This window comes from Paenibacillus sp. NPDC058898, from assembly GCF_049316025.1.
GTDB lineage: Bacteria > Bacillota > Bacilli > Paenibacillales > Paenibacillaceae > Paenibacillus_AQ.
Window position 1 is genome coordinate 230,687 of record NZ_JBMOSM010000003.1, and the last position, 57,671, is coordinate 288,357.

The 57,671-nt window shown below is 49.0% G+C and carries 54 protein-coding genes and 2 riboswitches (1 of these 56 cut by a window edge); of the genes, 10 read left to right on the forward strand and 44 right to left on the reverse strand.

The genetic code is table 11. The features are described 5' to 3' along the window. The 4 genes from ACOZB4_RS09405 to ACOZB4_RS09420 all read right to left on the reverse strand — a co-directional run. Window positions 1-278, reverse strand: partial view of a bifunctional 5,10-methylenetetrahydrofolate dehydrogenase/5,10-methenyltetrahydrofolate cyclohydrolase gene (locus ACOZB4_RS09405; RefSeq protein ID WP_379404294.1) — the 5' portion only. It extends 571 nt beyond the left edge of the window; the window shows 278 of its 849 coding nt (coding positions 1-278); it begins with the start codon at window positions 276-278; the stop codon falls past the left edge of the window. A 65-nt stretch (window positions 279-343) separates the two neighbouring features. Next, window positions 344-423, reverse strand: a riboswitch (ZMP/ZTP riboswitch). Between the two features lie 108 nt (window positions 424-531). Next, complete coding sequence (locus tag ACOZB4_RS09410; protein WP_076321967.1) at window positions 532-783, reverse strand: YolD-like family protein; 252 nt, start codon at window positions 781-783, stop codon at window positions 532-534. Window positions 784-1,258: 475 nt separating this feature from the next. After that, a complete protein-coding gene (locus ACOZB4_RS09415) occupies window positions 1,259-2,467 on the reverse strand; it encodes a GTP-binding protein (protein ID WP_379404297.1) in 1,209 nt (402 codons plus the stop codon). A 233-nt stretch (window positions 2,468-2,700) separates the two neighbouring features. Further along, a complete protein-coding gene (locus ACOZB4_RS09420) occupies window positions 2,701-2,985 on the reverse strand; it encodes a hypothetical protein (RefSeq protein ID WP_379404299.1) in 285 nt (94 codons plus the stop codon). A 247-nt stretch (window positions 2,986-3,232) separates the two neighbouring features. On the opposite strand from ACOZB4_RS09420, the gene ACOZB4_RS09425 reads away from it, so the two are divergent. From ACOZB4_RS09425 to ACOZB4_RS09435, 3 genes are read left to right on the forward strand one after another with little or no spacing between them, the layout of a single operon-like run. Beyond that, complete coding sequence (locus tag ACOZB4_RS09425; RefSeq protein ID WP_379404301.1) at window positions 3,233-3,571, forward strand: DUF1801 domain-containing protein; 339 nt, start codon at window positions 3,233-3,235, stop codon at window positions 3,569-3,571. 24 nt (window positions 3,572-3,595) lie between these two features. Next, window positions 3,596-3,913, forward strand: coding sequence for an ArsR/SmtB family transcription factor (locus tag ACOZB4_RS09430; protein ID WP_215154063.1), 318 nt, complete (start codon window positions 3,596-3,598; stop codon window positions 3,911-3,913). A gap of 33 nt (window positions 3,914-3,946) precedes the next feature. After that, window positions 3,947-4,453, forward strand: coding sequence for an SRPBCC family protein (locus ACOZB4_RS09435; protein WP_339290587.1), 507 nt, complete (start codon window positions 3,947-3,949; stop codon window positions 4,451-4,453). Window positions 4,454-4,749: 296 nt separating this feature from the next. Here ACOZB4_RS09435 and ACOZB4_RS09440 read toward each other — a convergent pair whose 3' ends face one another. The 3 genes from ACOZB4_RS09440 to hxlA all read right to left on the reverse strand — a co-directional run bounded on the left by ACOZB4_RS09440 (window position 4,750) and on the right by hxlA (window position 6,452). Then, window positions 4,750-5,169 carry a helix-turn-helix domain-containing protein gene (locus ACOZB4_RS09440; RefSeq protein WP_339265878.1) on the reverse strand — a complete coding sequence of 140 codons (420 nt, stop codon included), beginning with the start codon at window positions 5,167-5,169 and terminating at the stop codon, window positions 4,750-4,752. An 80-nt stretch (window positions 5,170-5,249) separates the two neighbouring features. Then, entirely contained in the window at window positions 5,250-5,813 is a 564-nt protein-coding gene (gene hxlB, locus ACOZB4_RS09445; protein ID WP_076321974.1) for a 6-phospho-3-hexuloisomerase, read from the reverse strand. A gap of 6 nt (window positions 5,814-5,819) precedes the next feature. After that, window positions 5,820-6,452 carry a 3-hexulose-6-phosphate synthase gene (hxlA, locus tag ACOZB4_RS09450; RefSeq protein WP_379404305.1) on the reverse strand — a complete coding sequence of 211 codons (633 nt, stop codon included), beginning with the start codon at window positions 6,450-6,452 and terminating at the stop codon, window positions 5,820-5,822. 393 nt (window positions 6,453-6,845) lie between these two features. Between hxlA and ACOZB4_RS09455 the strand changes: the two genes are divergently transcribed. Further along, window positions 6,846-7,391 (forward strand): phosphotransferase-like protein, encoded by a 546-nt coding sequence (locus ACOZB4_RS09455; protein ID WP_379404307.1) that lies wholly within the window; start codon window positions 6,846-6,848, stop codon window positions 7,389-7,391. A 223-nt stretch (window positions 7,392-7,614) separates the two neighbouring features. Here the strand turns inward: ACOZB4_RS09455 and ACOZB4_RS09460 are convergent, their stop codons facing one another. The 11 genes from ACOZB4_RS09460 to ACOZB4_RS09510 form a co-directional block, all read right to left on the reverse strand. Next, entirely contained in the window at window positions 7,615-8,631 is a 1,017-nt protein-coding gene (locus tag ACOZB4_RS09460; RefSeq protein WP_379404309.1) for an ABC transporter substrate-binding protein, read from the reverse strand. Between the two features lie 117 nt (window positions 8,632-8,748). Beyond that, complete coding sequence (locus ACOZB4_RS09465; RefSeq protein ID WP_379404311.1) at window positions 8,749-9,717, reverse strand: ABC transporter permease; 969 nt, start codon at window positions 9,715-9,717, stop codon at window positions 8,749-8,751. A 34-nt stretch (window positions 9,718-9,751) separates the two neighbouring features. Further along, window positions 9,752-11,251: a sugar ABC transporter ATP-binding protein gene (locus ACOZB4_RS09470; RefSeq protein WP_379404313.1), complete on the reverse strand. Its 1,500-nt coding sequence runs from the start codon at window positions 11,249-11,251 to the stop codon at window positions 9,752-9,754. Between the two features lie 133 nt (window positions 11,252-11,384). Further along, entirely contained in the window at window positions 11,385-12,365 is a 981-nt protein-coding gene (locus ACOZB4_RS09475; protein WP_379404315.1) for a substrate-binding domain-containing protein, read from the reverse strand. After that, on the reverse strand, window positions 12,362-14,158 hold the full coding sequence (locus tag ACOZB4_RS09480) for a cache domain-containing sensor histidine kinase (protein WP_379404317.1): 1,797 nt from the start codon (window positions 14,156-14,158) through the stop codon (window positions 12,362-12,364). Before ACOZB4_RS09480 ends, ACOZB4_RS09475 begins: the two co-directional genes overlap by 4 nt. Continuing rightward, window positions 14,155-15,774, reverse strand: a complete 1,620-nt coding sequence (locus ACOZB4_RS09485) for a response regulator (protein ID WP_379404319.1) — start codon at window positions 15,772-15,774, stop codon at window positions 14,155-14,157. Before ACOZB4_RS09485 ends, ACOZB4_RS09480 begins: the two co-directional genes overlap by 4 nt. 118 nt (window positions 15,775-15,892) lie before the next feature. Next, window positions 15,893-16,435 carry an NADPH-dependent FMN reductase gene (locus ACOZB4_RS09490; RefSeq protein ID WP_098746456.1) on the reverse strand — a complete coding sequence of 181 codons (543 nt, stop codon included), beginning with the start codon at window positions 16,433-16,435 and terminating at the stop codon, window positions 15,893-15,895. 102 nt (window positions 16,436-16,537) lie between these two features. Continuing rightward, entirely contained in the window at window positions 16,538-18,250 is a 1,713-nt protein-coding gene (locus ACOZB4_RS09495) for a VOC family protein (RefSeq protein ID WP_379404321.1), read from the reverse strand. Beyond that, on the reverse strand, window positions 18,247-18,807 hold the full coding sequence (locus tag ACOZB4_RS09500; RefSeq protein ID WP_098746458.1) for an NADPH-dependent FMN reductase: 561 nt from the start codon (window positions 18,805-18,807) through the stop codon (window positions 18,247-18,249). Before ACOZB4_RS09500 ends, ACOZB4_RS09495 begins: the two co-directional genes overlap by 4 nt. A gap of 179 nt (window positions 18,808-18,986) precedes the next feature. After that, window positions 18,987-19,652 (reverse strand): response regulator, encoded by a 666-nt coding sequence (locus ACOZB4_RS09505; protein WP_379404324.1) that lies wholly within the window; start codon window positions 19,650-19,652, stop codon window positions 18,987-18,989. Next, complete coding sequence (locus tag ACOZB4_RS09510) at window positions 19,649-21,349, reverse strand: GAF domain-containing sensor histidine kinase (RefSeq protein ID WP_379404326.1); 1,701 nt, start codon at window positions 21,347-21,349, stop codon at window positions 19,649-19,651. Before ACOZB4_RS09510 ends, ACOZB4_RS09505 begins: the two co-directional genes overlap by 4 nt. Window positions 21,350-21,785: 436 nt before the next feature. Between ACOZB4_RS09510 and ACOZB4_RS09515 the strand changes: the two genes are divergently transcribed. Beyond that, complete coding sequence (locus tag ACOZB4_RS09515) at window positions 21,786-22,067, forward strand: CD3324 family protein (protein WP_006211013.1); 282 nt, start codon at window positions 21,786-21,788, stop codon at window positions 22,065-22,067. 145 nt (window positions 22,068-22,212) lie between these two features. Here the strand turns inward: ACOZB4_RS09515 and ACOZB4_RS09520 are convergent, their stop codons facing one another. From ACOZB4_RS09520 to ACOZB4_RS09540, 5 genes are all read right to left on the reverse strand, one after another. Further along, window positions 22,213-22,749, reverse strand: a complete 537-nt coding sequence (locus ACOZB4_RS09520; protein ID WP_379404329.1) for a hypothetical protein — start codon at window positions 22,747-22,749, stop codon at window positions 22,213-22,215. Window positions 22,750-22,769: 20 nt separating this feature from the next. Then, window positions 22,770-24,266, reverse strand: coding sequence for an amidase family protein (locus ACOZB4_RS09525; RefSeq protein WP_379404331.1), 1,497 nt, complete (start codon window positions 24,264-24,266; stop codon window positions 22,770-22,772). A gap of 281 nt (window positions 24,267-24,547) precedes the next feature. Continuing rightward, window positions 24,548-26,326 (reverse strand): ABC transporter ATP-binding protein, encoded by a 1,779-nt coding sequence (locus ACOZB4_RS09530; RefSeq protein ID WP_379404839.1) that lies wholly within the window; start codon window positions 26,324-26,326, stop codon window positions 24,548-24,550. A gap of 28 nt (window positions 26,327-26,354) precedes the next feature. Beyond that, window positions 26,355-26,945 carry a hypothetical protein gene (locus tag ACOZB4_RS09535; RefSeq protein ID WP_379404333.1) on the reverse strand — a complete coding sequence of 197 codons (591 nt, stop codon included), beginning with the start codon at window positions 26,943-26,945 and terminating at the stop codon, window positions 26,355-26,357. A gap of 5 nt (window positions 26,946-26,950) precedes the next feature. Further along, window positions 26,951-27,472, reverse strand: a complete 522-nt coding sequence (locus ACOZB4_RS09540) for a MauE/DoxX family redox-associated membrane protein (RefSeq protein WP_379404841.1) — start codon at window positions 27,470-27,472, stop codon at window positions 26,951-26,953. 663 nt (window positions 27,473-28,135) lie between these two features. Here ACOZB4_RS09540 and ACOZB4_RS09545 point away from each other — a divergent pair. Beyond that, window positions 28,136-28,516 carry a DUF4183 domain-containing protein gene (locus ACOZB4_RS09545; protein WP_379404335.1) on the forward strand — a complete coding sequence of 127 codons (381 nt, stop codon included), beginning with the start codon at window positions 28,136-28,138 and terminating at the stop codon, window positions 28,514-28,516. A gap of 52 nt (window positions 28,517-28,568) precedes the next feature. Here ACOZB4_RS09545 and fucU read toward each other — a convergent pair whose 3' ends face one another. From fucU to ACOZB4_RS09565, 4 genes are all read right to left on the reverse strand, one after another. Beyond that, window positions 28,569-28,997, reverse strand: coding sequence for an L-fucose mutarotase (fucU, locus tag ACOZB4_RS09550; RefSeq protein WP_379404337.1), 429 nt, complete (start codon window positions 28,995-28,997; stop codon window positions 28,569-28,571). Between the two features lie 81 nt (window positions 28,998-29,078). Then, the gene (locus ACOZB4_RS09555; RefSeq protein WP_379404339.1) at window positions 29,079-30,590 is read right to left on the reverse strand and encodes a rhamnulokinase; all 1,512 of its coding nucleotides are present in this window, start codon (window positions 30,588-30,590) and stop codon (window positions 29,079-29,081) included. A gap of 74 nt (window positions 30,591-30,664) precedes the next feature. Continuing rightward, window positions 30,665-31,324 (reverse strand): class II aldolase/adducin family protein, encoded by a 660-nt coding sequence (locus tag ACOZB4_RS09560; RefSeq protein ID WP_339290613.1) that lies wholly within the window; start codon window positions 31,322-31,324, stop codon window positions 30,665-30,667. A 25-nt stretch (window positions 31,325-31,349) separates the two neighbouring features. Beyond that, complete coding sequence (locus tag ACOZB4_RS09565; protein ID WP_339265918.1) at window positions 31,350-33,143, reverse strand: L-fucose isomerase; 1,794 nt, start codon at window positions 33,141-33,143, stop codon at window positions 31,350-31,352. 203 nt (window positions 33,144-33,346) lie between these two features. Between ACOZB4_RS09565 and ACOZB4_RS09570 the strand changes: the two genes are divergently transcribed. Further along, window positions 33,347-34,216, forward strand: a complete 870-nt coding sequence (locus ACOZB4_RS09570; protein ID WP_379404342.1) for an AraC family transcriptional regulator — start codon at window positions 33,347-33,349, stop codon at window positions 34,214-34,216. A gap of 223 nt (window positions 34,217-34,439) precedes the next feature. On the opposite strand, the gene ACOZB4_RS09575 is transcribed toward ACOZB4_RS09570, so the two are convergent. The 3 genes from ACOZB4_RS09575 to ACOZB4_RS09585 all read right to left on the reverse strand — a co-directional run bounded on the left by ACOZB4_RS09575 (window position 34,440) and on the right by ACOZB4_RS09585 (window position 38,036). Continuing rightward, complete coding sequence (locus ACOZB4_RS09575) at window positions 34,440-34,931, reverse strand: hypothetical protein (RefSeq protein WP_379404344.1); 492 nt, start codon at window positions 34,929-34,931, stop codon at window positions 34,440-34,442. A 4-nt stretch (window positions 34,932-34,935) separates the two neighbouring features. Continuing rightward, window positions 34,936-37,221, reverse strand: a complete 2,286-nt coding sequence (locus ACOZB4_RS09580) for a PrsW family intramembrane metalloprotease (protein WP_379404346.1) — start codon at window positions 37,219-37,221, stop codon at window positions 34,936-34,938. A 428-nt stretch (window positions 37,222-37,649) separates the two neighbouring features. Next, window positions 37,650-38,036, reverse strand: coding sequence for a 2Fe-2S iron-sulfur cluster-binding protein (locus ACOZB4_RS09585; protein WP_379404348.1), 387 nt, complete (start codon window positions 38,034-38,036; stop codon window positions 37,650-37,652). Window positions 38,037-38,263: 227 nt separating this feature from the next. Between ACOZB4_RS09585 and ACOZB4_RS09590 the strand changes: the two genes are divergently transcribed. After that, the gene (locus ACOZB4_RS09590; RefSeq protein WP_379404350.1) at window positions 38,264-39,538 is read left to right on the forward strand and encodes a stalk domain-containing protein; all 1,275 of its coding nucleotides are present in this window, start codon (window positions 38,264-38,266) and stop codon (window positions 39,536-39,538) included. A gap of 229 nt (window positions 39,539-39,767) precedes the next feature. Here the strand turns inward: ACOZB4_RS09590 and ACOZB4_RS09595 are convergent, their stop codons facing one another. Then, window positions 39,768-40,244 (reverse strand): C40 family peptidase, encoded by a 477-nt coding sequence (locus tag ACOZB4_RS09595; protein ID WP_076321999.1) that lies wholly within the window; start codon window positions 40,242-40,244, stop codon window positions 39,768-39,770. Between the two features lie 3 nt (window positions 40,245-40,247). Continuing rightward, window positions 40,248-40,377, reverse strand: a riboswitch (cyclic di-AMP (ydaO/yuaA leader). 260 nt (window positions 40,378-40,637) lie between these two features. Between ACOZB4_RS09595 and ACOZB4_RS09600 the strand changes: the two genes are divergently transcribed. After that, window positions 40,638-41,165, forward strand: a complete 528-nt coding sequence (locus ACOZB4_RS09600; RefSeq protein WP_379404353.1) for a hypothetical protein — start codon at window positions 40,638-40,640, stop codon at window positions 41,163-41,165. A gap of 395 nt (window positions 41,166-41,560) precedes the next feature. Here the strand turns inward: ACOZB4_RS09600 and ACOZB4_RS09605 are convergent, their stop codons facing one another. From ACOZB4_RS09605 to ACOZB4_RS09655, 11 genes are all read right to left on the reverse strand, one after another. Continuing rightward, the gene (locus ACOZB4_RS09605) at window positions 41,561-42,514 is read right to left on the reverse strand and encodes an ROK family protein (protein ID WP_379404355.1); all 954 of its coding nucleotides are present in this window, start codon (window positions 42,512-42,514) and stop codon (window positions 41,561-41,563) included. Between the two features lie 35 nt (window positions 42,515-42,549). Beyond that, the gene (locus ACOZB4_RS09610; protein WP_076322002.1) at window positions 42,550-43,236 is read right to left on the reverse strand and encodes a copper homeostasis protein CutC; all 687 of its coding nucleotides are present in this window, start codon (window positions 43,234-43,236) and stop codon (window positions 42,550-42,552) included. Window positions 43,237-43,265: 29 nt separating this feature from the next. Next, on the reverse strand, window positions 43,266-44,726 hold the full coding sequence (locus tag ACOZB4_RS09615) for a leucyl aminopeptidase family protein (protein WP_379404357.1): 1,461 nt from the start codon (window positions 44,724-44,726) through the stop codon (window positions 43,266-43,268). A gap of 39 nt (window positions 44,727-44,765) precedes the next feature. Further along, window positions 44,766-45,755 (reverse strand): ABC transporter ATP-binding protein, encoded by a 990-nt coding sequence (locus tag ACOZB4_RS09620; protein ID WP_076322004.1) that lies wholly within the window; start codon window positions 45,753-45,755, stop codon window positions 44,766-44,768. Continuing rightward, on the reverse strand, window positions 45,752-46,756 hold the full coding sequence (locus ACOZB4_RS09625; protein ID WP_379404360.1) for an ABC transporter ATP-binding protein: 1,005 nt from the start codon (window positions 46,754-46,756) through the stop codon (window positions 45,752-45,754). The genes ACOZB4_RS09620 and ACOZB4_RS09625 overlap by 4 nt, the downstream gene beginning before the upstream one ends. A 15-nt stretch (window positions 46,757-46,771) precedes the next feature. After that, window positions 46,772-47,680, reverse strand: a complete 909-nt coding sequence (locus tag ACOZB4_RS09630; protein ID WP_339265936.1) for an ABC transporter permease — start codon at window positions 47,678-47,680, stop codon at window positions 46,772-46,774. Window positions 47,681-47,692: 12 nt separating this feature from the next. Continuing rightward, on the reverse strand, window positions 47,693-48,619 hold the full coding sequence (locus ACOZB4_RS09635) for an ABC transporter permease subunit (RefSeq protein ID WP_076322007.1): 927 nt from the start codon (window positions 48,617-48,619) through the stop codon (window positions 47,693-47,695). 114 nt (window positions 48,620-48,733) lie between these two features. Further along, window positions 48,734-50,323 (reverse strand): glutathione ABC transporter substrate-binding protein, encoded by a 1,590-nt coding sequence (locus tag ACOZB4_RS09640; protein ID WP_339265938.1) that lies wholly within the window; start codon window positions 50,321-50,323, stop codon window positions 48,734-48,736. A gap of 94 nt (window positions 50,324-50,417) precedes the next feature. Next, entirely contained in the window at window positions 50,418-51,422 is a 1,005-nt protein-coding gene (locus ACOZB4_RS09645) for an asparaginase (protein ID WP_339265940.1), read from the reverse strand. A 28-nt stretch (window positions 51,423-51,450) separates the two neighbouring features. Continuing rightward, the gene (locus ACOZB4_RS09650; protein ID WP_076322010.1) at window positions 51,451-52,611 is read right to left on the reverse strand and encodes an ROK family transcriptional regulator; all 1,161 of its coding nucleotides are present in this window, start codon (window positions 52,609-52,611) and stop codon (window positions 51,451-51,453) included. 900 nt (window positions 52,612-53,511) lie between these two features. Beyond that, a complete protein-coding gene (locus ACOZB4_RS09655) occupies window positions 53,512-53,748 on the reverse strand; it encodes an indolepyruvate ferredoxin oxidoreductase subunit alpha (RefSeq protein ID WP_015736133.1) in 237 nt (78 codons plus the stop codon). Between the two features lie 287 nt (window positions 53,749-54,035). On the opposite strand from ACOZB4_RS09655, the gene ACOZB4_RS09660 reads away from it, so the two are divergent. Next, window positions 54,036-54,683, forward strand: coding sequence for a helix-turn-helix transcriptional regulator (locus ACOZB4_RS09660; RefSeq protein ID WP_379404365.1), 648 nt, complete (start codon window positions 54,036-54,038; stop codon window positions 54,681-54,683). Window positions 54,684-54,793: 110 nt separating this feature from the next. Here ACOZB4_RS09660 and ACOZB4_RS09665 read toward each other — a convergent pair whose 3' ends face one another. Together ACOZB4_RS09665 and ACOZB4_RS09670 are read right to left on the reverse strand one after the other, a co-directional pair. Beyond that, the gene (locus ACOZB4_RS09665; RefSeq protein WP_379404843.1) at window positions 54,794-55,870 is read right to left on the reverse strand and encodes a PQQ-dependent sugar dehydrogenase; all 1,077 of its coding nucleotides are present in this window, start codon (window positions 55,868-55,870) and stop codon (window positions 54,794-54,796) included. 32 nt (window positions 55,871-55,902) lie between these two features. Further along, window positions 55,903-57,411, reverse strand: a complete 1,509-nt coding sequence (locus ACOZB4_RS09670; protein ID WP_379404367.1) for a UDP-N-acetylmuramoyl-L-alanyl-D-glutamate--2,6-diaminopimelate ligase — start codon at window positions 57,409-57,411, stop codon at window positions 55,903-55,905. Window positions 57,412-57,671: the final 260 nt, after the last annotated feature.

Sequence of the window (57,671 nt, forward strand, 5' to 3'; positions counted from 1 at the left end):
ACATTCGGATCCTCGTTCAGCTCTTGAATCGCAGCAATCAGCTCCTCGGTCGTTGTCGATGTCTCCAGTACCACTTTTTTGGATATGATGCCAAGCCGCTCGCAAGCATTTCCCTTCATCCGCACATAGGTCGCCGAAGCAGGATCATCGCCAACCAGAATCGTTGCCAGACAAGGCGTTACCCCCTGCAACTTCAATTCCTGTACCTTTACAGCCAGCTTGGTCTTGATATCGTCGGATACCTTTTTTCCATCTAAAATTACGGGTTCCTTACTCATGCTAATCCGCTCCTTCGCCATTGTATTAAAAAACATAAAGAGGCAAGGCGACTGATCGTCTCCTTACCTCTTGCCCAGGCGTACGGCATATGATCCTATGTGCTCCCTCTTGGTACCCCAAGCTACGCCAGTAACACATAGATAACTTTTTTTAATATACCACGACTTTGGACATCGCGCTACCGGGTATGAAGCCGACCGCTTTAAATCACAATCTCTTTGATTCATTTGCGGGAAGCACACATGATTCTGATTAGTCTCTCGGATAATTCACTTCCATAATGTCCATAAAAGGAACCTTCGTAATAACGCCATTCTGTTTCATATGTACCTTCCCTGTTCGGGAGTCCATTTGATCGATTTGCCCGCGGACCGCCTCTTCTCTTCCCCAGACCGTCAGCACGATAACCGATTCCTCCTGGTAAGCTTCCGTAAGCTGATTTCCGAGTTCTTCCAGTACAAACTCATCTCTAGTGGGTCTCTTTGGAACCTTTGCTTTTGCCATTTCCTTGTCCTCCTGATTGATGTTGCTCATGCGTCAGCATTACATTCTGAAATACGTTAAAGCTATCATCGAAACATGAATTGGGAATCTTCTTCCTATTCTTCCTATTATACAACAAATACAAAACAGGTGCTCTGGACTTGATAGGTATAAGTTCTGGACAGATAAATAGATTGACCACATCATTAAATGATTTTTTTAAACCCCGTCCTTCTGAAGGGCGCTTTCTAAACAGGGTAATAACTTTTCCTGCAATTGAGTTTTTAAATGATGAATTTCTGCATATTCCCCTGCTTCTTTCGTATTCTTCTTTTGAACTTTTCCATGACAAAAATCCCCTTAAGTAAACTGTAGCGCTCTTCTTCAGCACTGTCTACGCAAAGGGGATTATATTCTAGAAAACCTGTAAAGCCCTCAAGTGGCTCTTTATCCATTCGTAATTATTACGATTAATTTTAATCAAAAAAATATAACCTTACAGTGATAGCTCTTCGATGGCCATCCATGGCAGCGGATTGTTAAACGTCGACCAATCCAGCTGCATTTCCTGCTCGGTCAACAGACAATCGTCCAGCTCCTGCTCGATTAGTGACTGTTCCATCCCAATCCCGATCATCACGAGCTCGGTCATCCGATCCCCCCAGACGGCATCCCATTTTCGCTGCACATCCGGCTCACTCTGAATCAGCTCCTGCTGTTCCTGCTCGGTTAAAGCAGCCACCCAATATCCAGCTGGCCCGAACTGAATCGAAGGACCCGCTTGACTTAGACTTGCCGCAACATCCTCAAGCACTGCCAGCCAAGCGATCCCTTTCGCGCGTACGACCTCTTCCGGCCAATAACTCATGAATGCGGCCAGCCGCTCCGGATGAAACGGTCTTCTTCTCCGATAAACAAAAGAGCTGATGCCGTATTCATCCGTTTCTGGCACATGCTCTTCCTTCTGAAGCTCCTGAATCCAGCCGGGGGCCTGACTGGCTTTCTCAAAGTCGAATAAACCGGTATTCAGAATTTCCGCAGGTGCGACTTGTCCTTTAACGGTACGTATGATTTTGGCGCTTGGCTGAAGCTTATGAAGTATGCCTTCCACCTTGGCCAATTCGTCATCGCTTACCAGATCACATTTGTTCAACAGCAGCACATCACACGTCTCAACCTGGTCGATCAACAGATCCACGACTTCCCGTGTATCCTCTTCGCCAAGCGCTTCCTTCCGATCGAGCAGGCTTTGGCCCGAAGAGAAGTCTTTCCAGAATCGGTTCGCGTCTACAACCGTCACCATGCAATCCAGCCGGGCTAGGTCGGACAGCTGTACACCGGATACCTCATCTGGATAAACAAAGGTCTGCGCAACAGGCACGGGCTCGCTAATCCCCGTCGATTCAATCAGGATATAGTCAAAACGGTTTTCTTGTGCCAGCTTCTGAACTTCCTGCACCAAATCTTCCCGGAGGGTGCAGCAGATGCAGCCATTGGACATTTCGACCAGCTTCTCATCCGTTCGGGACAGGCTCCCTTCCCCTCGAACCAAATCCGCGTCAATATTCACTTCGCTCATGTCGTTCACAATGACCGCAACCTTCAATCCATCACGATTATGAAGCACATGATTCAACACGGTCGTTTTGCCTGATCCGAGGTAACCGCTGAGTACGGTAACTGGAATCTTATTGTTGTTATTCATCTACTGAACTTCCTCCATTCCTTAATCGTAATAATTACGATTTATACGGTATGATATTATATCTCCTTCAGCGAATTGTCAATCCTTCCGTGCAGAAAATGATCCGGCCAGCAAAATAAACCTCCGGCACTTAGGTACCGGAGGTTTATTTCCTCACCATTTAACTTATCTTGGTAGCCCATTTTCTTATGGTCAAGTGTCACTAATCGTTTGTATACATAATATGAATTATCTCAAGACGAAAAGGAGAAATTCGATGAATCAACAAAACTATAACCTTCAAGAAACTCAACAAAGAGAACCTCAGCCTTATCATCATCATCATGGTCACGGTCATGAGCATCACCCCCATTTTCATCCATATAGTTCTCCATCAGGCCATCATATGATCCATCATCATCACCATCACCACTATCACCATCACTATCAAATGAGGAGAGAAGAAGAGTAGTATTAAAAATTAATAACGAAAAACGCAAGGCGAGAAGATCTACGCCACGGTTGCATGTCGCGTTCATGCAGCCGTGCGTGTCATTCTCGCCTTTTCTATGCTTACATAGCATTACGGTAAAACTATCATGTGATGCTCAACATACGGTTAAACTACTCTCGAATTGTGCTCACTTTATTGTCAAATTACGTTCAGTTACTAACCCTTTGAGGAAAGGCAAGATTCATTTCCGAATATTCCTTTACAAGAATATTCTCATCATGGTATATTGTAACCAATCGTTGGTTAATATTCACAAATAAGGAGGGCAAGATATGAGCCAAGAAGTAATTTCGTTCATCGAAAACCTTAGTCTGCCTTGGCAAGTAGACGTCAGTAACAAGCTTCGACACATGGTCCAAGAAGCAATTCCGGAAGTAGAAGAACGAATTCAGTACAAAAAGCCACATTTTCTAAAGAACGGACAATATGCAGCTGTGATTTCACCATCAAAAGATGCAATCGCCTTTATGATCATGAACACAACAAATCTAGAAGTCCCCAAAAATTTCGATGGTCCACCCGAACGAAAATGGCTTAAAATTCGAGAAGATGATACCCCATGCTATGAGCTGCTAGCAGAACTTTTAGTTCAAGCATCGAGTTCGTTGTAATAACAAGATCGGGGGTAAGGTCATATGAAACAGACAACTTTGAACGCACTAGCCGAACCTAACCGATTGCAGATAGTCGAACTATTACGAGACGGTCCCTTAACTGTCAGTCAGGTTGCTGATCGCCTTAAAATCCGGCAGCCGCAGACTTCCAAACATTTAAAGATATTGCATGAAGCAGGATTGGTAGAAGTTCAGGCAGAGGCTAATCGACGGATATATAGACTACGACCTGAACCGCTACAAGAGATGGACGAATGGTTGGAATCGTTCCGCGGTATTTGGGAACAGCGCTTAGATCAACTTGAGGATTATTTAGACAAATTACAAAAGAAAGGGTAGCAGCCGCAACCTTTCATATTAGGAGGAATTCAAATGACCGAGCAAAGCAAAAGTGGCTTACTTCTAACCCGTGTTTTCAATGCCCCTCGAGAACTGGTTTTTAAAGTTTGGACGGATCCAGAACACTTCGGTAAATGGTGGGGTCCTCAAGGGTTTTCATTAGATGTTATTAGAATGGATGTACGTCCAGGTGGTATGTTCTTAGGTTGTCAGAAGTCGCCAGATGGTACCCAAGCCATGTGGGGTAAATTTGTATATCAAGAAGTCATAGTTCCTGAAAAACTGGTATTCATCCAATCATTCTCTGATGAAGAAGGTAACACTATACGTGCACCTTTTAACGCAAGCTGGCCGCTTGAAATTATTAATATTATCACACTTGAAGAAGCCGATGGAAAAACAACGCTAACAATGCAGGGTGGCCCTGTCAACGCAACTGCAGAAGAACAAGCAGCATTTGATGAAATGGCTCCAATGGTGAAACAAGGATTTGGCGGTACTTTTGATCAACTCGCTGAATATCTTAAAAGCCAGCAATAATTACATTGACCAAGGAAGCGCGAAAACAGCGGCGGCGAACCTATTTGTTCGCCGCTTTTTAATTCTTCAGAACTCAGCGTCATCTTGCTGGAAAAACCCCTTAAGTTTAAGGGGTTTTTCCATACTATCAGCGCCTTAATTATTTTACAACGAATCGTGCTGTCACCAGATCCTGCCGAAAAAATAACAAGTTTCCTTGTAAAAGTAACCCGGGCAAATGTATGAATCCGCTGATTACAGCACGATGCATTTGTGACGACCGCGTTTCCCATGCATTCGTATACATTTTCGTGAAATTACAGCTTCTGGGCAACTGCTTGTTCCGTTGCCTGTTCATCGTCTTTATCCTCAGGCTTCTCACCGTCTTTCCAGATGACCTGTTCGCCGTAATCTTTTCCCCAATCGTACATCAATTTCAAGATCGGCATAAGACTCTCCCCGTAGGGCGTGAGCGAATATTCGACCCGAGGCGGAACCTCGGGGTAAACTACACGATGGACCAGTTGATCTTCCTCCAATTCGCGGAGCTGATTGGTCAGCATTTTTTGCGTGATATGAGGAATCATTCGATTTAGCTCACCGAAGCGTTTAACGCCCTCTAAACCAAGATGCCATAGGATGATCAGCTTCCATTTGCCGCCGATAACCGCCAGGGTTAACTCTTTATGGCAGTTTATTTCCTTCAGATTGATTCGCTGTTTGACTTCACTTGCCATAATGCATCACCCCTTCTTCCCTACAGTATACAACGGTCGCGGTTATATCAACAAAGTGGAAAATATCACATGACAGCACCCTACTCCAAATTGGCGTGCAGGCCAAACATTTGGTCCGAATGGAGCTCACTCTTCTCCATCAATCTCAGGATGACCGCATCCAGCACGATCAGCATCGTCTGTTCAAATAAAGAGGCCATCGGTTGAACAGTGACGAGTGTATCTTGATTCTGATCCTTGGTGCTTCCGGGGAGCTGAACGATCGCATCGGAAAGCTCTCCGATACGCGATTCGGGCTTCACCGTTACGACTGCTATGGCTGATCCGATATCCTTGGCTTTTCGGGCCATAGACACCAAGCTTTGCGTTTCGCCTGAACCTGAACCGATAACAAGCAAGTCACGAGCTCCGATCGCCGGCGTTACCGTTTCACCGACGATATGAACCTTATATCCCATCTGCATTAACCTCATGGCAAAAGCCCGGATCATCAGACCGGATCTGCCGCCCCCTGCCAAGAAGATGGCGTCGGATTGCGCGATCCGTTCAATCAATCCCTCGACCTGGGCTGCATCGACCTGCTGTACGGATTCCGATATCTCCTTGGCAATGACTGCTGCATGTTGAAATATGTTATTGCTCATTGTGACTTAAGCCTGCTTCACAAGTTGGTTCATTTGAGCTGCTGCGGCCTTCTTGTCGGTTTGGCTCGTAATTCCGCCGCCGACGATCACGAGATCGGGATTCGCTTGGATCACCTCAGAGAGCGTCTCCATTTTGATGCCCCCCGCAACGGCGGTCTTCGCATTTTTAACGACACGTTTGATCGCCGCCAATTCCTCGAATGAGTTTTTACCTTCCGCCTGGTGGTCATAGCCGGAATGAACGCAAATGTAATCCACGCCAAAAGCGTCAATCTCCCGTGCTCTTCCTTCAATGTCCTTTACGTTGATCATATCCACCATGACCTGCTTGCCTTGCTTGAAGGCCTCTGCCACCGCGCCTTTGATCGTGGAATCGTCGGATACGCCCAGCACCGTAATAATATCCGCACCGGCTTCGGATGCCTTCATCACTTCATAACCGCCGGCATCCATAATTTTAAGGTCGGCCAGCACACGCAAATGCGGGAACTCCTCTTTAATCGCTTTGACGGCGTGAAGCCCTTCATTAATGACAACGGGCGTTCCGATCTCCACGATATCGATAAACTCGGCTACTTCAGCCACCACTTGTTTTGCTTCTGGAATATTCACCAAATCCAATGCTAATTGAAGTTCCATATTGTTAATCTCTCCTTATGAATGTATTGTTTAATGACTACACGATCATTGTAGAGCGACAGTTTACTTTACGGAAGTACGTACTTATAAGTGAGATACTTACGTGGAAGTAAGTAATATGGAGGGACAAAGGGTTAGTTGCTTCATTTTTTCTGTTATGCATGCTGTCTCAATGCGGCTGGTAAAAAACAATTAAGCCTGTTTGTTCACTTTCGACTGACATCCGGCTGTGGTTTAATATAATTGTCAGGCCGGACAAAATGATCGGAAAGGAGGCTGAACGAATTGATTCAGAATATGGAGGTGGCATCCGCATAAGCGGGTGTCACGTATAGGGGAGCCCCATATAGGGCTCCCCTTCATTTGCAATCCTATAAAATTGGAGGAAACGCGATGTCACAATTACGTCAACCAGCCATTATCATCGTCACTGGTGTCATGGCCTCTGGTAAGTCGACGGTAGCCCAGCTGCTAGCGGAGAAGTTTGAACGCGGGGTCCATTTGCGAGGGGACTCGTTTCGGAAAATGATAGTCAGGGGCAGAGAAGAAATGCTTCCGGATGCTTCGCTAGAGGCGGAGAGGCAGCTCGCATTACGGTATCAGCTATCCGCCTCCGCTGCCAGAACCTATGCTGAAGCCGGTTTTCATGTCGTTCTGCAGGACGTCATTCTCGGCCCGGCGCTGCACCAAATAACCGAAATGCTAAACGGCCTTCCTGTTTTCATCGTTGTGTTAAACCCATCCGAGAATGCCGTTAGCGCACGAGAGCAGATACGTGACAAAAAAGGCTACGGTATATGGACCATCCATGAGTTGAACCGGCGGTTAACCGACGAAACGCCAAGGATCGGCCTGTGGCTGGATACCTCTGATTTATCTCCTGAAGAAACGGTTGAAGAGATTTGGAAGCGGATGTGGGACGAGGGGCAGATCCGTTAAAATAAACCCGGTATCATTCATGACAAGGCTTCCTGGTAAAAAACAATTAAGCCTGTTTATTCACTTCATTCCCGGCGCCAGCCATGGTTTAATATAGATGTCCGGCTGGACCAAATGATCGGAAGGGAGGCTGAACGAATTGATTCAGAATATGGAGGTGGCGTCTGCGTAAGCGGATGTCACGTTTAGGGGAGCCCCATAAAGGGCTCCCCTTCATTTCATCTTACTCGTAAATCACGGCTTTGATCTCGTCGCTGTCGATATTATGTTTGTCGTACCAGTAGAATCCCGTATCGATCTGCGGTTCAACCTTCTCCCCTTTGATGGCTGCCACAGCGGCTTTTACCGTCTCGTATCCGATGCCGACCGGATTTTGCGTGATGGCTCCCGCCATTGTCCCGTTCTTGATTGCGTCAATCTGTGCTTTTCCGGAATCGAATCCGACCACGATGATCTGACCTTCCTTTTTCATCTCCGTTACTGCGTTAATGACGCCAACCGCAGAACCTTCATTCGCCCCGAATATCCCTTTCAAATCCGGATGCGCCTGCATCATCGCCTTGGCCAGATCCGTCGATTTCAGGTGATCCCCGCCTCCATACTGGATGTCAACGATTTCGATATTCGGGTACTTCTCTTCGATCTGCTTCTTAAAGCCGTCGCGGCGGCTAACCCCCGTTACGCTGGTCTGGTCATGGACCACCATCGCGATTTTGCCTTCATTTCCGATGAGCTCCGCCATTTTGTCTGCCGCAAGCGCGGATGCAGCCATATTGTCCGTCGATGCCGTCGTGACCGGAATGTCGCTTTCCACCCCCGAATCGAAGGCGATGACAGGGATGTTGTTTTCCTGGGCTTTTTTCAGATAAGGTATGGAGGCCTGGCTATCCAATGCGGCAAAGCCGATCGCGCTTGGTTTCTTGTCGAGTGCTGCCTGCAGCATTTCGATCTGCTTGTCCACCTGAGATTCCGTCTCCGGTCCTTCAAAGGTAATCTTTACGCCAAGCTCTTCCCCTGCCTGCTCGGCACCGGCTTTTACCGCCTGCCAGAATTGGTGCTGAAAGCCTTTGGAAATGATCGGGATATAGATTTCTCCTTCGGCTGCAGAACCGGCTCCTGAACCGGATCCGCCCTCGCTTGGACTGTCGGTTCCAGCAGCGTTCTTGCCGGATGAACCGCAGGCCGCCAGCATACTTGCAGTTAGCATGAGAATCAGAGCCAATACGGAAAGCTTTTTCATAATCGCAATCTCCCCTTGTTTATCAAAATAGTACATCTATAGAACTTCCATCCAAGGAAGCTTCTAACCCGTTAACATTCGGCTAACTTAGCGTGGAGCGCTGCACTAACCAAGGGCTTACGCTTTGCGTCTGCGCAAAATATCCGCATACACCGCGAGTATGATAACGAACCCTACGACAACGGTTTGCCACTCCTGCGGCACGGACAAAATGCGTAATCCATTCGTCAGCACGCTCATGATCAAAGCGCCGATCACCGTACCGATGATGGTCCCCTTCCCTCCGCTGAGCGAAGTTCCCCCGATCACGACCGCCGCAATGGCTTCCAGCTCATACCCGGCACCCAGGGCCGGATTGGCCGAATTCAGCCTCGATGCCATCATGACACCGGCCAAGCCGGTAAAGGCGCCGGTTAGGGTGTAAATGACGATTTTCCAGAAGCCCACATGGACGCCGGACAATCGGGTCGCCTCTTCGTTGCTGCCCAATGCAAAGTTATACCGGCCGATAATGGTCTTCGATAAGATGAGGTAACCCACAACAGCCGCAATGAAGAAAATAACGACCGCATTCGGAATATCAAGGCCCGGTATCAACCAGCCCAGCACACTGCCTTGGGACACCTCGGCAAAGCTTTCCGCGTCGTTGAAATAGACCGGCTTGGCTCCGGAGATAATCAGGGCCAGTCCTTTGGCGATCATCATCATCGCCAGCGTTGCGATAAAAGGCGGGATCTTCATCTTCGCCACCGCCGTTCCGGACAGAAGCCCGCACAGGGCGCCCGTCAAGATGCCGACAAGGATGCCGACAGGAACCGGTAATCCCCAGAAGGTGATGCATACGCCGGTCATAACACCGCTCAGCGTCATGACCGTCCCGACGGACAGATCAATGCCGCCGGTAATGATGACAAAGGTGGATCCCAAGGCCAGCACGCCAATTACCGCGGTCGAGAGAAGGATGCCCACGATATTGGAGAATTGAAAGAAATTGCTGGATGAGAACGTAAAGAATAGAATGAGAACGACCAGGCTGGCTAGGGCCAGCACTTGCTGAAGCGCGCCCGATTTGATTTGAATGTTCATCTGCTTATTCCTCCTAACGTGTATGGATAACGGCTTACATTCTCGCTGTAGCCAGATGCATAATGCTTTCTTGGGTCGCCTCTTCATGTTCCAGCTCGCCTGTAATCCGGCCTTCACACATCACGAGAATCCGATGACTCATTCGAAGGATTTCAGGCAGCTCCGACGAGATCATGATGATCGATTTGCCCTGTGCCGTAAGATCGTTCAGCAAACGGTAGATTTCGCTCTTGGCCCCTACATCGATCCCGCGCGTCGGTTCGTCGAAGATCAGAATGTCGCAATCGCGGGTCAGCCATTTGCCGATGACGACTTTCTGCTGATTGCCGCCAGAGAGGTACTTTACTTCCTGGTCCACATGTGGTGTTTTGACCTTCAATCGTTCAACCATATCCTCCGCCTGTTTGCGAATCCTGGCCGTATTCATCCAGCCGCCGGGACGCAGGAAGCTGCCGTATGACGCGATAGCCACATTGCTCTTCACATCCAGATCGACAACGCATCCAAAGCGTTTGCGATCCTCGGATAAATAACCGATCCCTTGGCGCACCGCATCGTGGGGGCCCTTGATCGTTATCTTGCGGCCATGAACGTGGATCTCGCCGGATTGAATGCGGTCGGCACCAAAGATCGCCCGGGCAAGCTCGGTCCGCCCCGCGCCAACCAGCCCTGCAATGCCCAGGATTTCTCCCTTTTTCAGAGTGAAGTTAATGTCCTTCAAAATTCGGCCTTGATTCAGTCCTTTAACCTCCATTACCGTCTCACGTTCACCTGCGCTCTTCTCCGGTTTCGAGGTCTCGTAGATCTGACGGCCAACCATTTTGGAAATAATGTCCTGTGTGGTGACTTCGTCCGTTGAAACCGTATCGATGTACTGCCCGTCACGCATAACCGTAATGCGATCCGTAATTCGCTTGATCTCATCCATCCGATGGGAAATGTAAACGATTCCAACTCCGCCTTCGCGAAGCTGGCGAATGATGCGGAACAAATCCTCAATCTCGGTTTCGCTTAAAGCCGCAGTAGGCTCATCCATGACCAGCACGTCGGCGCTATAAGACAATGCCTTGGCAATCTCCACCATCTGCTGCTTGGCAACCGTTAATTCCGAAACCTTGATGGATGGGTCCATGTCCAGTCCCATCCGCTCGAACAGTTCCTTCACTTGTCGGTTTAGCGCATGCTCATCCAGAAACAATCGGAGCTTTCGTCGCGGCTCCCGCCCGATGAATATATTCTGAGCAACTGTCAGATCGGGCGCCAAGTTCAATTCCTGATGGATCATGCTGATCCCCGCGTCTTGTGCCGCTTTCGGATTCGTTAACTCCACGGGCTGCCCCTTGTACGTGATCGTTCCTGCATCCTTCTGGTATACGCCGGTCAAGATTTTCATCATGGTTGATTTGCCAGCACCGTTCTCACCCATAAGCGCATGAACCTCACCGCGCAGCAGTTCAAATCGGCAGTTATTTAATGCAAGCACGCCCGGAAATCCCTTCGTGATTCCTTCCATCTGTATCAATACTTCGCTCAAAACCCCTCACCTCTCAAGCTGGCACCTTTTATGAATCATTGTACAAAGCGTTCCCCTTGCGGAGGAATGGAATATTCTCTGATCGATGTTGAATAATCTATGATCTGTGAACAGGACCCCTTAAAGGAAGAAGCTACTCTTCCACAAAGGGAAAGAGCAGCTTCTGGTTCTCCTCGGTATACATATTGTCTTTGTTGATGACTACGGAATCGGTGTACACGTTGCGTGACACCTTGTCTCCTTCGATGATGGATACGGCTGTTTTGATGCCTAAATAGCCGATGTTGAAGGGTTTCTGAACGATCGTGGCTTGCAGGACCCCCTCTTCGAGCAGCTTGACTTCCTTCACCGAGCTGTCGAATCCGACTAGCTTGACCTTGCCCCCCAGCCCCAGTTCTCGAATCGCTCTGCCTGCCCCCACCGTAGAAGGCTCATTCAGTCCCACGATTCCATTCAGGTCAGGCCTCTCCAGCAGCAGCTTCTTCGTGATTTCATAGGCTCTCTCCTCCTTGCCTTCGCTATAGTAAGTGCCCACAATTTCCGTGCCGCTGCGCGACTCCAAAATACTTCGGACCCCTTGTTCCCTCTCGATCTGCGTCGAGGTCCCCTGTACGAAACTGACGATAGCAACCTTGGCATCTGCCGGGAGTAATGAAGAGAGCTCTTTGCCTGCCTTCTGTCCAGCATTCACATTGTCGGTCGCGATCAAGCTCTGCGCATAATCACCATTAACGGCGGAATCAATCATAATTAGCGGGATGTCAGCCTTACGAATGGACTCTGCTACGGGAACAAGGCGGTTATAATCTCCGGCGGCCATGACAATCGCATCCGGCTTCCGTTTGATGGCTTCCTCCAGCAATTGGATCTGCAAGTCCACTTCGATTTCCTGGGTGGGTCCTACCACCGAGACATCCACACCGAATTCACGAGAAGCCGTGTTCACCCCTTCAATCAGTACCCGCCAGAATTCAATTTCATCCAGTGCTTTAACACCCACGATGATCTTCTTGGCACCAGGCTCTGCCTTGGACCATTGAAAGGCGACATAACCCAGGATTAGCACCGAAATCAGCAGCAGTAAAATATATCGCAGTCTCATGTACGACTTCATGGCACATCCCCCTCCAAGCTCCGCCATTCCTCCGGATGAACAGCTGGAATGAGCACCTTTACGCATGTCCCCGATCCGGGCTTGCTCGTATAGCTAAGGCCATATTCCGCTCCAAAATATAACTGAATCCGCTGGTGGACGTTCGCAATCCCAACGCTGTTTCTCGATGGGTTGCCTTCTTTGGACGTTAGCAGAGTCTCAACCTTGGACTGATCCATGCCGATGCCGTCATCCCTGACTTGAAACTCGATCCGGTTATGTTGAAACTTCCCTGTAATCGTGACCGTTCCCGGACCTTCCTTGTTCTTGATGCCATGATAAATGGCATTCTCCACCAGCGGCTGCAGCAGCACCTTCAATGTCAGATACGGGTAAAGCTCGCGATCGATATCCAGGGCAAAACGGATTTTGTCCTGGTATCGCATTTGTTGTATTTTTAAATAATTCGTTATATGTTCCACCTCGGTAGCAATCGGTATCATCTCCCTCCCTTTGCTGAGCGAAGCTCGAAACAACCTTGCTAAAGCCGATGTCATCAGAATCACCTCATCATGCTTCTTGCTCTCGGCCATCCATATGATGGAATCCAGCGTATTATAGAGAAAATGGGGATTGATTTGGGCTTGCAGGGCATTCAGCTCGCTTTTCCTCTTAATTTCCTGCTCTACCACAATCTGATCCATCAATTCCTTAACCTTCAGCACCATCACGTTGAAGCTGCGGGCCAGGCCGGAGATTTCCCTGGAATGCCCCACGGGAACCCGGATATCGAAATTCCCCTTCTCCACTTCCATCATTTTCTCTTGGAGTTTCTTGATGGGACGCGTCAGGTTCCGGGAGATGACAACGGAGAACAGCACGCCCACGCCAAGACATAACAACCCCGCTATGGCAAAAGAAAGCTGCATTTGCTTCTTATTGTCCACCAGCTCATTCTCATAAAAAACGCCAACGATTTTCCAGCCGAAATCCGTATCCTTGATGCTGTATATCCGGCTTGCCCCGCCCTCCTTCACGACAAATCCCCCTTGCTTGTCCGAAATGACCTGCTCTAATCTCTCCGTCTTCAAATTGCTGTAGAGCAGCTGCTGCTGCGGGTGATACACAATCCGGCCTTGACGGTCAATCACAAACACGTAACCCCGGTTCCCCAGATCCAGCTTGCTGAGCATATCGTTAATCACCTTGAAGTTGAGATCGATCAACAGAATGCCCAGCCCATTCGAAGGATTCACGCCGCTGAGCTCGCGGCTCAGTGATACGACCCAGCGGTACTCTCCCTTGATGACCGGCTGTACATGGGACGAGGAGATCACTGTCTGTCCCTTGTTTTCCTTCGCCTGCCGATACCAGGGCTGCTCCGATAACGCAATATAGGGATTCAGTTCGGCGTCCGCCCGATCAGAGATAAAGGTGTCGCCGGCTCCAAAAATATTAATCGACGCAATATCTTTGCGCGAAACCCGAATCGAGTGGAAATATTCCGATATCTTCGCTTTCAATATAGCCAGTTCCGCAGGCTGCAGTTCATCGGCCGAGGCCAGATATTCTCTGACGTTCGGATTGTTCATCGCTGCGAGCGAGATGTCCTTCATGCCCGTAATGTAGGTTTGGATATTTGCATTCACTTGATTGATCAGCTCGGAGGTATAACTCTCCGCCGTTTCGCGAACAGCCGATTCGGACAGCCGATAGGAGATGAAGATCAGCAGCAGCGCCGTAAACAGCACTAACATCACGAAGGAGCTGGCAATGCGGGACTGAATCGTTTTGATTCGCTGCGGTGCCTTCATGACCTTACCTCGTCTGACGCCATTTTATTTCGGTACTCGGTCGGGGTATCTCCGGTATGTTTCTTAAACAGCACGCTAAAATATTGTGGATCCTGATAACCGGTCTTTGCCGCAATTTCATAGGTTTTCATCGAGGAATGCTTCAGCAGTTCCTTTGCTTTTTCCATACGGACTTCCGTTACGTATTCAACGAAGGTTCTCCCGGTATGCGTTTTGAACAGAGCGCTGAAGTAACTCGTGCTCATGAAGATCCGGCTGCACACGGTCTTAATCGATAACTCCGGATCCTCGTAATGTCGCTGGATGAAATCGACCGCCTCCAGCATCTGGGAGCGAGTCAAGTCCTTTCTCGTCTTGGCAACGTCCTTTAGCGCCTGCTCGCACACCTCGTTTAACCAATGCTCAATCTCATCCAAGGACCGAAAAGAATGTAGATCGGATAGCAGACTTTTCTCTTTGCCGATCAACTCGTTCTCATTGCAGCCGATTTCCATCAAAGTTTGAAGAACCGCAAGCATCACTCGTACGATCCGCACATAACAGAGCTCGATCGAAATTGAAGCGCTTCCAAGTTCGCTGATCAACCGCCGGATGCACGTCTTTACTTCGGAGTCCGTACCGGCCCGGATCGCGGAGATTAGCGCTGACTCGGTTTCGATCCCATCCAGGAGAGGAGCGTCCCCCCGCTTTTCAAGATCCGTGATATGGACCACCTGATCATGGCCGATCAGGAGCCGGTATTCCAATGCAGCCTCCGAAGCCCTGCAGGAATAACGGATGTCCTGAAGTTCACGGCAAATCGTTCCGATGCCCAGCGTGACCGTGAATTTCATGAACTGTTTCGTAGATCCGCGAATTCCCTCCGCCAGCTCCTGCGCCCGAGCGTGCAGCTCCTCCTCGCCGAAGCCCGACAGAATGGCCATAACCTTGTTCTCCTTGTACCGAAAAACGGCTGCACCGGGCTCACCCGCCAATAATTCCTGCATGATATTGTATAAGGCAAAAGCATACAGCTCATTATCGACGTGCTCTTCATCCGAACGAAGCTCATCCCTATCCGCTGCTATTGCGATATAAAGCGGCCCCGGAAGCGGAATATCAAAGTAAATCAGCTTGCTCTCGATCTCAGATCGCTTCATCGGCGATGACGCCAGTCGTTCGAGAAATCGTTCCTTAAGCAAGACCAAGCTCTCATTCAACTGATATTTGAGCCTCTTCAAGTGCTCCGTACGTCCGTGTTCCTCATCCATCTCCAGCTTGAGTTTATCAAGCATCTCCCTTAATTCCGCCGAGGTAACCGGTTTCATAATAAAATCCGTGACCTGCAGCTTCACCGCCTGCTGGGCATATTCGAAATCGTCAAACCCGGTCAGAATGATGATCTTCGTCTTAGGAAAACGTTCCGTAATATGGCGGGACAATTCCAGGCCATCCATGTACGGCATGTTGATGTCCGTTAACACCACATCAGGTGGTTGGCGGGTGACAGCCTCCAATGCATCCCTGCCGTTCTCAGAACCTCCGATGCATTCAAAGCCATGGTCCGCCCACTGAATCTGGTTTCGAATCCCTTCCCTTACAATCGGTTCGTCGTCCACAATAAGAATCGTATACAATCAAAGCCTCCCCCGTTCATAAGCAAATCCCATTTGCTTGGTTCTATCGTGTTACGAGGTGAATATACAGGAAAAGCCCTTTGGCAAGCAACTGCCAAAGGGCTCCATGACTTCATATTTATTTGCGGGTGTTCATCCATGTAATGAAATTGTTCACCACAATATCGAGGAAACCGATGGTTGGCTCATGGATTAACTTGCCAGCCTCATCCATCTTCTCGTGTACCGCGCCGATGTATACTTCATTGTTCGGAAGCAGCGGCGAAGTAATACCGACAGAAAACAGAATATCCCGGAGATGCTCTTGAGCGCGAACCGTTCCAAGCTGTCCCATCGACGCCCCCATGATCCATGAAGGCTTCCCGTTCATGACCTTATCAACGCGCGATAACCAATCGAGCGCGTTCTTGAGCACGCCCGGTATAGAGTAATTATATTCCGGTGTGATCCACAATACCGCATCGGCGGCAGCAATCCGCTCTTTGAAATCCTTAACAACCGCAGGAGGATCCAATTCAATGTCTTGATCGTAGAACGGAAGATCACGAAGCCCCAGGATTTCAAACGTGATCCGATCCGAGTAACGCTGCTTCAAATATTCCGCGAGTTTCATATTGTACGACTCTTTTCTAATGCTTCCAACAACGATTGCTACTTTCATGATACCCTCCAGTTCTATGCCTTCTTAGTACATTCCATTCTATTGTTGACAACTAACTTTAGCCTATCACCATATTTTACCATTGTCAAAATATCGTTTATCCTACTTCATCAACGAGAGCAGCTTACACACATCGTGCTCCATATATTCTCTTTGTTCAGGCGGCGCATATTGGAGCAGAGTCAGTGCGGCATAAGGCACTTTGATGGCATGGGGATCTTCATACCGTTTACTCCAATAGGCCGAATCCGTAATCGAAGCTTCCTCTGCAGCCTCAACTCTCTGATTCGATAGCGCTTGTGGCTTTAAACGGTTGAGTTTTATTTGCAGTCGGTGATTGTTTTGACCAAGCTTAGCAAGCTGGGCATAACCGAGCCGTTCCAGCTCAATCAATGCGTGGGCGTGGGTAATGCCATGCTCAAGCTCACCTGCAAAAAAGTAGTACTTCCCTTCAACGTGTTGATCCGGCAGCACATGATCCAACTCGGATAAAGCACGAATGGCCAGATCGGCTGCATTCCGGTACGGCGGTATTTCCGAGAGTGAGATCTCCGATCGATCCAGCTTCGTATAATCATCAATTCCGTAATACCTGGCAAGCTTGTGTTCAACTGCTGCATCTTCCATCAGCTTAAGTAAACCTCGCACGATTGACGGCGTCAGTAAGTCCGGACGCTCACGCAATGCTTTCAGTCCCAAGACGGCCAGGGTTACCCCGTGTCCGGAGGTACTCAGATTCGTCAGGTTAGGCAGCAGTCCTTCAATAAATCGATTCATTAATTCAGGCTGCGCAGGTTCGGGAGGATAGGGTTCGAACCAATCTTCATGCTGACTGCGCAAGTGCAAGCAATTGGAAGCCAACCCCTGCAGTACATCTTGCGGCAGATCAAACTCCTTCTGCATGTAATAAGCCGCCAAATACGCTCCGCCAACATGTCCTTCAAACCAGCCAATCTCGCCGCCGCGGCTCAAGGCTGTAAGACCATCCTCCAAATACCGGTCACTAATGACCGAATTCACCTCCTTCCCTTCAATTGCACTTGGCAGATTCAGCCTGGCTGCAATGTCTTTAGGAAAGCTTGTGATCTTTAGTCGGATGCTGTAACCATACATTCTAAAATGCAAACCATCCTCGGTATCCGAAACCATCATCCGACGATCCAGAGTGGATCGAACCCGGTCCAGAAACCGTTCGTCGGTTACTCCATAAGTTATCTCCAGGGATGGTGCCAGCGCATACATCGAAATCGGAATCCACTTGCGCTTTGTTGATACAACAACGGCATGGGCTGTTCCTCCAATGACAAAAGCGAATTGCTCCGACTCCTTGGCGATCGTTAAACCGAGCGTCTTCTGCATCCATAATCTTGCGGCTATCGGATCCTCCACAGGTAATCCCACCTCCCGCAAATACAGGACGCCATAGGTGCCGTTCGGCGCCAGTACCCCTTCCTTCAGATCATCGTGCGCGATAAACTCAAGCAAGTTTCCATCGCCATCCTTGAAGTACACATTCACGCCGGAATCAAACCGCTCAACCACTTCACCATCAGGCCATTTCAATAAAGGCATCTGCACTGCGAGCTTCTGGATCATGGATTCAAACTGGGAATAAGGCACTTCAAACGCGATATGGGCAGGAGCTATAGATTCATACGCTTCTTCAAATGCGAGTGTGAAATCCGGTGTAGGCTGGAATACGATCTCAACCTCGCTTTCGCTTGCAATCGGGAAATGAAGCAGTCCGTTGTAAAATTGTTTCACACCCTGAATGGAGACCGTTTTTAATTTCAATCCGGCAAAATGAGTGATCATGAGGTTTCAACCTCCTCTTTACCGCTGACCTTCTTTACCAGCTCCATAAAGATGGATAGCGCCTCTTTAGCCCGATAATCCAGCACAATCGTGCCTTCTGCCGCTTCGGATTCGTAAATGGTCCGCTGAGAACCGCCAATGGAGATCCATTCCGGACTATTAATTCCGTGCAAATTGCGTATGGTAGCTTGCATTTGCTGCAGTGAACTCACACCGACCGCCCCTCCCGCCGAGCTTACCGATAACACCGGTTTACCTGAGAAATGCATCTGTCCCAAATGATCCAAGGCGTTCTTCAAAACTCCACTCATTCCTCCGTGGTACTCCGGTGTCGTCAATATAATTCCATCCGCTTCCATTAACAGACGCTGCAGCTCGCGCACGCCAGCATGGCGGTTGAATATCTCGTCTGGTGAATAGAATGGGAGCGGTGTCTCATACAAGTTAAACAGCTTCACCTCCACGAACAACGTATTCATTTGCGCTTCCAAGGCTTTAGCCAGAACGGTGCTTGTTGCTTCCTTACGATTGCTGCCAGCTATAATCACGATCTTCATGGTACTGCCTCCCTTATGGATATCGAATGTTTTGTTAAGTCCATTGTAGAGGAGGCAAGCCATGGAAATCGTCAACATTTAGAGTGATTTTACGAGCAAAAGCTCTCATGCCTTCGGCTGAGAGCTTCTACAACTATAGTCTTAGATATGATCGTTATGTACGCTAAATACAGCAATCCTTATACCATTCCATGCTTGAGCGCATAAATGGCCGCCTGTGTCCGGTCGGCAACCCCCAGCTTATCGAGCAGATGGCTGACATGGGTTTTAACCGTCTTCTCGGTGATGTAAAGCGCTTCGCTGATTTCCCTGTTGTTCATGCCCGATGCAATCAACTGCAGTACCTCCTGCTCCCGACGGGTAAGTTTATCCAACTGTGCTGCCTGTTCCTGATGGCCGGACCTGCTGGTCTCATCTGCTCCCGCCGGCGATGTAACATGCGTCATGAGCAGCCCTGCCGCATCCGGATGCAGTTCAACTTGGCCTTCATACACACGCCTGATCGCAGCCACCAGTTCCTCAGGCTCAATATCCTTAAGAAGATAGCCGCGTGCGCCTGCCCGAATGGCTGGTAAAACATGGTCATAATCGATAAACGAGGTCAGCACGATAACTTTAATGTGAGGCTGTTCTTTTTTTAACTGTGCGGTCGTATCGATTCCATTGAGGATCGGCATATTCAGATCCATTAACACGACATCGGGATTTAGATGTTTGGCCGTTTCCAGCGTCTCTTCGCCATTCGCGGCTTCGCCAACCATCTCGATATCCGGCTGCGTAGCCAGAAAAACCTGTAATCCCCGGCGTACCATGGCATGATCGTCAGCGATCAACAATCGGATCATCCGTTATCCCCCCCCTTCTCTGTTGATCTACCCCTTAAGGGCAGCGAAACCTCAATCATGGTTCCCTCTCTGTACACACTGTAAAGACGGAATTGTCCTCCGAGCGATTCGGCCCGTTCCCGCATGCTCGACAACCCAATTGAATGCCGCGTCAGCTCGTTCAATCGTTGCTTGGTAATCCCGCGGCCATGATCTTCGATTCGAAGTTCAACATCATTTTCCTGCAGGGTTAATACGACCGTTACTTCCTTCGTATCCGCATGCTTGCTTACATTGTTCAGCGCCTCTTGACCGATCCTCCACAAGGTTTCTTCCACGATCCGGGGCAGGTCCTGTATCCCGCTGATATGTGAACTTACATGAAGCTTCAAACGTTCGCCGTATTGTTTAAGGCCTGTCATAAGCCCTTCCTCAAGTCCGGGTGGGCGAAGCTGCATGATCAGTTCCCGCATTTCCTTAAGGGCGCTTTGCGATAAAAACTGTATATCATGGATGGTATCCTGCAGCATGCTTTTCTGCTCATGCGGCTCCGCGGCAAGCATCCCCCCAACCCCCTTGGACATCATGACTAACGAGAACAGGGTTTGACTTACCGAGTCGTGCAGGTCTCGGGCTAGACGATTGCGTTCATCCATTCTTGCGAGCTCCCGCCGGTTCTCCTCCAGACGGATGCGCTGAAGGGTCATGCCGATATGTTCAGCCAGTGCCTCGATCACCTCCATATCCGCCCGGTACGCATCCCCGTAATGATCGTACCCTATCAAAAGCAGTCCAAAAAAGGTGTCTCCGGCTGCCCCCAGCGGAACCGCAACCGCTCGGGTGATGGAGGATATCCATCCCTGTTCAACCAATAAATCCGCAAGCCGCTGCGCGTCTTCGGCACTGACCGGATCCGCAGAGACCTTTCCCTTGTCAGAACGGGTTCGTGCGGTTTCAGGAAGTGGAAATTGAGCATGGGGCAGCGTCGTCTGACCTTCGCTATATAGGGCACGCAGTGTCATATCGTTACCGATAGGCTCCAGTAATGCGGCGAATGGCCAGTCAAAGTAACGTCCCATTAAACTCATGACTTGCTTCGTTAATTCGGCCCGGTTAACCGCCTGGGAAGCATAAGCACCGAGAGCACTGCTATATTCCCCAAGCCGGGCAAACAAATCCGCGCGGCGCTGCTCAGCTGCGTACAGCCGCATGCGCTCAATGGCGCTGCCGATTTGGTAGGCTACCGATTCCAGCAGTGCCAGTTCCTCTTTGGTGAAATGCAGCTTCCCGGGTGCAGCCACATTCAGTACGCCGAACCTGCGGCTGCCAGATCGCAGCGGAACGGTTGCATGGTGGGTTATGCCCTCAGTAACCCCCCACTGATACCGAACGGCGTTATCCAGACGCTTGCAATTCAAAATGTTCACCGCATTTTTCAAGCGTCCGTCATCGTAACGCTCCAGGCACCAGCAGCTGCCGCATCTCATGGGTTCGTTATCATCCCGGCTCAGGGCAGGCGGCAAATTCCGGCTGGCTACGAATTCATGCGTTCCCCGATCTTCCACCAGGAACAGCCAGCCGGTCGTAAGTCCCGTTAGCTCCAGCAGTTTGGCAATAACAACGTCCAGCATGGGAGCAAGCTCATTGGACTCGTTCAACGTTTCTGCGATCGTTTTCAGCGTAATTAACTCCTGAATATGCGGATCGTGATTGGACATACACGAAAGCTCCTTCTTTTTTTGCATTCTGAAGTAACTATATTATATAATCCTGTCACACACCATCAAAATCCCCTATGAGCCCTTCGGCTTTTCACAGATCATTCACCCATGAATTTTGGTAAAAAACAATTAATATTGTTTTATCTCTTGCAAATTTCCACCTACATATGGCTTAATATAGAAGTCGGGGCCGACGAAATGAGCTGAAAGGAGGCTGATTGCAATGATTCAGATCCGTGAGGTGGTATTCGCGTAAAGCGAATATCCGTTAAATGGGAGCCCGCTGCGGGCTCCCTATATCTATTTTTAAATCCAAAAATCTAAAAACCCAAAAAAACCAATATCACGAAAGGAGGAGGGCAAGCATGATCAATGCAATTGTTTTGAAACTCAACGATAGCTTAAATATGTATACAGAAAGAGGAGGGCATCGATGGGCCATTACAAGAACGGAAGAGAAGTGCTTCCCCCCGAGCTGCTGCAGCAAATTCAACAGTATATAGATGGAGAATTACTCTACATACCGAAACAGAGCGAGCAAAGAGCCGGCTGGGGAGAGTTAAGCGGTTCCAAACAACGCATCGAAAGTCGAAATAAAGAAATGTATCGCGCTTACTGCAAAGGACGGTCCATTGAGGAATTGGAACGGACCTACTTCCTGTCTGGAGAAAGCGTGCGCAAGATCATAAGTAAACTTACCCGCGTTGGGACCTGAATCGATGAGATTTAACGGTCTGTACACGGATTAACATAGGACTGTTCCCCTGGGGCGCAGTCCTTTCCATTTTATACAAATGCTACTACATAATAGAAAATGCCCGACTGTAGGTGAATCTACAATCGGGCATTTTTTTTATATTCTAGTGATCTTCCCGCTTCTCCCCCGCGACATTCCAACGATGGCGAAATTTCTCCAATCGCGGATGAAGCTGCGGCGGCTCGGACAACAAAATCAGCCTCAGTTTCACGATCCATTCCTCGAATGAAGAAAAAGATGCAAACACATTGGCCATCTCAGGTGTCAGTATAAGAAAATGGGGACTTCCGTATTTCTCTACCAGATGACGAAGCGCAGTATCGATCGGCGTGTATTTTTTCCGTTTCGACTCGAAGGGTTCAATTACAACCGATGATCCTTCATGCTCCTCTATCCATTCCTGAAGCTGTTTCTCCCGCTTGTAATAAGGGCTAACCAGCTCCTTGAACATCCGCCTGGCCGTCTCTTCATGCAGCGGATACAGCACCAATTTTACAAATGACCGTTCTTCTAAAATGGCAGCAGCCTGCTCCAAATCCTTCTGGATCTGCTCGAAGAGATCGTAGAATATTAAGGTCCCTTTGGTTGTCGGCTTCGGGGGCTCGTAACCGTAAGGAACATACTCCAAATTACGCGGCATGATGGAACTTCACCTCTCTTTTACTCTGATGACTGGGATGAAAGCTTTGGTGGAACCCGATGCTGGGTAGCCTGCTCAAAGCCGTAAGCTAATTGGATCAGTACGGGCTCGCTATATGCCGTCCCGATGAACGTAATGCCCTGTGGTCCCTTCGTAATATAGCCTCCAGGTGCAATGACGCCATTCTCGGCATAACCGCCGGGAACGGTAACCGATGGATACCCTGCCCGGGCAGCCAAATCTGGTCCATATTCATTACCCAGAAACAGCAGGGCGTCCAGCTGATATGTCTGCAGAACATGGTCAATCCCTCTCGTTCCCGCCATTTCTTTATTCTTCTGCTTGCTCTCAAGATACTCTGCTTCGGTTAGCGTACCGCTCGTCTCCTCGGCCCAAATCAATGTCCCCTGTCCATATTTCAAGGCAGCATCGGCGTGTGCCTCATTATAAGCGATAACTTCAGCCAACGAATGAACCGGCAGAGACGCGTCTAGGTTCGCCAAATAATCATTGACATATTTCTTGAACTCATAGCGAAGGACATTGGCATCCCACTTGGTATCCTGGCAAGGCAGCTCCACCGGATCAATAATAGTGGCTCCTTGATCCCGCAGCACTTCAATGGCGGACTCTACAATATTTAGTCTATCCCGATCCAGGTGGTTATAGTAGTATCGGGGAATCCCGATTCGAGCTTTCTTCAAAAACTTTGAATCCAGAAACTTCGTGTAGTCCTCCACCCTATTTTGAGGATCTATCTGGGTCACTTCGTCCAAATCATCGGTTCCCGCGATCACGCTAAGCAGAATTGCGGCATCTTCCACCGTTCTGGTCATCGGACCGGCCGTATCCTGCGTATGGGTGATGGGTATGATACCTGACCGGCTTACCAGTCCGATCGTCGGCTTAATGCCAACCAGACTGTTCTGGCTGGAAGGGCTGATAATCGATCCGGATGTTTCCGTCCCGATGGCCGCTGCAGCCAAATTCGCCGCCACCGCAGCACCGGAGCCTGAGCTTGAACCTCCAATGAACATTTCGCCAGGGCCGTATGGATTTAACGTAAGTCCATGTCTTGATGAGTATCCAGCCCACATCGTCGATGACATGAAATTCGCCCACTCGGTCATATTGCTCTTACCCAAAATAACAGCACCCGCCTTACGCAGCTTCGCTGCAACAAAAGAGTCTTTCGTGGCAAACGAATCCGCAAGTGCGATGGAGCCGGCGCTCGTATGCAGCCGATCCCCGGTGTCGATATTGTCTTTGAGCAGGATGGGAATCCCGTGCAGCAATCCTCTTGCTCCCTGGTCTTTGCGCTCCCGATCCAACTCCTCGGCAATTTGCAGCGCTTCAGGGTTCACTTCAAGAACCGAACGGAGAATTCCATCGTATAACCCGATCCGCTCCAGATACAATTGAACTAGCTCAACTGAAGTCATCCAACCCTCTGCCATCGCCTGCTGCATATCCGAAATGGTTGCTTCCACAATCCATGTTTTTTTATCCATGATCATATATAGTCCCCCTGACTACTTATCTTTCTGACCTTACGGTAGGTGATGGGGATTAATGTTTCATATTTTAGCCTCCAGTCTGTTTATATCCTTATTTAATTCGGAATTCAGGAACAAAATTCCTCTTATTATGCGTAATCCAAGCGGTACCTGTATGTTTCCGTCTTCCTTGATCTCTGCTTACTATCTCTTTAATCGCCAACGAAACACAAAACGCGGACCAAGAATAGTTCTTGATCCGCTTCTGTCCCCATTCGAAATCTTCAACTTAAGGTACGATTCTACCGATACCATTGAGCCTGCTTGTTGAACATCTCGGCATAGTGGGCACCCTGCTCAATTAACTCCTCATGTCTTCCCTCTTCGACGATTCTCCCATCCTTGAGAACAAGAATGCGGTCCGCATGTCTGCAGCTTCCCAATCGATGGGATATGAATATGGCAGTTTTGCCATCGGTCATGGACATCAGATTCTCGAAAATGGCGGATTCCGTCAACGGGTCTACTGCTGCTGTCGGCTCGTCCAGATAAATCACTTCAAAATCCCGATAGAACGCCCGAGCGATCGCTACCTTCTGCCATTGGCCCTGAGACAGTTCACGCCCTCCCGAGAAACGCGTTCCAAGCTGAGTTGTAACACCATCCTGCAGCGAATCCGCAAGTGAGGTCATCGATGCCTTTTCCATGGCATCGTTCAATTGGTAATGCGCTTGGCGATCATCCGGATCAATCTCCCGCAGCGCTATGTTGGCCTCAAGGGTCAATTCATATCGGTAAAAATCTTGAAAGACCGCCGTTACTCTACTGCGAAAGCTCGCAGGATCATAATCCTGTATCGGGGCGCCGTCATAACGCACGACGCCATGCGTCGGTTCATACAGTCCCAGCATAACTTTAACGAGGGTGCTCTTCCCCGCACCGTTCTCGCCGACAATCGCGACCTTCTCTCCGGGCTTGATGCGAATCGTCAAATCCTCAAGAACAGGTTGTTCCTGATTCGGATATCGAAACGTTATGCCTTCCACATCGATTCCTTCCCGTAAAGGCGTGTCCATCGGCAGGGCTTGATCCGTTTGCGGAACCGGCGTATCCAGAAATTCAAACAGTTCGTGGATGAACAAGCCGTCATGATAGATTTGCCCGATGTTCTGACTGATGTTTTGTATGGAATAACGGGTGTCCTGTACCGCTTGATAGAGCGCGACATAGCTGCCGATGGTTAGTTTGACGCGGGAGGCGATCCATATGAATACAGCTAAAATACTAAAAGAAAAAATCGTGACGGCCGATTCCACGATCAGGCGATTCTTCATATTTTTCCGTTCGACGCCCAGCATTTCATACGTATTCTTGAAATAGATGCCCCGCCATTTGTTCAATAAGTAGTCTTTAGCATGAAACAGCCGGATTTCCTTGGCCGCTTCCTTCGTCTGCAGCAGCTGGTTCATATACGCCGCCATCCTGGATGAAGCGGTCTGCTGATGGATCACCACGAATCGGGAAGTGCCCTCTTTCTTCTGGATGATCAGCAGTGGTATGATCAGAAGCAGCATGACAATAGGCAATATGTAATGAAAGCTAAACAATAGAATGAGCAAACCGACCAGCGTAATGACGCTCTGTGCAATCGAGAACATGTAGAACACCATGTTAATACCGCATATATTCAGATTGCGCAGAGCCCGCTGCAGCTTGTCATAGCTTTCTGGAGATTCAAAGAATACGAACGGAAGCTTGCTTAACTTCTCAGATACCTGAAGGTTAAACCAGAAGGAGACATAAGCATTCATCTTTCGCTCGGTATACTTTTGAAGGGAAGCCAGCACAATGCCAATCAGCATAGCCATCAGTTGAAGAACCAGCCAATATAATGCGTTGATTGGAGCTTCGCCCCGGGTCAGAACGCCGGTAATGGCGTTTATGACTTGAGCTGTAACGTAAATCTGTGCTATGGGCAGAAAAGCTTGGAGTAAATATATCATCGTAGATCTAGTAAACATGCGTGGTGAGACACGGTACACCTGCTTCATAACCTCAAACATCAGGTTTGCATATTTCATGTTGTACAACCTTGAGCCTCCTTCGTCATTATGCCGATTTGTTAAGGGCTGAAGGTTTTGCCTGCGGCAGCTGCTTGATCATTTGTTCAAAATGATGCAAGTAATTGGTTACGCTTTTGTTAATCACGATCTGCTCCTCAGATAAATAGAACGCCAACGGAAACCGGTTCACCTTAAACGAATCGATCAAAGCCCGATCAGCCCAGACCACCTGCAAATCCGTTAATCCGTTGGCACTGGCCATTTCAGCAGCCTCCTCGGCATCCTGGGCGTACAGAAACAACGTAATCGGAAGTTCCGGATGCGATGTCATGAACGTTTTGATGGCTCCGTATGTTTCCTTGCATGCATTGCAATGGTTCATCGTGAACAGGAGGATTTTGGACTTATAGTCATACAGATTAAGGGGGTCCCCGTTCATGCTCACATAGGTTGTTCGGGGAATCTGCATGCCGAGCTCTAGTCCCTCCTTCGGAACGGTCGGTTCCTCATCACCGCTTACGGCTGCCTGCGGCCTCAACTTCAACTCTCGAACATGCCGGTACAGCTTCATGACGAAGAAGGCCAAACTAAATATCAAGCCATATTGAATCACGAGTACAGTTGTAATCAAATCCATAGATTTTATTCTCCCCTCGCTTGTATGTAATCAAGTGTATAAACATTCAATGCTACTAACGAAATAGCGACAATGCCGACAGAGGACAGCACGGTGAGAACCGCCTCTTGGACCGGCATACTGAGTGGATTCACGGGTTCTGAAAAAAGCCAAATTAGCGCATTTAATAAACCTAAGCATGCAACTTTGACAACCGTATTCCTGCCGAGAGTCTCATTAGACCATGAGCCGAAGCAGCTGCATGTTATCTCCTGTTTCTGCACGATCCTTGCTTGGTAAACAGCATAGCCGAACCCTGCCAGCAAAATAAAAATCACAATTTGCGCAAGCATCCTGCTCCAGGAAAACAATAAACCTGCCCCAGCTGCGATCTCAGCGGTGCAAATGAGAACAGCTACAATCGGTAAGTGACCTGCAGGCAGCTGCAGTCGTTCGATTGTCATCCTGAAATCCGCTAACGACAACAGTTTCGACACTCCCGAAAGCACAAAAATCAAGCTCAGATACATTAGGCATAGCGCACTCATGGACACCGTTCATTCTCCTTCCCGACAACCAGGGAGACCAAGCCCCCATCCGATGACATTGATATCTTGCTAACACTGCTCCTTGCTGTTCTTCTTCGCTGTTCACTGTCTCTCTTTCATATTGCAATTGCAATGGACCCGTCATCATAATTGATACCTCACTCTTCAACGGTGATAAGAAACCAGAGGACTGGCGCTAAATATAAACAGCGGAACAAGGAGTTCCGCTGCTTATGCATGCGCTTTCATAAAATGTTAGCAGCCGCAAGTATATCTCTCTTCGGAACCATTGCCGCAGTCCCATACCTCAAGACGAACGCCAAATTTATCACGTCCGCATTGCTCCGTTGTGTTACAGGAAGTATGACGAAGAATACACATAAATGTTCACCTCCTTTCAAGTCATGAAATTCATCCATATATATGAAAGGTGTTGCCGTGCTGAAGGATCGAGGTGTATTAAACGCTGGATGTAGGAGCTTTCATTTCATAAGCCGAAAACACTGTAAGCGGGTTCAATTCAGAAGTAGCGTAAGAGGAGCTTGTCATAACTAACTAGCTTTCAAGATACTACAAATATACTATATTTGTAATTTATTACAAGGATAATATCTTACAGTAAAATAATAGGATATTATCCCTGAATAGAAAAAGGAGTCGACCGTGCAAATCCAGATCCGATTATCCAACCATCATCCCAAAGGCATCCAAGGATTACCCGGTAGCGTGATTGTGCCGGAGATCATTGTAATACCGACCACGCTTCGTTATTTTTACGTTTTGATGTCCGAAGTTAATCTGGATGTTCCCTTTGTCATATCTGTCCAGCAATTTACGGATGATGACGGAAACCATACATTTCAGAGCATTGAGGTCGGTCCGAACACCACCTCAACGGTTTATATCAATGGCATGATTCAGGAAGGCCGAATATACACCCTCACGCCGGGAGCACTAACCTTGTATTCTCCCGGCGATGTACTCCTGGCCGGCACGCCGATCTTGCTGGAGGTTTTATACCTCACCGTTCAGGTGGTGGCTTAACACACACAAAGACCCCCCACTGCATTTAGGCAGTGAGGGGTCTTTAGCGTAATTAAATGACAACGCCTTTTTTGAGGATCACATTTGCATACAGCGCCTTTTCACCTGTCGACACGATGGCATAAGCATTTTTCGCCCGTTCATAGAACGAGAATCGCTCTACCTCATCAAATTCTATGGGAACGCTGTGAAACTGCTGAACGATCTCACGGTATTCACCCCAGATCGGAGTTTCCACGGTATCCCCCGGCGTCACAGCCATCAGCGCTACTGGAGACTCAACATACGTATCCAGCGGGAATAACGGCAATATCGCGTTTAATAACGCAGGAATCCCGTGTCCGTCTGCCCGGACCAACCGCTGGCCATGACTGGCTGCCGGAAAATTGGCATCACCGAGCACAATTTCATCCGCGTGACCCATCTCCATCAGGATCTTCAGCAGCTCAGGCGAGAGCAAATGAGATATGCCTTTTAGCATGGTATGACATCCTTTTTCATCAGATTAAGATGCAAAGATTGAATCTACGCCAGGAACGTCAGTCCCAGGAGTCGATGAACCTCACTGTTGTACCTGCTGCTGTTCGACAATGGTCTTGTAATGTTGGAATGCTGCCTCCCAATCCCCGTTGGACTCAGGCTCGTACCAGGCAAGCGGAAAAGACCGCTTGACGAGTTCTACTCCCTCTTCCCGAGTGCGCAATGTACCATTCGCCACAAATTGAACCAGCATATTCCCGATAGCACTTGCTTCGATCGGTCCGGCCCACACCGTACGGCCCATGGCATTGGCCGTATACCGGCATAACAGCTCGTTTTGAATGCCGCCGCCAACCATATGAAGCCCATCGTAATACTGTCCTGTAAGAACCTCCATCCGCTCAAGCACTTCACGGTATCTTAGGGCCAGGCTCTGCAGTATGCACTGGACATACTCTCCGGTGCTATGCGGAATAGGCTGCCCTGTCTCCCGGCAGTAATCCCGAATTTCAGCCATCATATCCGCCGGATTCATGAAGCGCAGGTCATCCGGGTTTATGAAGCTGCGGAACGATTCCGCAGCCTGCGCGAGTTCAACCAGCTCTGCAAAAGAATACGTTAATCCTTGATTCTCCCATTGCCGCTTGCACTCCTGAAGAATCCAAAGGCCCATGATATTCTTCAGCAATTGAAAGGTTTGATAAGCTCCACCCTCATTGGAGAAGTCTTCTTCCAGCACGTCTGTATGGACAAGCGGCTCCGGAAGCTCGGTGCCGAGAAGTGACCAAGTTCCACATACAAGATAGGCAAAACGGGATGTGTTTGCCGGAACGGCTACCACGGCGGATTCCGTATCATGCGAAGCTACAGCAATCGCTTTAATCGCCGGAACGCACAGCTCTTGCGCCACGGTATCCTGCAGCCTTCCAATCACGGTTCCCGGCTGCACAGGATCAATGAACAGGGATGCGGGAAGCCCCAGCTCCTCCATTAACGGTTCATTCCACTTGCCTTCAGTAACATGGTATAGCTGAGTAGTGGTTGCCATAGTAAACTCGCACGCCTGGACCCCCGTCAGAAAATAGTTCAGAAGATCCGGAGTGAGCAGAAACTTATCCGCAATTTCCAGCATCGGGGATTTTGACTTCAGCATCGCATTTAACTGGAAGATCGTGTTAAACGGCATGAATTGCAGACCGGTTTCTTGAAACAGACGTTCTCTGCCGACCTGGTCGCAGGTTTCCTCCACCATGCCTTCCGTCCGCAGATCCCGGTAATGATAAGGAACTCCGATGAGCTCTCCATTACGGTCAATCAGTCCATAATCGACGCCCCATGAATCGATGCCATAACTGACCGGTTGATAGCCGGCCTGGAACGCTTTGCGGATGCCATGCTTAACCTCCTGCAGCAGCATCAGGAAATTCCAGTGCAAATGTTTTCCCATCTGGACGGGTATATTGGCAAAGCGGTGAATCTCGGTAATCTTTAGCGTGCCGGGTGATTCATGATCAGAAGAGGTGATCTCGCCCAGCAGCGCCCGGCCGCTGCTGGCCCCCAAGTCAAACGCAAGCACCGCAGATGATTTGCTCATAAGCCGCATCCTTTCTCACCTTTAGTACTATACCGATCCGGGTCTTGAACAACCGGATCCGTTCCACAATCTTTCTATTTCATCTTCTGCAGAAGCTGAATACGATAATCTTCGCTCTCCAGCGCAGCAATATCGTCCACTTCCTGGTCTGTCAGCGGCACCGGTGTGCCGGCTGCCTTGGCGCTCAGATAAATTTTGGCGCTCTCTTCAACTACCTGAGTTCGGTAATACGCTTCACGCAGATTCCGGCCAGTTGTGACCAGTCCGTGGTTCCCCAGCAGGATTGAACTGGCTGCAGTTACTTTCTCCGCGACGGCATCTGCCAGCAAATCCGTCGTAGGAATGATGTAAGGGATATAGGCCGTACGTCCAACCAATGCCGCCTGATCCGGGAACATCACCGGCAGTTCCTTCTCCACCAACGTAAAGGCAATGCAATGGGATGGATGTGTATGCACCATCGCCCCGATATCGGGGTTGCTGCGGTATCCATACAGATGCATCAGCACTTCGGAAGATGGTCGTAGACCTATATCGGTAATATCGCCGGTCGGGATATCCACTTCAATCCATTGCTCCGGTCCAATCTCCTCCAGCGCAAAACCGCTCGGGGACAAATACATTTTGTCCCCGGCTCTGGCGCTGATGTTTCCTCCAGGTCCTACAACGAGTCCGCTGTCGACGATTTTTTTGGCATACTTGCAGAGCTCGTTTCTCGTGTCCATATTCAGCATGATGTCCTACTCCTCTCGATTGACCTTATTTATATAGAGGACCGAAGTTCTGACAAGCGCGGAAATCTGCGCTCTCCGGATCGGTCGTTCCGAACATCCCCCATGCACGCGGGCGGAACACCTCTTCGGCAGGCACATTATGCATGTTGACCGGAATACGCAGAACTGAAGCCAGGGTGATCAGATCCGCTCCGATATGTCCGTAACTGATCACGCCATGGTTAGCCCCCCACTGATTCATGACCTCATAAACGCTTGAGAACGCACCCTGTCCCGTAAGGTTCGGTACAAACCAGGTTGTTGGCCATGTTGGGTCAGTACGCTTGTCGAGCGTGTCGTGCACCTCCGCCGGCAGGTCCACGGAATAGCCTTCGGCGATTTGCAGGACGGGACCAAGCCCTTTTACCAAGTTTAGACGGAACATCGTCATCGGCATGCCGCCGCGCGTCAAGTAGTCGGTTGAGTAACCGCCGCCTCTGAAATACTCCAGGTTAGCCGGTCTCCATTGCGTGGCCTTCAGCGTACGATCAACCTCTTCATCCGTGATCTCCCAGAACGGTTTCATGGCCGGTTTGCCGTCAATCTCCTGCTCGCCCGTTCCATCCAGTGCAGCCGAGCCGGAATTGATCAAATGCAGGATGCCGTTCTCCGCTTTGCCTTCAAGCTTATAGCCGGTCACCCGTTCCACCGAAGCCGGACTCCAGTACGTCCGTACATCCGCAAAAATCTGTGCCGTATTGGTTAACAGGTATCCGAACAGCATGCCGACTCCATTGAGGCTGTCATTCTCCGTTGCCACGATATAAGGCGAACGTCTGCCGTTCCAATCGAAGGAGGAATTGAGGATGGTCTCCAGGAAGTCACCGTTTGGGGAATGATCCGTCCACTGGCGCTGACCTTGGAATCCGGAAGCGATTGCGCTGTGGCCCTGAGCTTCCTCTTCGAAGCCAAGCTCCTTCAGACGCGGATTGCCGATCATCAAATCACGGGTGATCAGCGTCATTTTGACGACGGTTTCCCACTCCAGATCCTTGCGCTCCCGGCTGTTCTGTAGATGATCCGGATTGTTATCCGCTCCTTCGGTACAGTTCTCCTTCACCCAAGCGAGCGCCTGCTTATACTCTTCAGGGTCATAGATGCCTTCTTCCAAACGGCGCGTAAACTCGCTCATGTCGACATATTCATTCCGCATGCCCAGATACTCCTGGAAGAAGCTGTCGTCCACGATCGAGCCGGCGATGCCCATCGACACCGAGCCCATAGATAAATACGATTGTTCGCGCATATACGCAGCAGCCAAGCCGCTCCGTGCAAAACGCAGAAGCTTCTCTTGAACGTCATCCGGGATACGGGTATCCCCTTCATCCTGAACGTCTTCGCCATAGATACCGAATGCAGGAAGCCCCTTCTGGGCATGGGCCGACAATACAGCGGCCAGGTAAACCGCCCCTGGACGTCCTGTTCCGTTGAAGCCCCATACTGCCTTCGGACGGGAAGGATCGGCATCCATCGTCTCGGTGCCGTAACACCAGCAAGGCGTAACGGTTATCGTCAGGCCGACCTCGGCATTCTTGAATTTTTTGGCGGCTGCAGTCGCTTCGGCAACACCACCAATGCACGTATCCGCAATCACGCATTCAACCGGCTCGCCGTTCGGATATTTGAGCTCCTTCGTCAACATCTCGGCGACAGCCTTAGCCAGATTCATGGTCTGTTCCTCGAGAGATTCCCGTACCCCTCTCCGTCTTCCATCTATCGTAGGACGAATGCCGATTTTCGGAAATCCGTCCCGCCATCTGTAATCGTTTTCAATTGTCATGTGTGTCACGCCTCCCTATAAGGATTATGACATCATTGTAAGATTATTCGGTGCAAGAGATAACCCACTATTTTGTTATATCGAATCATAATTTCAGCAAGACAGTGAACCATTCCGAATAGCAGATGTAAACGATATCCGCATCGAAGGGCGTTTTGCATTATAATAGGTAGAGGATGTTGCTTTCCAGGAGGGACAAGAACGTGCCAAAGATCGAAATCTCGCATAGCAAAAGCGATCACTTCCGCTTCATCAAAAATCCGCAGCTGCTCTTTGCCGGGCAGGTCGTGGACGAGGACTTCTTTTATGGACCGCCGCAAATTCATGATTTCTGCGAGATCATCTATGTTGTAGAAGGACGCGGAGAATTCACTATTGCAGGAAAAGTATACGAACTCCACAAAGGCGATGTCGCGATTTATAACCCCGGCATTCCTCACGAGGAGAGATCTATCACGGACGGGCCTTTTAAGGTGATCTACTGCGGCGTGGATTCGCTTCACATTGAAGGGGTTCCCCAGGGGATGCTGCTCCCGGCTTATGTGGAGCCAGTCATATCCTGTGAGAAATACGCCTATAAAGTGGAGAGCTATCTTTCCGAGATCCTCCGTGAATGCGATTCTCAGGTGCTTGGGTATGAAACGCTGAGCACCAACCTGCTGATGTCATTGATTACCGTGATCTATCGCATTGTGGACGTGAAGCACCAATTCCAGTCCTTGAAGGGCAAGAACGAAATTGCGCTGAGGACCAAACACTTTATCGACACCAACTATACCCAGAGCATCAGTCTCAAGGACATTGCCGATACAATGTATGTCAGTCAGCATTATTTGTCCCATCTGTTCAAAAAAGAAGTCGGCGATTCCCCCTTCAATTACTTGATATCCCGCCGGATTGAAGAGGCCAAGCGCCTGCTGGCAGATTCCGAAATGCCGATACATGAGGTTGCTTCTCAAGTGGGTTACGGCAACGATAAGTACTTCTCGATGTTATTCAAAAAAATTACTGGCCAAACGCCGAGCTCGTTCCGGGAACAGAGCAAAATGGCCATGGAACGAAGGGATTCATAGTTGTAGACAGTTTAAAAAAGCGCTTTTAATGAGCCTTAGTTCGGTACTCATCCGGACTAAGGTTATTTAATTTCTCTTGAAAACGTTCATGGTTTTCCCCTTGCGTCACATACTCGCTTTCATTTTCTTACGCTTCAAAAAGGCATGCAAAAAAGGCTCATTTCTCCTTATCCAAGTTGAAATGAGCCTCTGAAAGTCATTAATGTGTTGGTTACTTAAATGATTATCCAAAACTTTCTCTAGGATTTTTATAACACCAATCTGAGTCAAATGGTAGGGATTTTAATTGTTGCATGTCTTCCCAGCTGTAAACCCAATCATAATCCGCAACCCAAAAATAGTCGTCAGGATTTATTTTGAGATAATGATATATAAATCGAAATACCAACTCTTCGACGCCAAAAATATCTTCAATTGCTCCTACTTGATATAGTTTATGATTGGAATCCAAACCCACATCCTCATAGTAAAAAAAATCAAGTTGTGGATTATCCAATGCATCTACATAAAGTATAAACGATTCATTATTTTCTCGTACTTTCTTATCATTAATATTCAACGTCGTAGAAAGCAATTGCCCATTGCTGGCATAGTTTTTACTGTTATGAAAGTTCAGCATTACATCCGCATGGAAAGCAGAAATGATGGAATCAGCTAAAAGACGCTCCGGTGTATATTTTTTGTGGTTCATTAAGATAAAGGCAGAAGTCCCCATCCGATTATATAACCCCCTTCAAATCCTCTAATGAGTTAATGATCGTAACACCTTTAGATTTTATGGTTTCCAGCATGGCTTGTTGTTCGGGTCTTAAATTACTCAATGACTTATCAATATACAAAACAACCTTTTTATTCTCTGGATTAAAGAATAAATCATGAGTTGGATCCGTAAATTTATTAAATTGATCTACTTTTACTGCTTTAATGGATGCTTTGACTTCAATAATCGCATCTTTTGTTACAACATCTAAATCACCGGCAGCTTGACCATCACTCCTCATCACTTTTTGCGCATACGCTTTTACTTCTACATCTGTTTTATTTCTTACAAAGTCCGCAACCTTAGCCTCAGTTGCTTTACCAACGTCTTTACTATTTAAGAATTGGTCAATATCTCGATTAATATTTTTAGGAGATTGATCAACCCAAGTAAGTTCATTTCCAGCTGGATTCGTATATTTCGTTTTATTTCCTTCCTTAACTACGTCTCCAATGGTCTCATCTTGTTCCGTCCCCTCATCGGCTTTATCCTTATTTGGTGGCGAATCGTCATCCGACTCCTTGGGCTCGTCATCCGGCTTCTTGGGATCGTCATCTGGCTTCTTGGGATCGTCATCTGGCTTCTTGGGATCGTCCTGATGCTTACCCGGGCCGTCATTCTTCGGAGGTTTCGGTTTAACCGGGACGTCGGTATCCGGCTTCCGGGATCCGAGCTTATCCAGAAGCTTACGCACATAGCTGCGCCCTTTTTTTCCGACCCAGCTTAGCGCTTTGCCGAATGGAATTCGGCTTAATATAATGCCTGCAGCCACGGAAAGCGCATTTTCGGGAGTCAACAGCTTCTTCGGATCGCGGATATAACCGGCAATCTCATGTCCGCTCCCGGCGATTCCCATCCCTGTCATTGCGATGCCAAAAGCCGGCCAGAATCCAACGAACAGCAGTGATAAGGCAAGGGCTCCGAGCAGGATCGCGCCCTGTTCATACCAATCCAGCCGATCCCACCAATCTTGCAGCGAGTCGAACATACAGGCAAAACATGCCGTTTCTCCACCGCTCGCATATGTCCCGATACCTGTGAACATGCCGGCCACGAGCAGAATTATAGCGACCCCGGTTAACGCCTGGCAAAGAGCTTTTACCTGAGCATCGATAGGCTCCTGTCTACTGGCTGCTTCTTCATTTCCATAAAGCAAATGAAATCCGAGCTCCCTGCGCTCCCGGTAAAATCCTAGCCAATATACGAATTTCCCACGGTCTAGACAAAAAGAGCGGGTCATATTCCACAGCTCGGTAAACGGATTAAGCAGCGGCTCGTTCGGCAGTGACGGCAGACGGTTTCGTATTTTGTTCAGTGACCAATAATCGGCAGCGATCGATGCAAACAGCATCAGCAGGAAGGCCGGCTGAGTTTTATAACCGCTGCCGGTCCAATCATGAAGTTGGAGCACCCAACCCGGCAGCTGATGCTGACCGTTATAGGCAGCGTGATCCAGGATGGCCCACAGCAATATGATTACCGGGAACAGAAAAACCCATTTCGTCAGTTTTGTCCGCAGTCGATAGGCAATTCCGCACGCAAGCGCGATCATGGCGGTATGTACAGGATGACCGACGGTCATCAGCGTCGGAAACACACTTTCTTCGAAACGCCCAGGAAACAACGAGAACAAATCCCAATGAATCGTTTCGCCGCCCAGCCATGTAAAGCTGTAGCCGAACTTTTCCTCAAGCGGGCCGGAACTTAGCCATCTTCGGGAGAGCTCTTCCATCAGTTGGAAGCCAACGCCAGTCGCCGCGCCGATGAGCGTGTAATCGCTTAAACTCAAAGCGGAAGCTCGACGCGAGAACAACAGAAATATGCCTAGCGGAAGGAGCTTCCACAATTCTTCGAAAATTGGCGTGATCACGGCAATGGACCAGGTGTCAGATGTGCTTCCGCCGAAAAGCACGTGGAGAGCATTGACCGTAAGCGTCGTAAAAGGTACGACAAGAAAAACGCCCGCCAGAACAAACAGCACAATCTGCTTCCACGGTATCGTTTTGCTTCGGCATAGAAACCAAAATTGCAGGAGTACATAAAACGACCATAAATATTGAACCATCATGGTACGCGATTCTTTAACGAAAAACAAGCTTAAAACAAACAGGATTAGCGACAACCAGGAAAATATCGTATACGCCGTTTTAATAAATGGATATTTCTCAATCCAGGATCGGCCAGTTCGATAGATAGACTCCAGGAAATCCCGAATTCCGGTTCGGATGGACCAGATCGAATTCATAACGGTCGCCTCCTTTGAAAGCGGCTTCGTGCGAGCAGGACGTCTCCCTTGATGTCGGTCCGGCCACGAGTAATGATAAGAACTCATAAAACCATGGTCACCGATCGATCGCAGCGGAGGTTTTTTTGAGTTTCTCCGCAAATTATCTATAGTCTGTTTTTTACAAGATATTAGTAGTATAGTCATTCTAGTAAAATGTGGCAAAAGGCGCTGGTCTCATATCTGATGGATATTTTCAACAATATCCCGGGAAACGAAGTTTGATTATCAAGGGTGGCTTACTTTTGTTCCCCATGAAATTCCCCATGAAAAATCCCCTCCAAGTAAACGGATGTGCTCTTTCTACGCACTGTCTACTTGAAGGGGATTATATCCATTGTACGGCTGCCTGATTTTTTAAATATGAACGGCATCCGCCTTCTATGTCGTCAAAAGTATGGGGCATGCTTGATTTTGATGGGACCGACCGCTTCGATCTTGCTCTGGCATCCCAGACGATATCCTTCTTCGATCTCCTCAGGATCCAGGCGTTGTTCTTCGGCCAGATTGGGCTCGGACAAATACTCGATTCCCTCCGCCACCATGCAGCGGCAGCGCGCACAAGTTCCTCTTTTGCAAAAAGAGTTCCAGTCCACGTCATTCCGTTCGGCCAGATCAAGCACCGTCATACCAAGAACAGGCGCCACACTGCGGCGAACCTCGCGACCTGTTAGTTCAATGATCCGATCCGGTACGGCTTCGATCATCTCTTCCGGGATGGGCGAGTTGTTGGCTTCGCTATTCCTACCCTTTTTGTTTTTCCAGAATTTAAACACGCGCGTTATCCCCCTATGCATGTAATCATCAGGTTATGTATAAAATCCTTCATTTATTATACCGGAAAGTTTAAAAAATCAACATGCTTACTCTTATCTATTCTATGACATTGACATCATGGAATTGGAACTCTATGAAAATTTTGCTATACTAGCGTATGCTAGACCTAATTCCATATTCTATGAAATCATTCTATTATTTAATGGATCGGAGGAAATACCAAAGCATGCTGCATAAACAAATAGGAAAAACAGCTGTCGCTGCCGTTCTTGCCTTATCCTTGCTCGGCACCGCACCCCATGTTGGTCAGGTACATGCTGAGCCTGCCATATCGGTAAAGCTGGATGATGTTACGCTAACCTTCGATGCAGCTCCGCGGGTAGACAAAGGGGTCACCTACGTTCCATTCCGGACGGTCGGTGAAGCGCTGGGCATTCAAATCACCTGGAATAGCAAGACGCAAACCGTAAAGGCCATCGGCAGTGTGAAAGGCCAATCGACTGAAGTGTTACTTCAGGTGGGAAGCACGACAGCAACGGTCAATGGAAAACAAGTGAAGCTTGCGGCCCCGCCGGTTCAACGGGAAGGCCGTGTACTGATCCCGCTTAGCTCGTTCAGCAGCCAATTCGGTGTCGATGTGGGCTGGAATCAGGCAACTCGCACGGTCTCCCTTGTATCGCCGCAGCGCGAGATGCATTTGAGAGCCTTCTATGCATTGCAATCTTTCCAAGAACGGGATCTTGTTGCATCTATGAATTCAGTCGCCTTTGGATGGAGCCGCATCGATCGTGAGGGTCAGTTCACGCTTCAAGGCGACGAGTACCGCCTGCCCGCTGCGGCCGGTGACGTTACGCCGCAATCGATGGTAACAGATGCTGCGGACCAGAAGATTAAACCATACCTCATGGTCTACGCCTTGGATGGAAACGGCGAATTAACCAAAGTACTGAGCGATAGCAGCCTGCGCCAAAAGTCCATTGAAGGCATCACAGCCGCGGTAACGGAGAACGGCTTCGGCGGCGTTGTACTTGATTTTGAAGGGCTCGGTTTTAAACTGGATGTCGTAAACCAGCAGAAGCTGCTCAATGATTATGTCAAGCAATTAAAGGCAGCATTGCCGCATGACATTGCTCTGTCCTTAGCGGTGCCGCCATTGAACAGCGCCTATAAAGGCTATGATTACAAAACGCTTGCTTCCATCGCCGATGATCTCATCGTTATGGCTTATCAGTACAATCCGGTCGGAACCAAATCTCAGGTTCCCGAACCAAACAGTCTGGTGGACCAAGCGATCCAGTTGGCACTCCAAGCAGGTGTCCCGAAGCAGAAGCTTTTGCTCGGCATCAGCTTAAGCAGCGAAACAGCCACTTCCGTGGACGATAAGCTCGGTTTGGCCAAGCGTTATGATCTGAAAGGCGCTGCTTTCTGGCGTCTTGGCTTGTTCCGTCTCTATAATAACGGGGTGGAAGCAGCTGTGAATGCCTCTGTTGTTAAGGAGTAACCGAACAACCCCTGTGGGATTGACAGACTTATAGTAAGAAAAACTTCAATCGACGTACTTTCACAGATGACAGACCGCAGTTTGTAGACGTTTTTCTTGCGATATCAGGAAGTCACAAGCTTCGAAGTTTATACTTTCTGATATCTAAAAAAAAAGAAAGCCTGACAAGGACAACCCTTTGTCAGGCTTTCTGGTTATGTATTGAACCCTAAACTGCAATGTAATCCAATTAGCTTGCGCTTCCTACCAGTCTCGCATAATTTTCTTGACTCAACACACGACGTGCCGTGACATAACGTGGCTCGTAATATGAATCGCTAAGCTTGCTGATTCTGACTCCCTTGCTGCTGGAAGCATGCGCAAATTGTCCGTCACCAATGTAAACGCCTGCATGAGAAATTCCGCTGCCACTTGTATTGAAGAATACCAAATCTCCAACCCGCAGATCTTCGCGATCCACATGTTCACCAGCTTGAGCCTGGCTTTGGGAAGTGCGTGGAAGATCCATATCGAAATTTCTAAACATGTACAGAATAAATCCGGAGCAATCAAACCCGCTAGTGGTCGTTCCGCCCCATTTGTATGGAGTTCCTACCAATTGCTTCACTTGATACTGAAAATTCGGTTGTTGATCAGCAAATGCTGATACGGCACCAGAAGAAAAAATAATTGCAGACCCTAGCAAAGTGATGACAAACTTCTTCAAAATATGTTCTCTCCTTCGATGCCTACGGAGTTAGCTAAGGGTTCGGTTGAAGGTTCCCTATACTCTCTATACAAGAGTAATTCACCCAAGACGGTTCCCCCGTTTTCCAAACGAAATTCGGCAAAATTCATTAACGTTTTGTAACCTTCTCTTAATATAGTATACAAGCAAGGATGCTGTCAATCATATCCTAAAAATCTATCGTTTTATGTTTGGAGCTGTCGTAAAGATGGTTAATTTCGGCCGACTATTTTTTAACCATCTCACACAGTCATGACAATTATGTAACTCTACTTTCCTTCTCAAATTGCTTTTTTTAATAATCTAGCAACTTTTTACAGATCTATGCGTTTACATAATCAGAAATGAAATTAAAGAGGTGATCGATCCATTATGAGTCAAATCACGATGGCTGAAGCTTTGGCAGTCCGGGCAGCAATCAACCGACTCTTGAATCAATTGATGTCGGAACGCTTGAACAACAGCAGCACAATCATTGAAAAAGGGGAAACGGCGGAATATCCTGTACGCAGTGTGGATGCCATTACGGAAGAAATCGAAGCCGCCGCCGCGGATTACAGAAAGCTGGATTTGCTGATGGCAATCTCCAATACAACACAAACCATTAGCTGGAACGGCTCCGACATGACCATCATGGAAGCGATCGAGCTGGCCAAACAGATCCGCAGCGATATCGGACAACTTGCTCATCTCGGCTCCCGCAAGAAGCTGGAGCGGCAGAGCAGCCGTGGCAGCGGAGATGGTGCCGTAACGCTGTTCAACGTCGCTTTATATGATCCGGAAGCTTATCAGGCGCAAGCGCGGAAGAAGGAACGCGAAGTAACCAAGCTCTCTTCACTGATTGAACATGCCAATCATACGTCCATGATTACGTTTGACGCATCCAAGTACATGGAATAGCGGCAGCCGCCGGCTCCAAGCCTGCAGGTCATCCCCACGTGCGGGTTTGGAGCCGGCGGTTTCCGCCGGCATCGCGGGAAAGTGTGAGCAACCGCTTATTGTTTGTCGGATACAAACAAACCTAACCAGGAAACCAAAAATCGCCCCCAGTGAAAACGGATGACGGCTTACAGTTCACGCCTATCACTTGTCACATGTTACGGACTTATAACGAAAAAAATGATCGCTCCGTTTCCCGCTCTCTATGAATAATTGGAAAGCCGCCCCCTGAAGGGCGGCTTTTGTCTAATTCGCTTAAGCTCGGTTAACATGAAACTACGTTGCCGATCCGAACGCTTTTTATCTAACCGCTATTACTCCTTTATCCTATCCGTAACGTTCTCTTTACACCTATGCTACTGGAACAAGGCCGCAGCTCCAACCAGACCAACATCGTCCCGAAGTCCTGCAGGAACGATCTCGTACGTGCCTAAATAGGATGGCATGACCAGCTTATCTGTCATTTCCCGCAGCTGCGGAAATAAAAGATCGCCCGCTCTGCTTACTCCCCCTCCAATCACGATGCGATCGGGGTTGAAGCTGTGAATGACGTTAACCAGTCCAAGCGCCATATAATAGATGGCTCGATCGATGACCTCTACTGCGACGGGGTCATGAAGACGTTTTGCCTCAAACACATGCTTGGCATTCACTCCCGCCTCGGCTGCGGCCAGTTCAGAAATTACGCTGGGCTGGGTGAGCATCCGCTGGGATGCTGCCTGGCCGATGGCCGTTCCTGAAGCAAATACCTCCCAGCAGCCGTGGCTCCCGCAATTGCACTGCGGACCGTTCGGATCAATGATATGATGTCCCAGTTCCCCAGCAAATGAACTGCTGCCCAGGAACAGCTTCCCATCCAGCACGATCCCTGAGCCGATGCCGGTGCTTAGCGTCACGTACACCATGTTCGTCGACCCTCTTCCGGCACCTCTTACATACTCTCCCCATGCGGCTGCATTGGCATCATTCAGCACCTGTACTTCCGTATGCAGATCACGTTCCATCCAGGCTTTGAGGGGGACATTCGTCCATTCCGGCAGATTCGTACCATGAATGACAATCCCCTCCCTACTGTTAACTGTTCCGGGTGAAGCCATCCCTACGCCTCGAAGAGGGTGGCCGTCCGACACGCTGCGGATCATGTTCGTAATTCTCGCGACCACTTCTTCAGCCGTACGCGCACCCGCTGTCTCCATTTGCTCCCGGTTCAGCAGCTGTCCTTCGGAATCAAAGAGCGCTGCCGCGATCTTCGTACCCCCAAGGTCAACGCCAACCACAAATTCTTGCTGTTTATTCCATAAGGTTTGCAATTTTTGTTCACCTGTTTCCGATAGGTTTGCTACTTCTATTGATGTATGCTCTCAGCCAGCGATCGCAGCTCGACCGGATCGATGGGTTTCAGCCCTGATCGACCGTACCGAACAGCTGAGCCGAAATGGACCTCGCTCACACCGGTCCGGTCGATAAAATCGTGTATGATTTCCCACTTCAGACCATTGCCGGCCAATATTTTAAGTTCACTGCCTGCCGTTTGTTCTACAAGCTCCCGAATTCTCGGGATGGCCTGCGGTGCAGGCTGCGGCCCTCCTGACGTTAGGACACGGGTAACCGACGGGTATTTCTGCAATGTACGCAGTCCTTCGAACTGATCCTCCAGTTCATCAAAAGCCCGGTGGAACGTGACTTGCATATCTCCTGTCCATTCCAGCATTTTGACCAAGGAGTCCTCGTCAATCTTCCCTCCCGGAGTCAGCATGCCAAGCACAACGCCAGCTGCACCTGCCTTGCGGATCGCCTTAACCTCCGCCATCATGGTAGCTATATCATGTTCGTTGTACACAAAGGATCTGCTATGAGGTCTGACCATGACATGTACAGGAATCTGAACGGCTTTCACAACCTCTTCAACAAGCCCGATTCCCGGCGTAAGCCCGCCTTCGGTTATCGCTGTGATCAATTCCAGACGGTCCGCGCCATTCTTCTCTGCTGTGATGGCATCATCCACGCATGTTGCGATTATTTCAAGCAGCATCGTCGTCACTCCTTACTGAAGTTGATTCTTTATGCATGGAGAAACTGCTTCTCCACATAATCGGCGAGCAATCTTGCACCATAGCCGGTAGCCCCCGCTGCGGAGTGGGGAAATTCCCTTTTATACTGAACCGTGCCCGCCATATCGATGTGCACCCATTTCATGGAATCCGCCACAAAATGACGGATAAACAGCGCAGCCGTTATAGCGCCTGCCAAAGTTGACGTACCCACATTTTTCAGATCGGCATAATCGCTTCTGAGATCCGATTCGTACTCGTCCATCAGCGGCATAGGCCATAGGCGCTCTCCGTTACGCTCACCGATCTCAACCAAATCGGCCGTAATCTGTTGATCACCCCAGATGCCCGCAATCTCCAAGCCCAGTGCGGCTCCGACATTACCGGTAAGGGTTGCGATATCAATCACCTTATCTGCGCCAAGCTTCGCTGCATGCAGCAGCGCATCCGCAATGATCAATCTCCCCTCCCCATCCGTATTCGCTACCTGAACGCTTAAACCATTCGGATAATGAACAACGGAAGAAGGAAGCATTGCATCCGGTCCCGATAAATTATCGGCAACGGCTATAAGCGCCGTTACGCGTACCGGAGCTTTTTGCGATACCAGAATATCCATGGCACCCACGACGGCTGCAGCGCCTCCCATATCCATACGTGCATCGCTGATGTCTCGGCCGATTTTGACGTTCATCCCGCCCATATCAAAGGTTACGCCTTTGCCAATGAGCACAATATGAGGACTATCCTTCTCGGAATCCACCCCATTATAGGAAATCTCAATCATGGCAGGCTCGTATTTGCTGCCGGCACCCACAGCGATCAGACCGTTCATCTGCCGATCATGGAGCTCTTGTCCGCGATACGCATGAAGCTGAACGGGTGCCTTCTTGAAACGATCCTCGACAACCGCAACAAACGCCTCCGGATTTAGCGTTTCCGGTGATTCATTCACCAGGTCTCGGGTGAGCTGTGTCCCTACGATTCGGATTTCTGCCGTCTGGATGATGGCTTCCATCTCTTCACGGGAAAGCCCCTGCCAATCTTCCTGTCGAAGATTTAGGGACAGAACTTGCAGATTGGCCGTAACCCCGCGATGCTTATTGAATTGATATAATCCGTACATCCATCCTTCAACCCACGCCTGGAGTTCTTCTTCTATAGATATCCGAGAAGAAGCCCCACCATCACGGGCTGAAGCTCGGATCAGTACTGCGCTTGATTTGTTTTCCTTGAGCAGTGCTCTCGCAGCGGATGCGCCTGTTCTGCGCACTTGCTCCAACGTAAGGTTCGAGCGTTGCCCCATTCCAACTACGAGATCGTCCGCTTCTTGATCAGAGCGGCCATAGAACCAAGTCAGCTTCATGCTATGCTTTCGAGATTCCGTTAAACGGAAATGAGACTCCTCGCCCTCATAAACCACATAAATCGAAGTATCTGCCAATGAAGCTTCATCTATTGTGATATTCATATCGAAGCCTTCCCTCCTAATATAAGAGAATCAACGCTGTTAAGCATTTTTCATGATTTCTTCGTCATATAAATGGCATGCCACCTGATGGCCCGGCTCCACCTCACGATAAACCGGCGTAATCTGCTTGCACACTTCCATGCAGGATGGACAGCGTGTATGGAAGCGGCAGCCTGTGGGCGGATTCACCGGACTCGGCAGATCTCCCTTCAGAATGATCCGTTCCTTCTTCTGCTTCGGATCCGGAACAGGTACCGAGGACAGCAGGGCTTGAGTATAAGGGTGCAGTGGGCGGTCGTACAGCGTATCTTTATCGGCCGTCTCCACGAGCGCGCCCAGATACATGACACCAATCCGATCGCTGATATGCTCAACCACGCTGAGATCATGGGAGATGAACAGATAAGTCAGGCCGTATTCCTCCTGAAGATCCTGCAGCAGGTTCAGCACCTGCGATTGGATGGAAACATCCAGCGCTGATACTGGTTCGTCGGCTACGATCAGATTCGGACGCACGGACAGCGCTCTGGCAATGCCGATCCGCTGCCGCTGACCGCCGCTAAACTCATGGGCAAAGCGTTCGGCATGGAAGCTGTTCAATCCGACCGTTTCCAGCAGCTCGCAAGCCAGTTTGTCCCGCTCTTTGGTGCTCAGCTTGGTATGAATGAGCAAGGGTTCCGCGACCAGTTCTTTGACCTTCATTCTTGGATTTAGGGAAGCGTATGGATCCTGGAAGACCATCTGCATGTCTTTGCGCAGCGGACGCATCTGATTCTCATTGTATCCGCTAATATCCGTTCCGTTAAACAGGACCTCGCCGCTATTTGGCGCCAGCAGACGGGTCACCAAGCGGCCTGTCGTCGATTTGCCGCAGCCGCTTTCGCCAACCAGACTGAAGGTCTCGCCCTTATGGATCGCGAAGGAGATTCCATCCACGGCACGAAGCTGCTTGGACGTACCGAAGAATCCTTTTTTCACCGTGAATGATTTCTGCAAATTCTTTACTTCTAATAGAGGTGTTTCTTTCATGCGGTTTCTCCTCCCTTCGAGTGACCTTCCTGTGTCAGCCAGCAGCGGCTCTTGCGATGTTCTTCCTGTGCGACAGGGAGAAGCTCCGGCTCCTGGGAGAGGCACTGCTCCATCACGAACGGACACCGCGGGGCAAACTTGCAGCCTTTCGGCATGTTCCGCAGATCCGGCACATTCCCTGGAATGGATTCCAAACGGCGCACCTTTTGTCTAAGCTTGGGCACTGAATGAATGAGTCCTTTGGTGTACGGATGCTGAGGGTTCTCGAACAGCTCTTCAACCGTCGCCTCTTCCACGACTCTGCCTGCGTACATGACAACCACCCGGTCGCACATTTCGGCCACGACGCCAAGATCATGGGTAATAAGCAGCATGCCCATTTCCTGCTCGGTCTTCAGTCGATTCATCAGATCCAGGATCTGAGCCTGAATCGTGACGTCAAGGGCGGTGGTCGGCTCGTCGGCAATCAGCAGCTTCGGATTGCAGGACATCGCCATCGCAATCATGACCCGCTGTCGCATACCGCCGGACAATTGGTGCGGATAGTCATCCACAACTTCATCAGCCCGCGGAATACCCACGAGTTTGAGCGAGTCGATGGCATGCTGCCGCGCTTTCTTGCGGCTATAGCCCAAGTGCAGCATGATGGATTCCTCCAGCTGTTTCCCGATACGAAGGACGGGATTAAGCGATGTCATCGGCTCTTGGAAGATCATGGCCAGCTCGTTTCCACGATAGCGGCGCATTTCTTTTTCCGACATTTGTACGAGATCCTTACCCTCAAAGCTTACCGAGCCCCCGGATATTCGGCCGGGCGTATCTTTAAGAAGCCTCATAATGGACAGGGAGGTCACGCTTTTGCCGCATCCGGATTCACCCACGAGTCCAAGCACTTCGCCTTTATTGATGTGAAAATCGACCCCTGCTACGGCAAGCACCGATGAGCCATCGCGTTTGAATTCGGTTTTGAGACCCTTTACTTCAAGCAATGTTTGCGTCACGATCTATCCCCCCTATTAGTTTTTCGTTTTCGGATCAAGGGCATCATTCAGTCCGTCACCGATCAGATTGAATGCTAGCACGGTCAGGAATATCAGAAGTCCCGGGTAGTACACGATATGCGGTGCAATACTTAAGTAATCGCGCCCCATACTGAGCATGGCGCCCCAGTCCGGTTCCGTCGGCTTGGCACCGAGTCCGAGGAAGCTTAACGAAGAAGCAGCCAGAATGGCGCCGCCGATTCTCATCGACACGTTGACAATGATGCTGGGAACCGTCTCAGGAAAAATATGCTTCCATATAATCCGGTTATGCTTGGCGCCCATGGATCTTGCCGCCTCTACATATAAAGACTCCTTGGCGGAGAGTGTTACGCTTCGGATGATTCTGGCAAACGACGGCGTCCCGAAGACCGCCACAGCGATCACCACATTGGATAAGCCCGGCCCCAGAATCGCTACGATACCGATCGCAAGCAGCAGATCGGGGAAGGAGAACATGACGTCACTGCCTCGCATGATAAGACGGTCGATCCAGCCGCCATAGTACCCGCTGATCAGTCCGAGAATCGTACCGAGAATTGCGGATATAAATACGGCGCTTAAGCTGACCACCATGGTCAACCTTGTTCCGTCAATCAAGCGGCTCAGAATATCACGACCGTACTCATCCGTACCTGCCCAATGGGCAGCCGACGGGCCTTGCATCATCGCATCATAGTTCGGCTCATTCGGAGGATACGGAACGATTTGCGGACCGATCACCGCCAGCACTAGTAGTAACAAGATAAATCCGCTTGATATAACAGCAAGCTTTTGTTTCATGAATTTAGACGTGAACGCTTTAAATTTGCCAGTTGCCTGGCTCTTCGCAAGCGTATCCTCCGGTACGGAGGAATTGACCGTCACTGTTGAATTGTCGCTCATGGGTTCCCCCTCCTATTTCGATGCATACCGGATTTTTGGATTCAGTACACCGTACAATAAATCGACAATCAGGTTAATCAGAATAAATTCGGCTGCAAACAGCAGTAATAGCGCTTGAATGACGGTATAATCACGGAACGCGATCGAGTCTACCAAGAGTCGCCCCATGCCGGGAATACTGAATACCGTCTCAACCATAACTGAGCCGCCCAGCAAAAATCCGAACTGCAGTCCCGCTACGGTCACGACCTGAATCAGGGAGTTGCGCAGTGCGTGTCTTCCGACTACAACGAATTCCCTCAGACCCTTCGCGCGTCCCGTCCGGACATAATCCTCACGCATCGTCTCCAGCATCGATGTACGGGAGTACCTTGCCAGCATGGACATAATTCCGGCCCCCAGCGTAAAGGAAGGCAGAATGTAGGACTGCCAGCTGTCGACACCGCCTGTCGGGAACCAGCCCAGCTCGACAGAGAAAATTTGAATAAGTACAAGACCAAGCCAGAAGCCTGGCAGGGAAATACCGGATATCGCCGTCAACATCCCGATATAGTCCGGCCATTTTCCGCGATTAACGGCAGATACGATACCAATGATCAGACCAATGACCAGTGCCCAGCCAAGGCTGGTAAAGGTCAGGACAATCGTCGGAAAAAAGCGGCTTTCCAACATGTCCGTCACCGGTAAACCGGAAGTAACGGATACACCCAAGTCACCCTTCAACAGATCACCCATGTAGTTCACATACTGCTGCCATAGCGGCAAGTTTAAGCCTAGCTGCTCTCGAATCCCGTTGATCTCCTCAAGGGTGGCATCCTTACCTGCAACAAGTCGTGCCGGATCTCCAGGAATAAGGTGAATGAACATAAATACAAGAATAGATACAACGAACAACAGCGGGATAACACCCAGCAGCCTCTGAATTGCATATCTTCCCAAAGGATGTGCCTCCTTTCAACATGCCAGCTTTTAAAATACGATGGACCGCTTCCTTATTGATTCAAGAGGCGGCCCACCACAAGGTATACGTTTAGCAAGCTCTTCGCTGCCTGATTATTTGACTTCTGCGTTGATCACGCTGATCGATCCGTCCGGAAGAGCTTTAACGCCTTCAAGATAAGCTCTCTTGCCGGTGATGACCTGATCGACCCCGAGGAATGCCCAAGGAGCGTCTTCCCAGATTTGTTTTTGGATGTTTGCATAGATTTCTTTTGCATCTTCAGCTTTTACGGAGGCGTTAGCATCCTTGATCCATTGATCTACATTGTCGTTCTTGTAGTATGCTGTATTGGAACCAGCTGGCGGGAAGAATTCACTGCTGAACAGACCCTTTGTTGCACCGTCAGCATCACCTGACGAAGGGGACCAGCTTACATACCACATTTGAATTTTTGCGTTTTCCGGCGTAGCCGAGTTAATCTGATCAGACAGGGTAGCACCCTCCATCGATTTCGGTTCAACTTTGATTCCGACAAGCGCCAGCTGCTGCTGAATGAACTGCATGCCTTTTACCGTTTCGGAATCGTTTTCTCCCCAAATCTCAGCTTCGAATCCATCTGGATAGCCTGCTTCCGCCAAGAGGGATTTGGCTTTCTCCGGGTCATACTCATAACCGGATTGCTCAGCGTAATACTGCGTCATGGAGGACATGGAAGAGTTCAGCTTCGAGCCCAGTCCGGATTTAACTACTTTAATGTAAGCATCTTTATCGATAGCATAGTTGATGGCTTGACGAACCTTCAGATCGTCATAAGGTTTCTTCATGGTGTTAAGCGTAATATAACGAACGATGGTGGAATCGGTCTTATCAATGACGATATTGGAATCGCCTTCTACTTCAGAGACTTGCTCGGTAGGCATTGGATAGATGAAATCCGCTTCGCCCGTCTTCAGCATCGCGATCCGGGAACCGTTCTCCGGTACCGGTTTGAACGTAATGCTGTCTACCTTCGGAAGACCTTCTTGCCAGTAATCTTCATTCTTTACAACGACAAGGCGGTCACCTTGAATCCATTCCTTGAACTTGTATGCCGCCGTACCAACAGGATTCTTCGTGATGTCAGCACTTTCCTTGAGCGCTTTCGGGCTGATCATCAGCGCCATCGCGGTCTTGTTCAAGAAAGCATTGTACGGTTGGCTAAGGGTGATGACAACCGTGTGGTCATCCGGAGTTTTAACATCGGCGACGGTAGAGAAGCTTTTACGCATTCTAAGATTGTTCTTTTCATCCATGATGCGATCCAGGTTGACTTTTACAGCTTCTGCATTGAAATCCGTTCCATCATGGAACTTTACGTTCTGGCGCAGATTGAATGTGTAAGTCAGGCCGTCTTCGCTGATCTTGTAGTCTTCAGCCAGCACAGGAACGAGTTCCATCTTCTCGTTGAAGCCCATCAAACCTTCGTACATCGTGCGTGCACCGGAAATGGAGTGCGTGTCTCCGGCATTGTGAGGGTCAAGCGTAATGAAGTTGGCGTTAATCGCAATGACAACATCTTTGTTATCTTTTGTCACCGGCTTACTCTCGCCGCCGCCTTCACTTGCCCCTTTGCCGCTTCCGCTGTTTCCGCCGCAGCCTGCCGCAACAATCGTAAATGCGAGCAGCAGCATGAGCAGTGACCATGTTCTACCTTTGAATCTCATTGTTTTACTCCCCCTTTGATGTAGTGAATATCTATAGATTCACTCGCCGCGTCTGCATATAACATCCTGCCGATCGCCTTGAGTTCCTCACAGCTTAAACATTCCATTCATACACCGCGCGTCGCTTCCCAACCAGCGTACCGCCATCGTTGAAAATCTCATTCGGAACAAGCGCATACAAGCGGTCGATCGTAGCCTGATCGCTGTAACCGAGGCGCTCCAGAATGGAAGCGATAATGCATGGCCATACTTGCTCGGAGCCATCGGATACTTTAAGCGAGATCGCCAAGCGTTCTTTCCGAAGTCCGATGCCATACACACCCTTGGCACCGCCCTTGGCTGCCAGGTTGTGGTCCCGGAGCAAGGCGGAGCACACAAACTTCGTGTCTGCAATGATATCCGGATACTCATTCATCAGCTTTGCCATTCTGGCAGCTGCATCCGCCGTCTCCGCGTCCTTGATCAAATCCGGGCAGGCCAGCTTAAGGAAAGCGTATCCGATACGGTCCAGCGGAAGCGCAAAAATGGGAAGCCCACAGCCATCAATGCCTTGCGGAATCGAGGAAACCGGAACTTCGGCAAAATAAGCCAGCGTCTCGATGATCTCTTGCTGAACCGGATGCTCCGGCTTGTAATACGTGCTCTCGTCCCAGCCCATATGCTTACACAAAGCAATCAAGCCGCTGTGCTTACCCGAGCAGTTATGGAAGATCCGCCGCTTGTCCTCATGATCTCGATGGCGCTGCGCCTTGGCATCCTCATTCAATGGATAAGTTGCGCAGCAGTGTAGCGTTTCTTCCTGAATCCCGGTTTTCTTCAAAATAGATTCCAATGCATCAATGTGGAAGCGTTCGCCCCGGTGGGAAGCGGCAAACAAGGCCGTTTCTTCCCCCGTAAGTCCGTACACCTCGTCAATCCGGCGTTTCATTACCGGTATTGCTTGGAATGGTTTAGCCGCCGATCTCAGAAAGGTCATATGATGCGGATCACCCGCTGCATAAACCACCTTTCCGTTCTCGTCTACAACGCTGATCGCTCCATAGTGAATGTTCTCCAGTACGTTTCCGCGATATTCCTCTACCAATGGCACAAATCCCATGATTTTGCTCCCCCGATCTCCAGTTGTATTAATTCAATCGAAAATAACGATCCTGTGCGACAAGTCCCGACCCTATGATGACCCCATGTTCGTGAAGCTCGGAGCGGACAATCGTGAAGGAATCCTGAAGCGGTTCCCAGATATACTGTGAGTAGCACAGGTCGGTGATCTCTTCATATACTTCAGGAAACTTGTCCAGAATCTCACCACTCAATATGACGCTGTCCGGATTGTACATGCTGACGACGTTATTAATCGTAATCGCCATATACGCGAGTGCCCTATCGATTAAATAGGTCGCCCATCGTGTTCCAGCCCGTCTTTCCGCGAACAGTTCCTCAATCGTACGAACAGGCTTAATCTTGCTGGCTTCCGACAACAAGGACGGTATATTGATATACGTTTGGAGGCAACCGGCTTTTCCGCAGTCACACATCATACCTTCAGGATCAACGGTCGTGTGTCCGATTTCCCCCGCGCTATTGGTCACCCCGCGGTAAATCTCCCCTTCCAGGATCAGCGCTGAGCCTACGCCATTACCGAACCCAAGGAGAACCGTCCGGTTGGAGCCGTATGCCGAGCCTTTAAGCTGCTCTGCCAACGCCTTTACCTTAAGCTCATTGTCTACCACCGCTTGAAGTCCAGTTAATTCCTTGAGCCTCTCGGCAAGCCTCACATTCTTCCAACCAAGCTGTACCGAGAAGTTAACCACTCCGGCATCAACATCGATGATACCCGGCAGTCCTACACCAATGCCCACCACCCGCCTGCGATCGATATCGCATTCCGCGATGAGTTCCTCAATGGTGTATGCAATTTGGGCCACCGTGGCTTCGGCTGTATCCTCCGATGCTCTCGGAAAACTTCCGCTGCACAATACATTTCCCTGAACATCGATGAAGCCAATATGGGCTTGATGGCGATCGAGCTCAACGCCAATCGAGATGACCGCCGTATCCAGCAGTCTTATTAAGGAAGACTTTCTTCCGCGTCCCGCCGAGGCTTGTTCTTCCGTTTCGTGAACGTACCCTTCTTCCGTCAGCTCCGATACGATCCGGCTGACCGTTGTCGGACTCATTCCCGTCTGTTTGGCAATAGCTGCTCTTGAAATCGGCTGTTCGTTCTTGATGATTTGGAATACTGTGAGTCTGTTCTGCCGCTTCATAAAGTCTTGATCATGCTTTTTCATGAAGACATCCCCTATTTAATTTCACCAGTAGATTAATTAGATCATTTTTCCAAATAAAACGATCCGAAATCATCAAAAAACCGTGATTATTATCAAATTCATTATTTTTATTCTCCAGTGATATTAATAATAAAACGTGTTTTGTAAATGTGTCAATATATATGACACATTTAAATTAATATTTTTTTGCTTCTGGAAATGTAAGTGTTTCAATATTTTGCGAAAGAAATTCAATCTCCTACATACATACAGATGACCGCGCTTCGCGCACAATATGACATCAACTTAACACGAAGTTTCCTAAAATGTAGATAACAACGTCGTTCTACCTCATAAATAAAGCCATCTGAGGAAAGAATGATTGGGGCATTCTTCATCTCGGATGGCTTCAAAAGGAGGAAATCTATGATATTTCCGGTATTGTCCCAGGTCTTTAGTTGCTTCCCTGCATGATCCGCCTAAAACGAATTAAACCACCCGAGAAATAAATTCGAGGTGACCCTCAAATGATCCCGGATGGCTTATGTATATAGAAACTTTATATTCATATTGTTCTGATTCTTGATAGAATGCGCTGAACCTACAGTTTGATCCTGAATTTTTGAATGCTCTGGCTTTGACATTTATTGAATCCCTTTTACTATAGCTGACTCTCTTTTGGATCTTTTAACAAATGGCTATTTCTTTTAATCATTAGTCTTCTATCATTAATCTCTTATCTTTAATCTGTTGTCTCTAGTCTTTGATCTGTTATTGCTCTTTAATCTTTTACCCACCCAGCGGAGGTTTGAGGATAGCAGATCCTTTGGGAGTCCGTTTCTACCTTACCATTTCATTCTGGAAACGGACGGACAACAGAGCGGATAGCCTCAAACCGGAGCGAACCAAACCGGAGCGCCCCTACTTGTTTTTGTAATATTCAACTGCTTTATCAAAATAATGCTTCTGGTCTTCCGGCAGATCCTCAAAATAGAAAATGGCCGCAACCGGACAAGCCGCTTCGCAAGCCCCGCAGGAGATACAAATATCGGTATCGATATAGAACTGGTCATCTCCTTCTTCTATGCAATCCACAGGGCAAACGTCAACGCATTCTCCCGCTTTCTCTTCAATACAAGCTGAGCCAATAACGTACATCCGTATTCCACCTTCCCGAGTGTAATAATCTTTCAAACATTCGACTGGCTATCATTGCAAAAAGCTCAAACTTCATCAATTCCTTATTATTCTATACTTTTTATACTAAAATATATCATAATTATGTGGTTAATCATGCCAATTGTCAATAAACCGCGTGATGATAGCCTCAAAACAGCCATTCCGGTTGACTTATAGAAAGTAAAGACATAAGATGAGACATATTGCTTTTTAACCTTTTTTGTTAAAAAAGAAAGCATTCATCGAGAAACAAGGCGGTGATTATAGTGGATCAAGAAGTCGCATACAGTACTCGCGAGTATATCATGCAAATGTTAAAAATAAATGGTGAACTCAGCACAAAATCCATTACCGAGGCACTGGGCATAACAGGGATGGCCGTTCGGCGCCATCTGGAGAGCTTGAAGAGCGAGGGTTACATCACCTATCGAACCGTGAAACAACCGATGGGAAGACCCGTCTCCTTATATAGTCTTACGGAATCCGCCGAAGATTTTTTCCCTAAGAACTATCATGCACTTGCACTCGATCTGCTGAACGAACTGCAGGACGAGTCCGGTGATGAAATGATTTCACGGCTGTTCGACAAGCGTAAGGATACATTACTGAACAAGTACACGCCTACGGTGAAAGCCGATGCGCTCGAAGATCGAGTTGCAGCCCTGGCCCAGGTTCAGAATGACAACGGATATATGGTGGATTACAAAAAAGTCAACGAAGAAGAATATCTCCTCGAAGAACTGAACTGCCCCATATCCCAAATAGCCAACCGGTACCAACACGCATGCCGCTGTGAGCTTGACCTGTTTCAATCCTTGCTGGAGGCGGATGTGGAACGTACCGAGTGCCTTGCCAAGGGCGACAAAAAATGCGTCTACCGTATTCGAAAACAAACCGAAGCCAAACAAACATAATATCTGTTATTGCCACTTCAAGCTCCTTCCATACAGGAAGGGGCCTTTTTTGTTATTGTACTTGTCCTATCTTATTCTCTCAAATTGCAAGACATGTACAATTCTTTGAATTATTTCAGCACCAGCAGTCGATCATCCTGATCGGAGGGCACCCCCCGACCATCGGTATTGTTGGTAATGACATAGGTTTTGCCGTCATGGACTTTGACGTCTCTTAATCGACCCTCACCCTCCAATACCAACTCAAGCAAGGCATTCTCCGGCTGAAATCGGTACAGCTTCTGGCCGCGAAGGGTGGCCACGTACATGTGATCCTCCTCATCAAAAGCGATGCCTGAAGGAGCAATAGCCGTTTCGCTGCTGTGGTAGAGCGGGGATTTCATGCCCTCTTGCTGTTCATCCCCGATAATCTCGGGCCAGCCGTAATTGCTGCCAGCCGTGATCTCATTAATCTCATCATGTCCGCCGGGTGTGCCGGACGGTCCATGCTCTGAGCTGTAGAATTCACCTTCGGAATTCCAAGCCAAGCCCTGTGAATTTCGATGCCCTAACGTATATACATAAGAACCTGCGGTCGGATTATCCGTCGGGACCTTGCCATCCAGCGTCAATCGCAATATTTTGCCTGCAAGGCTCTCCTGGTTTTGCGCAAGCTCTCCTTCACCCGAATCTCCCGTCGTTACGTAGAGCATCCCATCAGGTCCGATCGCAATTCTGCCGCCGTTATGTACGTTGGAGCCGGGAATGCGCTCAAGAAAGACATGTGACTCTGTCCATTGATTCCCCTCCTGCTTTAGAAGGACCAACCGGTTCATGACTTTTCCATCCTGATTATAGGTGTGGTAGGCGAAGGCCTTGCCGGAATTTTGAAAATCAGGAGCTAACGCAAAGCCTAGGAATCCGCCTTCTCCTTGATGGGCGACTGACTTCTCGGTATGTACCGACTGTCTGGTAAAAGTGCCGTCCTTGATCTGAACGATATTTCCTTCCCGCTCGCTAATATAAATCGTATCGCCGTCAAAATCGATAGACCAAGGTGCCCTCAACTGCTCTGCAAGCACTTGATAAGCGGAATCATTTTTTTCCTCCCGATGATCTTCCTGCCTCCCTTCTTCCTTAGAAGGAGAAGACTGTGTACAGGCAGTAATAAGCAGCAAAGCTGCAATTAAAGTTGCCCCAACCACCATTCGTTTCAAAATCCAGCACCTCCCGGGTAATTTTATAGCTCCGGTGTCATCATCTGGATGCCTTGCTCCATGTCCAGCAAGGAACGCAATACAATATCCTCATCGCTAAACGATTCGATCTGGCTGCCTGCTACATAACGGGTCTCATGTCCTCTTCCGGTAATAATGATCCTGTCCTCGTCACCTGCCAATTCCACAGCTCGTTGAATGGCTTCTTTACGATCCAGGATCACCTCCCAATTCCCCGCTTCATGCGAGGTTAAGCCACCCAGCATCTCAGCCATAATCTGCTCCGGATCCTCCGAGAACGAATTGTCTGTCGTGAACAATACATAATCCGAATACGAAGCTGCGATGTCCGCCATGAGCGGACGTTTCAAGCGATCTCTTTCGCCCCGGCAGCCCATCACGCATATCATTTTTCCTGAAGTGATTTCTTTGGCGGATTGCAAAGTTGCCTTAAGTCCACCTGGATTATGCGCATAATCCACAACCACGTGAAATCTTCGTCCTGTTTCTATTTCTTGAAATCGTCCATGAACCCCTGCAAATTGGTGAAGACTTCTACGGATTTCTTCAAGCGTTACCCCTTCCAGCAAACAAGTGGTTATGGCAGCAAGTGCGTTATACACATTGTGAACACCATGCACCTTCAGACTGAAGTCGCCGTGTCCCCATGGCGTTTCTACATGAAATGTGCAACCTTCACGCATGTTTTGAATTTGTGTTGCCCGAACATCAGCCTCGTTACGAATGCCATAGGTTACGATCTGTGCGGATGTACGTTTTGCATAATAGGACGATGCTTCTTCATCCGCATTCAGGACGGCCTTCTTCAGCATATCACGGTTACTGTTACCGATCTGGGCGAACAAAAGCTCCTTCGTATTGCGATAGCCCTCCATATTCTGGTGGAAGTCCAGATGATCATGCGTTAAATTCGTAAAGACCACGGTCTGAAAATCGCATCCGCGCACTCTCCCCATATCCAATCCGTGCGAAGACACTTCCAACACGGCATAGGCCCCGCCATGAGTGACCATCGTGTGAAAATAACGCTGCAGTTGGATCGTATCCGGCGTGGTATTCAGCGTCTTCTCCATATGATCTCCGATCTTCATGTAAAGTGTGCCAATAATGCCCGTTTTGCGGTGAGCGTCATTAAGTATTTTTTCTACCATATGGGTTGTCGTTGTCTTGCCGTTCGTCCCGGTAATTCCGATCAGTTTCAACCGCTGCGTGGGATCTTCAAAAAAAGCGTTTGCGAGAATCGGCAGAATTCTTCGGGTATCCGGTACCGTTATACGCGTTACGTTTCCTGGAAGCACTGGCAGCTCCCGCTCAGCTACAATGGCAACTGCGCCGTTGCTTATCGCATGCCGGGCATAATCATGGCCGTCCACGTGAAAGCCCGGGACACAGACAAACAGGCCGCCAGGCCGAATCTCTCTTGAATCTGTATCCAAGTTCGTGATATCCACGGAAGTACTGCCCGTTATGGTCTTAAGTATCAGCTGCTCCGTCAGTGATTTCAGAATCATGTCAGGTTCCTCATCTCGTGATGTAATCAAAATCCCATGATCAGTGGCAGTGTGATATATAAGATGTAGAATTTATGACGATGTATCGTTTTAACCAGTATTTCTTATTAACCTAACCAAGCAAACACATTCTGAAACTTAAAAAGGCGGATTTTTGTGATGATCAAGCTCGACCATGCGCACAGGGGGAGCAGTGCGCACGATATCTACTAATCCTCCCATATACTGGAACTTTCATTTGGCTCCTGCGTATTTAACAT

Excerpts from the sequence above, each read along its gene's own strand:
- ACOZB4_RS09410 (WP_076321967.1), bottom strand. The coding sequence starts at position 783 with ATGGCAAAAGCAAAGGTTCCAAAGAGACCCACTAGAGATGAGTTTGTA.
- ACOZB4_RS09415 (WP_379404297.1), bottom strand. The coding sequence starts at position 2,467 with ATGAATAACAACAATAAGATTCCAGTTACCGTACTCAGCGGTTACCTC.
- ACOZB4_RS09420 (WP_379404299.1), bottom strand. The coding sequence starts at position 2,985 with ATGAACGCGACATGCAACCGTGGCGTAGATCTTCTCGCCTTGCGTTTT.
- ACOZB4_RS09425 (WP_379404301.1), top strand. The coding sequence starts at position 3,233 with ATGAGCCAAGAAGTAATTTCGTTCATCGAAAACCTTAGTCTGCCTTGG.
- ACOZB4_RS09430 (WP_215154063.1), top strand. The coding sequence starts at position 3,596 with ATGAAACAGACAACTTTGAACGCACTAGCCGAACCTAACCGATTGCAG.
- ACOZB4_RS09435 (WP_339290587.1), top strand. The coding sequence starts at position 3,947 with ATGACCGAGCAAAGCAAAAGTGGCTTACTTCTAACCCGTGTTTTCAAT.
- ACOZB4_RS09440 (WP_339265878.1), bottom strand. The coding sequence starts at position 5,169 with ATGGCAAGTGAAGTCAAACAGCGAATCAATCTGAAGGAAATAAACTGC.
- hxlB (WP_076321974.1), bottom strand. The coding sequence starts at position 5,813 with ATGAGCAATAACATATTTCAACATGCAGCAGTCATTGCCAAGGAGATA.
- hxlA (WP_379404305.1), bottom strand. The coding sequence starts at position 6,452 with ATGGAACTTCAATTAGCATTGGATTTGGTGAATATTCCAGAAGCAAAA.
- ACOZB4_RS09455 (WP_379404307.1), top strand. The coding sequence starts at position 6,846 with ATGTCACAATTACGTCAACCAGCCATTATCATCGTCACTGGTGTCATG.
- ACOZB4_RS09460 (WP_379404309.1), bottom strand. The coding sequence starts at position 8,631 with ATGAAAAAGCTTTCCGTATTGGCTCTGATTCTCATGCTAACTGCAAGT.
- ACOZB4_RS09465 (WP_379404311.1), bottom strand. The coding sequence starts at position 9,717 with ATGAACATTCAAATCAAATCGGGCGCGCTTCAGCAAGTGCTGGCCCTA.
- ACOZB4_RS09475 (WP_379404315.1), bottom strand. The coding sequence starts at position 12,365 with ATGAAGTCGTACATGAGACTGCGATATATTTTACTGCTGCTGATTTCG.
- ACOZB4_RS09480 (WP_379404317.1), bottom strand. The coding sequence starts at position 14,158 with ATGAAGGCACCGCAGCGAATCAAAACGATTCAGTCCCGCATTGCCAGC.
- ACOZB4_RS09490 (WP_098746456.1), bottom strand. The coding sequence starts at position 16,435 with ATGAAAGTAGCAATCGTTGTTGGAAGCATTAGAAAAGAGTCGTACAAT.
- ACOZB4_RS09495 (WP_379404321.1), bottom strand. The coding sequence starts at position 18,250 with ATGATCACTCATTTTGCCGGATTGAAATTAAAAACGGTCTCCATTCAG.
- ACOZB4_RS09500 (WP_098746458.1), bottom strand. The coding sequence starts at position 18,807 with ATGAAGATCGTGATTATAGCTGGCAGCAATCGTAAGGAAGCAACAAGC.
- ACOZB4_RS09505 (WP_379404324.1), bottom strand. The coding sequence starts at position 19,652 with ATGATCCGATTGTTGATCGCTGACGATCATGCCATGGTACGCCGGGGA.
- ACOZB4_RS09510 (WP_379404326.1), bottom strand. The coding sequence starts at position 21,349 with ATGTCCAATCACGATCCGCATATTCAGGAGTTAATTACGCTGAAAACG.
- ACOZB4_RS09515 (WP_006211013.1), top strand. The coding sequence starts at position 21,786 with ATGGGCCATTACAAGAACGGAAGAGAAGTGCTTCCCCCCGAGCTGCTG.
- ACOZB4_RS09520 (WP_379404329.1), bottom strand. The coding sequence starts at position 22,749 with ATGCCGCGTAATTTGGAGTATGTTCCTTACGGTTACGAGCCCCCGAAG.
- ACOZB4_RS09525 (WP_379404331.1), bottom strand. The coding sequence starts at position 24,266 with ATGATCATGGATAAAAAAACATGGATTGTGGAAGCAACCATTTCGGAT.
- ACOZB4_RS09530 (WP_379404839.1), bottom strand. The coding sequence starts at position 26,326 with ATGAAATATGCAAACCTGATGTTTGAGGTTATGAAGCAGGTGTACCGT.
- ACOZB4_RS09535 (WP_379404333.1), bottom strand. The coding sequence starts at position 26,945 with ATGGATTTGATTACAACTGTACTCGTGATTCAATATGGCTTGATATTT.
- ACOZB4_RS09540 (WP_379404841.1), bottom strand. The coding sequence starts at position 27,472 with ATGAGTGCGCTATGCCTAATGTATCTGAGCTTGATTTTTGTGCTTTCG.
- fucU (WP_379404337.1), bottom strand. The coding sequence starts at position 28,997 with ATGCTAAAAGGCATATCTCATTTGCTCTCGCCTGAGCTGCTGAAGATC.
- ACOZB4_RS09555 (WP_379404339.1), bottom strand. The coding sequence starts at position 30,590 with ATGAGCAAATCATCTGCGGTGCTTGCGTTTGACTTGGGGGCCAGCAGC.
- ACOZB4_RS09560 (WP_339290613.1), bottom strand. The coding sequence starts at position 31,324 with ATGCTGAATATGGACACGAGAAACGAGCTCTGCAAGTATGCCAAAAAA.
- ACOZB4_RS09565 (WP_339265918.1), bottom strand. The coding sequence starts at position 33,143 with ATGACAATTGAAAACGATTACAGATGGCGGGACGGATTTCCGAAAATC.
- ACOZB4_RS09575 (WP_379404344.1), bottom strand. The coding sequence starts at position 34,931 with ATGGGGACTTCTGCCTTTATCTTAATGAACCACAAAAAATATACACCG.
- ACOZB4_RS09580 (WP_379404346.1), bottom strand. The coding sequence starts at position 37,221 with ATGAATTCGATCTGGTCCATCCGAACCGGAATTCGGGATTTCCTGGAG.
- ACOZB4_RS09590 (WP_379404350.1), top strand. The coding sequence starts at position 38,264 with ATGCTGCATAAACAAATAGGAAAAACAGCTGTCGCTGCCGTTCTTGCC.
- ACOZB4_RS09600 (WP_379404353.1), top strand. The coding sequence starts at position 40,638 with ATGAGTCAAATCACGATGGCTGAAGCTTTGGCAGTCCGGGCAGCAATC.
- ACOZB4_RS09610 (WP_076322002.1), bottom strand. The coding sequence starts at position 43,236 with ATGCTGCTTGAAATAATCGCAACATGCGTGGATGATGCCATCACAGCA.
- ACOZB4_RS09615 (WP_379404357.1), bottom strand. The coding sequence starts at position 44,726 with ATGAATATCACAATAGATGAAGCTTCATTGGCAGATACTTCGATTTAT.
- ACOZB4_RS09620 (WP_076322004.1), bottom strand. The coding sequence starts at position 45,755 with ATGAAAGAAACACCTCTATTAGAAGTAAAGAATTTGCAGAAATCATTC.
- ACOZB4_RS09630 (WP_339265936.1), bottom strand. The coding sequence starts at position 47,680 with ATGAGCGACAATTCAACAGTGACGGTCAATTCCTCCGTACCGGAGGAT.
- ACOZB4_RS09640 (WP_339265938.1), bottom strand. The coding sequence starts at position 50,323 with ATGAGATTCAAAGGTAGAACATGGTCACTGCTCATGCTGCTGCTCGCA.
- ACOZB4_RS09645 (WP_339265940.1), bottom strand. The coding sequence starts at position 51,422 with ATGGGATTTGTGCCATTGGTAGAGGAATATCGCGGAAACGTACTGGAG.
- ACOZB4_RS09650 (WP_076322010.1), bottom strand. The coding sequence starts at position 52,611 with ATGAAAAAGCATGATCAAGACTTTATGAAGCGGCAGAACAGACTCACA.
- ACOZB4_RS09655 (WP_015736133.1), bottom strand. The coding sequence starts at position 53,748 with ATGTACGTTATTGGCTCAGCTTGTATTGAAGAGAAAGCGGGAGAATGC.
- ACOZB4_RS09665 (WP_379404843.1), bottom strand. The coding sequence starts at position 55,870 with ATGGTGGTTGGGGCAACTTTAATTGCAGCTTTGCTGCTTATTACTGCC.
- ACOZB4_RS09670 (WP_379404367.1), bottom strand. The coding sequence starts at position 57,411 with ATGATTCTGAAATCACTGACGGAGCAGCTGATACTTAAGACCATAACG.